The sequence below is a fragment of the Natronorubrum sp. A-ect3 genome, from assembly GCF_041821125.1.
In the GTDB taxonomy this organism is placed as follows: domain Archaea; phylum Halobacteriota; class Halobacteria; order Halobacteriales; family Natrialbaceae; genus Natronorubrum; species Natronorubrum bangense.
Window position 1 is genome coordinate 277,484 of the sequence record NZ_JBGUBB010000002.1, and the last position, 54,779, is coordinate 332,262.

Below are 54,779 nucleotides of genomic sequence, written 5' to 3' on the forward strand. Positions count from 1 at the left end.
CGGCGGCGCGCCCCTGTCAGACGCGGCGTGTCTTACACCGTAACCGCCCGACATCGGGCGTTTTTCGGCGTTTGCCGATCGTTGTAAGACAACCGTCTTACGCGACTAAGTGGAATACTGTCATGGGCAATAAAACTTTCGTCGAATACGACTTTCTGTGTCTTACACCAGTCGTTATGAGTGACTGTCTCGGCTCAACACATTTGCAGCTGGCGTCCGACGGCCACAGCTGGGACAGAACGACCAGTCGGATCGGATTTCATCGCCACACTCGCAGAATAGCCGTCTCGAGGTCTTCTCGCCACAGTTTGGACAGTACACGTGGTCGTCGTCGACGTGTTCGCCACACTGCTCACAGTGTGTTTGTGGCCCGTCGTTGTTCGACTGTTGGCCACGGGGCTGCTCGCGATCGGCTGTGTCATACATCTCGCGATCGTGTGGTCGTGTGTGAGCATCCGCGGCTGTGTGATCGCCGACTCGAGTCGATCGATCCGGAGCCGACTCGAGGTCGATTTCGTGGAGTCGATCCGCGAGCAGTTCGTCAACGTGATCCCGAACGAGTTCGTCGAGTGTCTCCGGCCGTGTGGATTCGGCCCGTCGCTCACGCTCCCTTCCTCGAGTTGGGCCGCTGTTAGCGAGATACGCGCGCAGCGCTTCCCGCATCGCTTCGCTTTTCGAAATCTCGAGGGTCTCGAGTTGCTCGACGAGGGCATCGTCGGCGCGGAACGTGATCTTGCTCATCTGCGGGTTATCATCCCTGTTGATACTCCACCTATATCAATCATTCTTCCATTTCGGCTGACGGCAGCGTCTTTTTCCGTCGAAAATAACAACTCTTATGTTATCCAGAGCGGCTACGTTGAAGTGCAACCGCCCTTAGCTCAGACTGGTAGAGCAGTCGACTGTAGATCGACTTGCCCCCCGTTCAAATCGGGGAGGGCGGACTTTTGTTTCGAACAATGTGAGCAGTCACAGGCCCATCCTGGGTCGGTTTGAACATGAGAGTCGCACGTCCAGGAGCGCAAGCGAGCACCCCAGAACGTCTCTCACCTGTTCAAATCGGGTTGAAAGACTCGCTTTCCAGCCAATTTGCAGTCGACCGTAGATCGACTTGTCCCCCGTCCTCGTGAGCGAAGCGAACGAGGGCTCGGAAGACGTAGCGCCGAGCGAAGCGAGGCGACCGTCTTCCGGTGTTCAAATCGGGGAGGGCGGACTGTTTTTCAGCGAACAAATCTGTGAGCGGAAAGCACGTCGGTCCCGACACGATTTGAGCTTGTGAGTTGCAGCCCGGAACGTCCCACAGCGTTCAGACCGGAGAGGGTGGTCCTTTACTGCGAACCCCGTGAGCAGTCAACCGCCCAGCAGGCACGCTTCCTGTGGGTCAGCTTTGTTCGATGTCTGAACTCGTTCGACTGCTTGCGATGGAGTTCCCATTGACGTTTGCCCGGCAATCTCGAGCGACTCGAGCGCCCGGCTGAGGCGAACGTTTTTCTCATCCCGGTTCGACCCACCCGGTATGAGCGATTTCGACCTCGACCTCCGTGCGGTCGAGGAACACATCGACGAGGAACTCGAGATCGAAGGCAGTGTGATCCTCGGCGTCTTGGATGGAACGACGCCGGCAGCGGAGTGGCTCGAGGCGATCTCGAAGGGGAACCTGCTCGTCCTCAACGTCGAGGGCGATGTCAACGACTTAGCGTCGGGCTTTGCCCGCGATGTCAAGGAGTCGGGTGGCAGTCTGATCCACTTCCGGGGCTTTCTGCTCGTGGCTCCGCCGGGCGTCGACGTCAGTACTGAGCGCCTGTAAACGTCAGAAAGTGCCCGTCAGGGTCGCGAACAACGACCGATTCATCCGTCTCTCGTTCGACGGCACAGACGCGATCCGAAATGGCCTCGAGCGCCGCCCTCGGATCCTCGGTCTCGAACCCGAGGTCGACGTGGACACCGCCGCGAGCGTCGGCGATCCCTAGCTGTGGCTCCCAGAGCTCCAGCGCCATCGGGCCGTTCATGCGGACGCGTTCGCGGTCGCCACCCACATCACCCGTCTCGAACCCGAGATCGGCGTAGAACGACGCCGCACGCTCGAGTGATTCGACCTCGAGGACGACCTCGAAGATGCCGTCGATGCCCGGCCCTGAAACGTCCTGTTGGCCGAGTTCGACGCAGTTCCCGTCGGGATCGTACAGATACAGCGAGCTGACGGAACCGAACTGGGCCTCCTCCAGATCGTACGCCTCGCTCAGCCGGTCCCACCAGTCGTCGTACTCCGCGTGGGGAATCGAGAACGCGTAGTGGGTGTGGAGGCCACCACGGGGAAACCTGTCGGGACGGCGAAGGATCAGATCGGTCTCGCCCGCCCCACACACGAGTTCGTCGTCTCGCTGTGTCGTCACAGAAAGGTCCAGCGTCTCCTCGTAAAACGTACGTGCTCGCTCGAGAGACTTGACTTCGAGAGCGAGCCAGGACAGCCCAGTGAGCATGCCTGTTCGTACTCCCGGGAGGGGCATAGATGCTCTGGCGGGGCCAGTCGGCTCCCTGCCCCTGTTGGCTACACGTTTATACACCGCGCGTCCATACTACTGCTAGATGACATTCCGTGTCGACGAGCGTGCGACGGATTTCCGCGAGATCGACCGCTTTGACGGTGGTGTCGGCTGGATTGCCCACCCCGACGAACGGATGCAGCGGGCGAGCCACGCCCTCGAGATCGATGGCAAGGTCTGGGTTATCGATCCTGTCGACGCCGACGGGATCGACGACCTGTTCGCCGAGTTCGGCGAGGTGACTGGTGTCGTCGTCTTACTCGACCGTCACAAGCGCGACGCTGCAGCGATTGCGAATCGCCACGACGTGCCGGTCTTTCTCCCTGACTTCTTCGAGGGTGTCTCCGAGGAGCTCGATGCGCCCGTTGCTCGCTTTTCGCGGACGCTTTCGGATACTGGCATTGAGGTCCAGACAGTCGTCAACAATCGCTTCTGGCAGGAAGTTGCGCTCTACAACCCGGCCGACGGAACCCTGGTGGTCCCCGAATCGGTCGGGAGGGCGGCGTACTTTCTCGCCGGCAGCGAACGCCTCGGTGTCCATCCGATGCGACGGGCCATCCCACCGCGGGCGGAACTGGGTCAGTTTACACCCGAGCGGGTGCTCGTCGGCCACGGCCACGGTGTCATGTCCGACGCTGCGACGGCCCTCGAGGACGCGCTTGCAAACTCACGCCGGCGCACGCCACTGCTGTATGCGGGAATGGCTCGCCAACTCTTGCCCATCTAGGCTGTCTTACGACGATGGTTTCGTACTGATCCGCTCGATTTCTGGCGGCGCTCGTGTGGCATACATATAACTACGAGCCGCGCCTAAAACGATCACCATGGTCTACATCACGCGCGCCCTCGCCGACGTCCTGCTCGATCTGGCCAGCGACGCCGACCCGGACCGTGTGACGACCGGTGTCTCGGTCACGCCCGCGGGCGAGCTCGAGGGGGCTGAATCCGGGATCCCACCTGAAACACCGGTGTTTACGGACTTTTACCTTCCAGATCCTGGAAACGCGGTCAACGCCGTCTTCGGCGTCGATCTCTCGACACCCGCACGGCAGGCTCAAGGCCAGTTCGTCTCCCACCCGGTCCGAGAACTCGAGGTCACGAGGCGCGACGATCTCGCCGAAGTGATCTTTGTCGCTGTCCCACCGTGGACCCTCGACGAGCGGTCGTTCGCTGCTTTTGACCGCCGCGGTAAGCGCCAGCAACTCGAAATCATCGACGCGAGCCCACCAGAGCAGTCGCTCTCGGGCTGACACACACGCTTCGTTCGGTCGAGAAAAATGAACGACGGGAAGACGGTACCGATCGAGACAGGAACTCGGTGGTGGCTCAACCCCCGCGTGTCGACGGCCAGCGATCATCGTCGAGTATCCGATCGATGATGCTCCCACGGTTCGACTCTTGCCGGTCTTGTTCGTCGTCCGACGGTGATGGAAAATCCGGAACGTGTGGCATGCATTCCGACCTCCTTCGGAAACTAGACGCCTCGAGACAGAAAGTAATCGGGCTTGAGGGTTCAGTGTCGCAGTCGATCGGCTGCAGACAAGTCACTCGCGGGGCTGTCGCGGCCCCTCGAGGTATACATCGATTTTGAGAGACCAGTAGTGGCTCGAGACCCCAATGAGAGACGCTGTCCCGACGTTACTCGAGATAGCCGAGGCCCCGAAGCTGTTCGGTGATTTCTTCGAACTCGGCTTCCGTGAGTTTGCCTTGCTTCTGGTGTTGGATGACGATACTGCGAAGCAGGAACCGAGTGAGGTCACTCGTGCTCTGGAAGCTGGTTCCTTCGATCGTGTCCTCGACGCGGTCGGCGAGATCTTTCGGGATCGAAACCGTCGTATACTCTGTCATACGCCATACTCCGTCGCCGGCGCCAAAGGCGTGTCGACCGCGTGGGCTCCGCGACAGTCTTCGTAGCGGTTTTGCTATCGGACATCCTACCGGTCGGTATGGGAGTCCGGCCACCCTCGAACGGAGACGACGACGAACCCGAGAGCGTCGAGTTCGGTATCGCCGCTATCGACGCACACCTCAGAACAGCAGATCTCTCGTTTCCGGCGACGAAAGACGATGTCGCCGCCGAACTCGGCCACGAGCAAATCCCCTACGACGTCCACGGAAACGATGTCGCGCTGGGGGCGATGCTCGAGGAAGTCGAGACGTCGGAGTTTCGTTCTCGCCAGGAACTGCTCAACGCGCTCCACGAGCCGTTCGAGGAGTACCGACGGGAGCATTCCGGCGGCGTCTTTCAGCAGGTTCGATCGATGCTTCCGTTCTGACGTTATTTTTCGTCGTCTCGCTCCCGATTCGCGCGCGTAATCTGCTCGAGACGGCGTCGCTGCTCACGATGAAGCGTGACGAGCATATCCGAGAGCACGCCAAACATGAGCAACTGGACGCCGAGCAGGATAGCCGCCGCGGCTGCCATCGCCATAATTTCGTGTCCTTGCCCGTGCTGGACCCATTGCCAGAGGACGTATGACGCGATGAGACCACCAGAGACGATGCCGCCGATGCCGAGGCTACCAAAATAAAACAGCGGGTTGTTCGTTTTCGCGAGTGAGTACAACGCGAGGATGATCGTTCCACCGTCTTTGACCGGATGGAGATTCGTCTCCGATGCCTCCGGTCTGGCGCTGTAACTGATCGGAACGACCGTTGTCTCGATTCCGTGTTTGACACACTCGACGGCGAGTTCGGTCTCGATCGTAAAGCCGTCCGAATCGAGCGAGAGCCGCTCGAACGAATCAACGGTAAACGCCCGGTATCCCGAGAGAATGTCGTCGTAGTCGGCTCCGTGAATGAACCGGAACGATTTGTTGATCGCCCGGTTTCCGAACCCGTTCAACGCCTTCATCGCATCGTCGTCCATATCGGCAAACCGGTTACCGATCACGTGTTCGTATCCGCGCGAGAGGGGCTCGAGCATCCGATCCGCGTCGGCCGGATCGTAGGTCCCGTCGCCGTCGAGCATCAACACGTAGGGGACGTCAACGTACTCGAGGGCTTCGCGGACGGCCTGTCCTTTGCCGTCGCCGGACTGGACCAGCACGTGTGCGCCGCGCTCGCGGGCGATCTCACGTGTCTCGTCCTCGGAGTCGCCGTCGACGACAAACACGTTCGTGTAGCCTTCCTGATGAAAGCCGTCGATAACGTCGCCGATCGTGGCCGCTTCGTCGAGCGTCGGGATGAGGATACAGACATCCTCAGCAGCGATCTCGCGCGTCTCACGACTCATAGAGAGAACCTCTCCATCGCCGAACGACAGCCTCGAGTCCGCACGAGCCGCGTCATTATCCATCGGCAGGGACTCGCCGCTGTGACTGCAAAAACGTACTGATCGACCAGTGGCTAATTTATATTACCGCCGATCGATCGTTCGGGGCTACCAGGTCAGACCCTCGTAGACGTCGAGTTCGGCCTCGTCGACGTCGATCCGACGGCCGTCGACGACCACGCGCTGGGCCATCCCGTCGAACGCGAGGTCGTCGAACTCGGGCCAGTCGGTCGCGACGACTGCGCCGTCGGCGTCTGCGAGTGCGGCGGCAGCCGACTCGGCGTACTCGACGTCGGGATATATCGGTCGGACGTTCTCCATCGCGACTGGGTCGTAGGCGACGACGGTTGCGCCACGACTCTGTAGATACTCGATCACAGCAAGTGCGCGTGACTTGCGGATGTCGTCGGTGCCGGGCTTAAACGAGAGACCGAGCACCGTAATCCGTGCGTCCTCGAGGTCGACGTGGGTCGCGAGTGAGTCGACGAGTCGGCGCGGCTGGGCGTCGTTGACCGCGACGACGGCATCGAGCAGGGCCGGCTCGTACCCCTGTTCGCGGGCCCCGGCCCGGAGTGCGTCGACGTCTTTCGGGAAACAGGAGCCACCCCAGCCCAGCCCCGAGCGCATGAACTGCTCGGAGATACGGTCGTCGAGCCCGACTGCCTCGAGCACCTCGTAGGCGTCCGCACCGTACTCGGTGGCGATGTTCCCGAGTTCGTTGACCAACGAGACCTTCGAGGCAAGGAAGGCGTTGTTGGCGTACTTGATGAGCTCTGCCTCGCGGATGTCGGTCTCGACGAGGGCTGTCTCCTCGCGTGAAAGGATCGGCGCGTATAGCTCACGAAGCGTCGCGGCGACATCCTCGCTCGTCGCGCCGACGACGACCTTGTCGGGCTCGAGGAAGTCCGTCACGGCCGTCCCCATCCGCAGGAATTCGGGGTTCATCGCGAGCTCGAGGCCGTCGCCGACACGTTTGCCGGACTCGGACTCGAGAATGGGTCCGACAACGTCCTCGGTCGTGCCCGGCAGGACGGTGCTCTTGACGACGACGAGGTGGTCGTCGTCTTTCGTCGCGAGCGCACAACCGAGTGATTCGGAGCCGGCGCGCATGATCGCGAGGTCGAGGCTGCCGTCGTCGGCCTGGGGTGTGGGCAGACAGAGGAAGGTAACGTCGGTGTCCCGAACCGCCGCGTAGTCAGTAGTCGCCCGCAGATTCGTGCCCGCGTGCTCGGCGATGCGCTCTGCGAGGCCCGACTCGTGGATCGGGGCCTCGCCGGTGTTGATCGTGTCGACGATCTCCTGGTCGATTTCGATGTTGACGACCTCGTGGCCGAGATCAGCCAGACAGGCCGCGACCGTGGTGCCGACGTAGCCGCTGCCGACGATAGAGACGTGCATGCTCCCTTCGACGAAGGGGAGGTGTTAGTCGTTTTTGGCTTCGGCTACACGGATCGCGTGCTGGCCCGATCCACACCGCTTATTTCGGTTCGGCCCGCCCGTTCGAGCAATGACGAATCAGGCACTCATCGATGCCCTGCGCGAGGCGGATGCCGTCCAGTTCGGCGAGTTCGAACTCTCCCACGGCGGCACCAGCGAGTACTACGTCGACAAATACCTCTTCGAGACCGATCCCGGCTGTCTCGAGGCCATTGCCGACGCCTTCGCCGAGCGTGTCACGCCGGAGGACAAACTCGGCGGCGTCGCCCTCGGTGGCGTCCCGCTTGCGGCCGCAACGAGTGTCGCAGCCGGGGTTCCCTACGTCATCGCGCGCAAGCAGCGCAAAGAGTACGGCACCGCGAACTTAGTCGAGGGCCGTCTCGAGGAGGGCGAGGAAGTCGTCGTCCTCGAGGACATCGTGACGACGGGGACGAGCCTGGTCGACGCGATCGAGGCCCTTCGGGATGCCGGGGCAACCGTCAACCGTGCGCTGGTCGTCGTCGACCGACAGGAAGGCGGCCGCGAGAACGTCGAAGCCGCGGACGTCGAGATGGAGGCGCTTGTCACCGCCGAGGAGCTGCTGGCCGATCGGGACTGACGCCGAGCGCTCGGCTCACGTTGCGCTGTGGCTTGTCCGTTCTGCCCTGTCTCGAGTCACCAACCAGGGCTCATTGGCTGTGCTTGTATCGCCGATATCCGACGACAGCCAGGCTCAGGGCGAGCACCCCACCGATCGCAAGCGCGCTGCCGACAACCCACTGGCCCCGGAAGCCGACCAGCATCACGCCGAGGCTGGCGCTGAAGAGGCCGGCGTGGACGAGCACTGCGACAATGATGAACGCAAGCAGCGTCGATCGCGAGCCCTCGCTGAACGCCTCCTCGAGGTCCTCATCACTGTCACCGTCCCCGCCGCCGATCGGGTCGTCCGCAAACGGGTCCTCGAGTGGATCACCTGCAAACGGATCCTCGAGCGGGTCGTCTCCGAACGGGTCGTCGAACGGATCGTCGTCAGGTGGCGGATCAAAGCCCACGACCTGCTGTAGCCGATTCGAAGCCAAAACGGTTCGGTCGACGACGCCCCATCACAATGTTTTTATCCCGCTCGAGACTACCCGTATCCACGATGGTAGGTGTCCGCTTTACAGGGGCTTTCGCCCGTTTCTAACCTACACCTACCGCTCGCTGTGTCGACACGGGTCCACAGGCGAGCGGCCAGAGCGGACGTCCAATCGGACTTCTTACCGAAGTTCACAACCAAGCCATAGTAACATCCATGTCAGAATCAGATCCACAATCACAGGAGCAACTCGTGGTCGTACTGCCAGACGGATCCGAACTCGAGGTCGACGCGGGGTCGACGGTCGAAGACTGTGCCTACGAAATCGGTCCCGGCCTCGGCCGAGACACGGTCGCCGGCAAACTCGACGGTGAACTCGTCGCCAAAGAAGCACCCGTCTACGACGGTGTCGACCTCGAGATCGTCACCGACCAGTCCGAGGAGTATCTTCGTGTGATGCGCCACTCCGCCTCGCACTGTCTCGCCCAGGCCGTCGAACGCCACTACGACGACGTCGATCTCGCGATTGGCCCGCCGACGGACGACGGCTTCTACTACGACTTCGATAACCTCGACATCGACGAGGAAGACCTCGCTGCCCTCGAGGACGAAATCGAGGCCATCATCGAAGACGACTACGAGATCGAACGCGAGGACGTTTCGATCGAGGCGGCCGAAGACCGCCTCGCCGACGAGCCGTACAAACTCGAGTTACTCGAGGAGTTCGCCGACGAGAACGAGGAGGTCTCGTTCTACAAACAGGGCGAGTGGGAGGACCTCTGTGCCGGCCCGCACGTCGATTCGACGGGCGAAATCGGTGCTGTCGAACTGCTCGAGATCGCCGGTGCCTACTGGCGCGGCGACGAGGAGAATACGATGCAGACGCGGATCTACGGCACCGCCTTCGAGGACGAAAGCGACCTCGAGGCCTACCTCAAGCGCCAGCAGGAAGCCAAAAAGCGCGACCACCGGAAGATCGGCAACGAGATGAACCTGTTCTCGATTCAGGACGTTACCGGCCCCGGACTGCCGCTGTATCATCCGCCGGGGAAGACGGTGCTGAAGGAACTCGAGGACTTCGTCGAGGACCTCAACAAAGACGCCGGCTACGACTACGTCGAGACGCCACACGTCTTCAAGACGGATCTCTGGCACCGCTCGGGCCACTACGAGAACTACGCCGACGACATGTTCATCTTCGACGTCGGCGACGACGAGTTCGGCCTGAAGCCGATGAACTGCCCTGGCCACGCCGCTATCTTCCAGGACCAGTCCTGGAGCTACCGTGACCTCCCGATCCGGTATGCAGAAAACGGGAAGGTCTACCGCAAAGAACAGCGCGGCGAACTCTCGGGGCTCTCCCGTGTCTGGGCGTTTACGATCGACGACGGCCACCTGTTCATCCGGCCCGACCAGATCGAACGCGAAGTCGAGGAGATCATGGACATGATCACGGACGTCTTGGAGACGTTCGACCTCGAGTACGAGATGGCGCTGGCCACCCGGCCCGAGAAATCGGTCGGCAGCGACGAGATCTGGGAACACGCAGAAGAACAACTCGAGAACGTCCTCGAGAAGCGCAACCTCGACTACGAGTTAGAGGAGGGCGACGGCGCGTTCTACGGCCCGAAGATCGACTTCGCATTCGAGGACGCGATCGGGCGCTCGTGGGACGGCCCGACGGTCCAGCTGGACTTCAACATGCCCGAGCGCTTCGATCTGTCTTACGTGGGCGAGGACAACGAAGAACACGAGCCAGTGATGATCCACCGCGCGCTCTATGGCAGCTACGAGCGGTTCTTCATGATGCTCATCGAGCACTACGAGGGTCGTTTCCCACTGTGGCTCGCGCCCGAACAGGTCCGTGTGCTGCCGATTTCGGACAACAACCTCGGCTACGCCCATCAGGTCGCAAACGAGTTCGACGAGTTCCGTGTCGAAGTCGACGACCGCGACTCGACGCTCGAGCGAAAGATCCGTGCGGCCCACGACGACCGCGTGCCCTACCAGATCATCGTCGGCGACAACGAGCAAGCCGACGGCAACATCTCGGTCCGTGACCGCTTCGAGGATCAGGAGTACGACGTCGAAATCGACGAGTTCAAGTCCCATCTCGAGGCCGAACGCGACGAGCAGCGGACGGAGCCGGACTTCCTGCAGGACTGAGACGGTCAGTCAACGCAGCAGCATCGTTTTTCACCGGACGCGAGAACTGCCCAGCCCGTCACGGGTTACTCCGTGGCAGCGGGTTCCGCCCGATTGCCGACGACTGCACGAATCGTTCGAAGGCCGACGAATCGCGGGACGCGCTCGGCGTATCGTTCGTACGATTTGCCGTACTGTTCTCGTAGCCACGGTTCCTCGGCGAATGGCAGCGTCAGCCACCAGCCGACGTACATCGCACAAAGGACGGCCGTCAGTGTCGAGTTTGCGAGCAGCGCGAAGCCGACTGACGCAACGATGTAGCCGACGTACTGTGGATTGCGCGAGTACCGATACCAGCCGCCGATGCGCAACTCGCCGGTCAAACCTGTCGTCTCTTCGACGCCGAGGTCGCGTCCGGCCGCGATTGCCACGACGAAGCCGACGACAAACAGGATCGATCCCACAGCGAGCGTCGGCAGCCGTGGGAGTCCGAGACTGTTCCAGTCGAGGACAGCGATGACGAGCAATGCAATGCTGAACAGCTGTGAGAGCGACCACTGGATGTAAAACGCCCAGTTTCGTTCGCCCGGCGGCCAGTAGTTCGCTACGCCGAGCGCGCTGACAGCGACTCCCACGAACGTGATGAGGAGACTGCCCACAGCGATTGCGAACGCGGTCGTCGTCAGTGACTCGAGCATGGCACCACCTTCCGCCGACTGCACCAGTCGTCCGACTCAAGTAGCGTCATAGCCCCGTATTCGGTCGCGTTCGAACTGGGCGTTTCCACGGACACACTAGCCGATTTATATTCTCGTGGCAGTTGAGTAGTGGACAACCGGATGAAGTACCTCGACGTTCGCCTCTCACAACCCGACTGGATGCTTCACCCGATGCAGCGATTTATCCGAGAGGGAGACGCCGTCCACTACGAGGAACTCCGCGCATGGAACCTTGCTGCCCGCGAGGATGGCCTCGAATACGAGCTGTTCTACGTCGAAGCCGAGCGCGAGCCCTACGTGGAACGACTCGAGGCTGTCGAGTCGGTTCGGTGGTACGATCTCACGCCGATCGACAGTGACTCGTTTTACATCTCCATCTGTCAGGAAACGCGCGAGGAAGACGTCCGCTGGCGCGAGGCCTTTGCTGCCCTGAACCTCGTCGTCGTTCCGCCCGTCGTCTACGATTCCGAGGCTGCGTTCTACATGACTGTCGTCGGGAGCAGTGATGACCTGCAGGCGATGCTTGATGGACTCCCGGACAGCATCGACGTGACCGTTCGGGCGATCGGCGACTACGACCGCCGGCACGCACCGATCACCGGCGAGTTGACGGACCGACAACTCGAGGCCGTCGAAGCCGCGGTCGACGTCGGCTACTTCGAGGTTCCCCGTGACGCCGGGGTCGACGCCGTCGCCGACGCGTTGGACTGTGCCTCGAGCACGGCGTCGATGCTCCTGCAGAAAGCGCAGGCTCGGGTGATGCGACGGCTCGTCCGGCCCTATGGTCGTGAAAAGCCGATCGACAACGACCGCGAACCGTAGCTGCCCCGTTGAGGTATCACATTCGTGCTGATCTTGTGTGTCTTTCGAATCGAAATACCCATAGTTGCGGAATCGTGCATACCTGTATGAACAGAGCAGAGAAGGCAGCCCTGCAGTTGCGGGCCGTCGACGTGTTGCGGATGTTAAAGGAAACTCGAACGTATGACGAACTCGCCGAGACGACGGCGCTTCCGGCAGGCGACCTCAACCGGTACGTTAACGGACACGTTCTCCCGGGCACCGAGCGCGCACGAAACGTCGTTGAGGAACTCGGTCGGGACGCACTGGCCGAGGAACTCACTGCACGGATTCGGGTTGACGACGACGGCTACATCGACAACTCTGCGACCGTCTTCGACCAGCCGTTTCTCGACCTCGTTGCTCCCGTCGTCGCGAACGGGTTCGACTTCGACCGCCCTGACGTCGTCCTCACTGCTGCGACGGATGGGATCACGCTCGCTGCCTCGCTTGCGAGTTACTACGGGACGAGGTGTGCGTACGCCAAAAAACGCAAGGAAACCGCCGTCGAGGAGTTTATCGAGGCGCGTGAACGGCTCCAGTCAGGGATCGAACTCACCTACTATCTCCCCGAGTCGGCCATCGACGAAGGCGATTCGGTACTCGTCGTCGACGACCTCATCCGTTCGGGTGAGACACAGGAACTCCTGCTCGATATCGTCGGAACTGCCAACGCCGACGTTGCCGGGGTCTTTGCACTCATTGCGGCCGGCGACGACGGTATCCAGCGGGCTCGAAACCACACCGACGCACCAGTCGGTGCACTGACAACTGTCTGACTGCGAGACGGCGACACGGCTCCCTCTAGTTCTGTCGAACTCTTTACAATTCACTTTTGTACACCGCCTTGCCAGTCCCGCATGGAAAATCATGTGAATCACTACCACATTATTAATCATTAGGTTTATGGTGTTCCCCCCTGTTGGTGGTAGTACGAACATGACGAAGACAGTCATCCTCGGCGTGATCGGTTCCGACGCACACGTCGTCGGGATCACCATCCTGGAACAGGCGTTTGAGGCAGCCGGCTTCGACGTTATCAACCTTGGAGTCCAGAGCTCCCAGGAAGAGTTCGTCGACGCCGCAACGGCTCACGACGCTGAGGCTGTACTCGTTTCCTCCCTCTACGGTCACGCAAAACAGGACTGTGAGGGCTTCCACCAGAAGGTCGCCGACGCTGGCCTCGAGGACGTCACGACCTACATCGGCGGCAACCTCGCCGTCGGACAGGACGACTTTGAGGAAACCCGGAAGTTCTTCCGGGAGATGGGCTTCGATCGAGTCTTCGACTCCGAAACGGACCCCGAGGACGCCATCGAGGCGCTCCGGGCCGATCTGGACATGCGTTCCTCGGAGTCCGAACAGGAGAGCCACACCGTCTCGGCCTAAGCTGCGACTCGAGCACTCGTTTTCATACCTAGACGGCCCCACGCCGTCGTTTTGCAGTCGGTCAGTCGGTTCGGGCCGCTTCGATTTCGTCGAACAGCGCCTCGACACGCGTTCTCACGTCGTTGCGGATCTCGTGGACCGTCTCTTTCTCCTGTCCGTGTGGGTCCGGCAGATCCCAGTCGCGGACGTCGGTGTCGGCCTCGAGATCGAGTGTCGAACAGCCCATCGTTGCAACGTAGTCACAGGACTCGAGAGTCTCCGTGGCGATTTCCTGTGGCTTGCGATCGGCGAGATCGATTTCGACGTCGGCCATCGCCTCACGGACGACGTCATGGACGGCATCGGCAGGATGTGTCCCACCGGAGTGGATCACTACGTCGTCGGTGAGTCCGCGCGTCTCGCGTTCGCGTTCGGCGTAGGCAGTTGCTATCTGGCTTCGACCAGCGTTCTGGACGCAGACGAACGCAACGTGTGTCTTGGCATCGGTCATACCCGTCACTACGACGGGACCGTTCCTAATCGTTCATATGTGGTCCACTGTGAGGGATATACACACGGGTAGCGCTCAAAAGCAACTGTCGACCGGCGCGTGATCACCGAACGATCGTCACCGGGACCGGAGAGCGACGGGCCACCTTCTCGGCGACACTCCCGAGAAGAAGGCGGCTTGCGCCTGTGCGACCGTGGCTGCCGATCGCGATGTGGTCGACGTCGTGTTCCTCGGCGTAGTTGACAATCGAGCGTGAAATCCCGCCGACCATGTGGTCCGTTTCGATCTCGACGCCGAAGTCAGCGGCCTGTTTGCGCGCTTCCTCGAGGCGATTTTCGGCCCAATTCTCGTGGTTTTTTTGGATCTGCTCGTAGTTCGTCATCGCGCTGCCTTCGATACCCGTCGCGCCGTAGAAGTCGCCGGGATCGATGACATGAAGTGCCGTGACTGTTGCCTCTGGGTACTGCGTACAGGCAAACTCGAGTGCATCCATCGATTGCTCTGAGTCGTCGACTGGAACAAGGACGTGATCTACCATGTGTGTCTGTGTACTGGTGCCGGCAATATAAGCGTCCGGCAGCCTGCAACACTCGTCGGCTCGCGTCATGCCACGAGGCCCGGCTGAGCGCAGGTGCTCCACACTCGAGTCAACAGCACAAACCGCAAAAACTGTCGGCCGCTGTTACTTCGCGCGGCCCTGACCGCCGTTGTTGGACGGTCGGACCTTCTCGGCACCTTTGCCGCGGTTGTTGAGACCACGGTTGGCCTTGCCAGCGTTGGTCAGGCCACGGAAGGCGCGGTTCTGGTGAGCGCTGTCGCAGATCCAGTTCAGGTCGTCGTCGTTCTGGATGGCGGGGTGGTTTGGATCAACGAGGATCACTTCGAACCACTTCTGCGAGCCATCTTCACCGACCCAGTAGCTGTTGAGCACCCGCATGTTGGGGTACTTCCGGGAGACGCGCTCCTCACCGATGCGCTGGATGTTCTTGCGCCGTCCGATACGGTTGACACCCTGGCGCTTCGTTCGGCGACCGGCCGTAAAGCGTTCCTTTCGGGCAGTCCCTTTGCGGACCGAAACCCGCGTCATGATGATGCCCTGTTTGGCTTTGTAGCCGAGTTCGCGTGCTTTGTCGAGACGGGTTGGTCGCTCGATCCGCTCGATTGCGCCCTGCTTGCGCCATTCCTGTTTTCGCTGCCACTGCAACTCCCCGAGCTTACCGTCGTCGGGGTCTTTCCATGCGTCCTTGATGTGGGAGTAGAAGCTTTTTGCCATTGTATGTTCCCGCGGGCGTTTCCTGGTTCAATCCTGACCGGGGCCATGCCCCGCGGATCACATCCCGACCTGTAGCACAATGCTGCACAGGTGCCCGCTGACGCCCGCGACCCAGCGAGTCTACGACAGTCTATCCAACTCTCGAGTATAAGGGCTTCGAACTCCGGAAACGGCTGTCCCGATGCCAACTCTGTGCCAGCATTGCGCATCTGTGTCCTCTCTCTCGAGGTTTGGCCGACTCGTAGCCATTTTGTATCGCGGCATGTGGTTTATTGAGGACAATCACGCCGGAGTCTGCTCTCCGAGAAAATGGCTCCGACAGGCTTCGAACCGGTGTTCGGACCGCTTTTGGTGGGACTTCGCTTGCTCACACGCTGCTGATAGCCCTCGCAGCCGATTGCACACCACTCACAGCCCAGGAGCTCGCCATCGAAGCCGCTACGACCCAACTCCCGCTGAAAAGCGTCCGTTCGTTACGAGACGAACTCGGCTATGCTGTCGAACGACTCCTCCTCGATCGAGACCGCCACATCGTCACTGTCGATATCGTCCGGAACGTGCTGTGGATACTTCCGCCGGAAGTACCCCAGGGTGTTCGTCAGGTCGCGCCGGAGGAACTCGGTCGCGTTCTCGTGATCAGTCGGAATCGCCTGTGGCCAGTCGAAAATCTTCACGCCGTCCTCGCTGACGAAGACGTTGTACTCGCTCATGTCCGCGTGGACGTACCCGGTTTCGTAGGCGAGTGCGATCTCCTCGAGCAACAGATCGAGGACGCCGAGGACCTGGTCGTCCGTGAGTCTCGTCTGTGAGAGTTCGACGCCGTCCATCTTCTCCATGACGATGACGTGGCGGTTCTGGCCGATCGGCCGCGGAACCGAGACGTCCGGATACAGCGCCTCGAGGATGTCGTACTCCCGTTCGGCGGCTTTTCGAGCGGTGTACATCCAGGAGACGTGTTCGTTGTCCGACGTGTAATCGCGTTCTTTGTGGACCTCTCGGAAGTTGGTATACCCCTCGCGGTGGTACTTCAGCGCGAGTGGTTTGTAGGAGCGAACCTCGTAGACGTCACTCTCCTTGCCGACGCCCAGCGGCGAGCCGAACTCGCTGATCGTGTCCTGCTCGACGAGTGCTCGCAACGCGAGAATATCGTACCCCTCGAACTGGAGGGTGTACCCCTCGTACTGGATCGTTTTCTTTTCGACTAACCCGCGCTTGAGACAGCGCTCGAGTCGGTAGTCGACCTCCTCTTCGGTCAAGCCGGAGAACTTCGGGAGTTTCTCCCGCTGGACCCACTCGGAAAAGCGCATCCCCTGTTCGACCCCCGAAAGGAGATAGAAGTCCTCGGCCTCGAGTTCCGGAAGTAATCCGGCGACGTTCCGCACCATACGCGAGGTAGCTGGTGGATACGTAAAAACGTCGTGACCCCGCTGCTGGTCGGTCTGGCTGTACACCCGTTCTCGATCTCGTTTCGCCCGGGCCCACTGTTGCCAGCGTTGTGTATCGGTACTCGTGCGGCGGCACTGCCCGATATAAATCACATGCTGCGATATCAAACATCGATGACTTTCGAAACGGGTGGCTCTCTGTTGGGCGATCACTGAACTCGAGTCTGTGATGGTGGTGTCGCGTCAGTTATAGTAGCCCTGCACGTCACTGCACACCTGATCGCACGACGGGAGCGCGGTTCGGAGCGTACGCGGTTCGGAACGAACGAAGTGAGTGAGAACCGCGGAAAGCGAACGGGGAGGGACGACCCGTGAGCGATCACCGGAGCGAGAACCGCAATTTGGCGAGCGGGGAACGACGTGACCCGTGAGCTGTGCGATCAGGTGTACATCGTTGCAGTTGTTACTATAGGACCGTCACCACTCACACAGTAGACAGAACCCGCGTCAGACCACAGTGGTCCTACGTCGGTGTGTCGTTCGGGAGTTGCTACGCAGCGGTCGTCTGGCGCGGTCAACCGGCCATCGAGTGACTGGAGCCACAGTACTGTGTTCTACTCCGAGCGACACAGCGACGGTCGCGATAAAAATGGACGCAGTTACCTATGACGACGATTCAACGGCCGGTCGAGCGGCCGTTCTGACTCGTTTGGGTGCGGCGTTATCCCTGGCCGACCATACCCTCTTCTTCGTCCCACTCCTCCTCGCGGAGTTCGTATTTCTGGATCTTGCCCGTCGCCGTCTTGGGCAGTTCGTCGACGAACTCGACGCGGTGGACGACCTTGTAGCCGGCGAGCTTTTCGCGGGTAAACGCCGTCAGCTCGTCCGGGGAGATCGGTGGGTTCTCGGGGTCGTCGTTCGACGGCACGACGAACGCCTTCGGCGTCTCGCCCCATTTTTCGCTCGGGGATGGGATGACGGCCACGTCCGAAACTGCGTCGTGGTCGAACAGCGTGTCCTCGAGTTCGATGCTCGAGATGTTCTCCCCGCCGGAGATGATGATGTCCTTCTCGCGGTCCTGGATGGCGATCATGCCGTCGTCGTTGACAACGGCCAGGTCGCCGGTGTGGAACCAGCCCTCACGTTTGTCGTTGAACGCTTCGTCGGTCTCTTCGGGTTTCTCCCAGTAGCCTTCCATGACCTGGTTGCCACGGACGAGGATCTCACCGATGGTTTCGTCGTCCCATGGCACTTCGTTGCCCTCGTCGTCGACGACTTCGACTTGGGTCGCCAGCGGGGCGATCCCCTGGCGCTTTTTGAGCGCGAAGCGGCGCTCGCTGTCCTCGTCGATGAGGCGTCGAGTCGCGGAGGTACCGATGAGCGGCCCGGTTTCGGTCGCCCCGTAGAGCTGGCGGAAGTGCCAGCCGAACTCCTCTTCGACGGTTTCGATGATGCTTTCCGGCGGTGCCGCGCCCGCTGCGGTGACCCGCATTGGGTTGTCGCCCGTGAGTTCGACGTCGTTCTCCTCGCGGTACTCCTCGAGCAGGCTGAGCACCGTCGGCGCACAACAGAGGAACGAAACGTCTTCCTCGGCGATGTCGGTGAAGATCTGGCCGGCGTCGACGCCGCGGGTACAGACGTGTTTCGCGCCCATGCCTGTGATGGCGTAGATGTGGCCCCAGCCGTTGACGTGGAACATCGGGAGCGTCCAGAGGTAGACGTCGTCGTCGGTGATCTCGTGGTGGATCGTGACGAGCTGGGCGTGCAGCGACTCGGTGCGGTGCGTTCGCATGACGCCTTTCGGGTCGCCGGTCGTTCCTGACGTGTAGTTGATGGTGATGACGTCGTCCTCGCTCATCTCCGGGCGCTCGTAGTCGGGTTCGGCGTCCTCGATGAGTGCGTCGAAGTCCTCCCAGTCGCCCTCGACGGCGTCGGCGTCGTTCGTGATGAACGTCTCGGTGGGGACCTCGTCACGAATCGCTTCGATCTTTTCGGCGTACTCGTAGTCGGCGACCACGGCCGTGACGCCGGCGTCGTTGAGCATGTACTCGTAGTCTTCGGGCGTCAGCCGGTAGTTCAGCGGCGCGTGGATCGCACCGAGTTGCATGATCCCGTACGCCGACTCGAGGTGGTAGTGCGTGTTGGGGTCGAGGACCGCCACACGATCACCTTTCTCGATGCCGCGCTCTTGCAACACTGCAGACAGTCGGTCGGCCCGGTCGCCGAACTCGTCGTACGTGAACCGTTCGCCTGTCGTCGCAACGATCGCTTCTTCGTCGCCGTAGTACTTGCGCGCCCGGTCGAGGAAATCGGTTACTAAGAGCGGGACTTCCATGTGGCTCAGCTTTGAACATTGTTTATAATATTCTTTATGGATCTATAATCGACATCGAGACTAGATGAAGTGGCGGCTGGCGAAGATGTTCGCCTCGATTGGTACAACTCGCGAAACTAGTGGGGGTGCCATCTGAAACACGGAGACGGTAGCTACGTGACACGACCATCTACCAGCCAAGTGTTCCCGTGTCCTACCGACCGTGACGGCTCGTGCTCGAGCCCCGATCCGGCGGCGCGAATCCGCTCACTCGCCGTCGACTTTCGGATTTCATACCTATGTCTGACGCGGGCCTCGAGAACCGACTCCGAGGCCCCACCGCGTTCTGTTTCTGGCCTAGCTCGACCGCCGCGAGCATGGGGATGTTCTCACCGGGTGTGAGTTCCGTCGCAACCTCTAACTCGACAGCCAGCGATCGGACGAGTATGACTGGTCTCGCCGACCGTTCGTGGCGATTGCTTCGGGACGAGCCCCGTGATGGAGCGACACAGATGGCCCTCGAGGAAGTCGCTGCAGCGACAGCACTCGAGGACGATCTGCGGACAGTCAGGGTCTACTCATGGGAGCCGAGTACGCTCTCGCTTGGGTACCGACAGGACGCTGACACGGTCGACTGGGCGTACTGTGAGCAGGCGGGGATCGACGTCACTCGCCGGCAAACCGGCGGCGGCGGGATCTATCACGACCGAGACGCCGACATCTCGTACACCATCGTTGCCCCTGCCGACGAGGTGCCCGGCGACCTGATGGACTGCTACGAACTGTTCTGTGAGCCAGTGCTCGAGGGACTCGAACGCATGGGCGTCGACGCCGACTTCGCCGCCGTCGAGCAGTCGTCGATCTACTACCCCTCGTGTTATCTACGGGATATCAACCCGGCCCACGACGTCGTTGCGCCCGCAACTGCGGGCGCAGACGCACGGAAGATCAGCGGCAACGCCCAGTACCGACAGCGCGACGTCGTCATCCAGCACGGCTCGATCAGCTACGCCCTCGAGCCCACTCGTCACGTCGGCGTCTTCGAGACGGACCTCGAACCAGCCGTGTTCACCGACCGAGTGACGAGCATTCAGGATGAGGTGGGGATCGACCGCGAGGCGGCTGTCAACACCCTCGCGACGGCGCTCGGGGAGTGGTGTGATGCGGACGAGGGCGACTGGCGCGACGACGAACTCGAGGCCGCCGCCGACCTCGCCACTCGGAAGTTCGGGGCCGATGCCTGGATTCGGAACCGCGAGGTGCTCGAGACGAGCGAGCAGTAAGACGAGCCGACTCGAGTCACGGATAGAGGGGTCGTCGGTCGGGCCGCCGAAGCGCCCGTCTTAACTGAGGATCGCTTTCCAACTCCAGCCACCGAGGATGAGCACGACGAGCGCGAGGAAGACCAATGCGCCCCACTGCTGGCCCTCTGTTTCGGCGATCGGCGCGAAGACGTTGATAAGGCCGGTCCACTGCATCAACGCGAGCGCGAGTATCACCAGCGACAGTATCGAGACGACAGCAATTCCGAGCCAGTTGCGGGCCATCCATTGCCCTTCCGCTTCGGCCTCGTCTCTGGAGGTCGTGGGCGTTTCCGTCGGCTCTCGATCCGGTTCGGACATACCCTCTTCTAGGACGGTCTCTTGGGAAACGGTTCCACCTGCAGCCTCCGGGTTCGACACTGGTGCGGTTCAGAAACCGACTGCGAGCCGTTAGCCGAGCACACTGTCGCGTCGACGCCGCAACGTTCCACGGACGAACGGCGTCGCTGGAAAGAGACCGAACTCGAGGCGTTCGATCTCGTCGACTGCGAAGGCGTCGTGACCGACGAATCGCGGAACCGTTTCGCGGGTGAGTTGGCAGCCACCGGCGACACGCTCCCAAAGCGGGTTGAGCAGCTGCTGGCCGGTTCCCTGCCAGCCGTCGGCATGAACGTGCTCGAAAAAGCGGAACTCGCCGCCCGGTTTCAACACCCGTGCAACCTCATCGATGGCGGCGTCGGGGTCCTGAATCGTACAGAAGACGACGCTGGCGAGTACGACGTCGAAACTGTCGTCGGGGTAGGGCAACGATTCGGCGCGGGCGTCTCGGAGGGTGACACCGAGACCAAGGTCGCGAGCGGTGCGTGCCGCCCGTGTTCGCATGTGTGGGTCCGGCTCAATGGCGTGATACTCGATCGCCGACGTGGCCGTGTCGGCGACGAACGGAAACATATCCCCGGTGCCACAGCCCAGTTCGAGTACAGACCCCGAGAGATCCGTTACGAGGTAGTTCCGATGGGGTGCAAGCAGGAACGCCTGTGGGAGCCGGTCGTAGAGCATCGCAAAAACGGGATGAGCGATTTCGTGATCTCGAGTCGATGGGTCGGACATCCGTCTCGAGAGACGAGCGAGAACCCGGTAACCGTTTCCCTGCCAGCGAGTCAACGATGCCGTCGATTACTCGATCGGTGTCTGCCGGTTTCGCATGTCGGTACCACATTTCGGGCAGCGCTCCGGTGCTGTTGCACGGACGACGGTACCACAGCTAAAACACTCGTAGGTCGACTCTGCTTTTGGGTTGAGTTGAACGTCTTTCATGGATGGGTGTGGTTTCGATTTAACAATAATAGGGATATTAGGATATGAGTGTTCGTCAGATAGCTAGCGTCGGTGATCTGATGGGGTTCACTATTCAACCCTTGATGTAGTGTTTGCCGGGAGCCCGATCTCCTCGAAGAGGATAGTAAACAACGTTCGCTGCACAGTTCGGATGTGGCGATAGAACGCGGCCGGTGAGATACCGAGCGTGTCTGCGATCTCGGCTCCCGAGCGATCCCGCGGGGATTCGAAGTAGCCGCCGTAGTACGCCAACTGGACGACCTCGAGTTGGCGGTCGGTGAGTCGCTCGAGCAACTCGGCCCGGCGGTCGCTGGCGGCCGTTCGATCGACGCTGCGTTTTGCGTGCAGTTCGACATCCGAGAAGGCATGCGAGACGACGTCGATACTCGCGTTTGCATCGACAGTCTGTGGAACGTCGACGACGATCCGCGTCTGCTCAGGCGTCGCCTCGACGCTGTGTAACACGACCCCGTGGTCTGCAAGCTGTAGCGCCAGAAACGGTGCTGAGAGTTCGAGCAGGACGGTCCCGTTCTCGGTACTGGGTTCGGTCCCGCTGATCACCTGTGCGCGTTCGACAGCGACGAGTTCGTCCGCGGCGTCAGCAACGACGTCCGGGGACGCGTTTGTGACCGTCGCGAACACTGCAGCGCCATCCTCGTGGAGACGGACACCACCGTCGAACGAAAGCACACAGTCGGTCGCCTGTGCGAGCCTGGAAAACACGAAGCCGTCGTCGAAGACGTCAAACTCGAGGCGCGTCCGGGAGTCGGTCAACAGCGCCTGTTTGCGTTCGGCAGCGGCGATCGCGGCGGCAATCGTCTCACCGAGTTCGGCGAGGACGGTCCGTGTCACCTCGTCGAACGCGTCGGGCTGGTCGGCGTAGACGGTCAACACGCCGTAGCTGAACTGGTCGTAGGCAAGCGGCACGCTGGTGATCGACTGATACTCTCGAGCGAGCGCCTCGGAACGCCAGGGCTCGTCGTGGAGCTGATCGACGACGTTCGAGACGACGGTCACGTCACGAGTCGTTGCCGTGAGGACTGCGGGCTCACATCCCTCCGCAAGCGACAGCGAGACGCTGTCGAGGTAGTCCTGTCCGCGCCCCGTCCCACCGTGTGCGTTCACGGCGAGTCGCTCGTCCGTCACGTCCGAGCTTCCGATCCAGGCGAACGAAAACCGGTCGGCAGACGTGAGCCGCTCGCAGACGGCAGCCTCGATCTCCGCTCGAGTTTCCGCCCGGACGAGTGCAGCGTCGAGTTCACGGATAATCTCGTTCACTCGATTGAGTCGGGTGAGTTCCCGGTTTCGCTGTTTGAGTTCACGGTCGCGTTCACGAAGCGTCCGCTCCCGTTCGACCCGATCGAGCGCCGCGGCTGCGGTCGTCGCGACGAGATCGGTCAGCTCTCGAGCAACGTCGTCGAACGCGTCGACGACTGGCGAGCCGACGACGAAGACACCGTGATCGCCCAGTGGGACGAATCCGCCACTCCTGAGATCGGTCGTCGGATCCGAGAGCGTCTCCGCATCGTGGATGTCCGCGAAAAAGCGGGACTGGCCCTCGACAAAGACTCCACCCGCGATGCTGTCGGTGGTGGCCCGCCGCTGTGAGAGCGGTCCGTGGAGTCGGGTCAGCCCTGACGAGACGGCTGCTGGCCGAAGCACGTTGTCGTCGGTGTCGAACAGGTAGGCTCCACTCGCCTCGAGATCGAGGATCTCGGGGGCGTCTTCGACGATAATATCTGCTATCTCGCGGTCGGTTTCGGCGTAGAGCAGCTTTCGCGTAGTTCGATGAAGTGCCGTCAGTGCCTCCTCTCGGTGTTTGCGTGTCGTTACGTCCCGGCAGCTATAGAGAAGCGTGCCATCCTGAATCGAGACTTCCCGCACGTTGACCAACAACGTGCGTTCGCGGCCTGCCCTGTCGGTCGCCGTACACTCGATGTTGGTCAACACGCCGTCGGCCTCGAGCGCCGCCCGATCGAAGAGGTCCGGCCCAAGGAGTTCGTCGATCGTCCCCATCTCGTGGATCTCGTCGTCGGTGTAGCCGAAAATGAAGTGGACGTTCGGACAGACGTAGGTAAACTCGCCCGCATCGTTCGTGATGAGGACGGTGTCGGTCATGTTGTTGAGCGTCACCCGATGCAGCTCCTCTGATTCGCGCAACTCCTGTTCGAGACGGACGCGTTCGGTGACGTCAGTCGCCCGTGCAAGTAGCGAGACGACTGTCTCCGAGTCATCGTACACCGGTCGAATCGTCACCTCGAGCGTCCGCGGATCAGCGGCGTCGCCAGCCTCGTCGGCGACCTGTGCCTGTGTCACCTCCCTGTGGACGATCTCGCCTGCCGCGGCCCGCTCGAGTGCTGCCTCGAGCACCGTCTGCCCTGCCTCGGCACACCGCCACCACGGGAGGTCAGCAAACGACTGCCCGCGGACGGCCGTCTCAGTCGTGTCGATCGCCTCGAGGGCGACCTCGTTCGCTCGGCGAACGTCTCCATCAGGCGTCAACACCCATGAATACGTTTTCGGGTCGTCGAACAGGGCACTGAACTGGCGCGACTGTGCGCGCTGTTTACGTTTCGCTCGTCCGGTCTCGAGTGCGCGTCTGATCGCTGCTGCCAGGTCCGTGGCGCGGCGACCCTCGGGGACGTACTCTGTCACGCCTGCTGTGATCGCTGCACTCGCAAGCGTTTCGTCGCCATCGCTGGGTGCGAACACGACCGGACAGTCCGGCTCACGCTCGCGAACTCGCTCGAGGAACTCCAGACCACTTGCGTCCGGGAGCCGGTGAGGTGTCAGGATGCAGTCGACTGGCCGCTCTGTGAGCGTCTCGAGCGCCGCGTCTGCGGTCGACGCCGTGAGCAGTTCGGCGTCGCATTCGCGCTCGGCGACACTCGAGAGCCGGTCTCCATCGTCGGCAACGACGAGAAGCTGGGTGTCGTCGACGGTCCGTACAGAAGCCATTCATACCCAATACCGTTCGAAACTGATAGAATCCATCGTTTTTCCTTGCCGTAGACCGACTGCCGATCTCAACCGCGCACGAAATTCGGCAGATGCCCCGCTCGTCGACCGCCCGTTTGTTAGGCGTACTTCGACCAGTGGTCACCCAACGGTATCCATTCATCGTCGGGTTCGACGTGTCCCGCGAGGACGGCGTTGAGCACGGCGCCGAGCAGGAGACAGAGCCCACCGAAGTAGACCCATGTCAGAATCAACAGCACGGCACCGGCGATATCGAACAGCGCGACGCTCTCGGAGGTCGCGACGTAGAACCGAAAGCCGACGGCGAGGACGGTCCAGGAAAGGGCAGCGAACACTGTCCCCGGGAGCACCTCGCCGACCGAGACGTCTGGCTGGGGAAAGAGGTAGTACATCGGGAGGAAGACGGCCATCAACAGGCCGACGAGCAACACGGAACTGGCAGCTGCCATCCAGAACCCACTGACGAGAACCGAGAGGCTGATGCCGACGACGCCGACCAGCATGACACCGACTGCGACCGTCGCCGTTACCAGGACGACGTTCAGGGCCGTGACCAGCGTGACCGTCGCGGCCGTGGTCACGTACGATTGGTTCTTCCGTGAGCCGTAGACGTCGGTAAACGCGCTTTTGACTGCCTGAAACAAGCGTACTGCACTCCACAGCAGGATGGCGACTGCGAGGACCGCCGCTCGCGTCCGGTCGACGCCGGTCCCGACTGCCCCCTCGAGCCCGTCGTCAGTTACCATCCCTTCGAGGCCTGTCGCCGTCTCGAGAGCGCTCACCAGCGGCTCGAGCGAGTCGACGAGCGTGACGGCGACGAGCGTGAGGACGACCAGCGGGACGAGGGTGTTGAACGCGTGGTAAGCCAGGCCTGCGGACGTGACGCTAATCTGGCGTTCGCGAGCAACTGCAGCGACGTCACGAACGATCGAGCGGTGACTCGAGTCGGCCATATTCCAATCTCGACGACGGCCCGGAAATCGCTTGGGCCGGCAGACGGATGATGGTGTGGCATCGGCCTGCTCAGTACAAGTGTGGCGGTGTCGTCGTCGATCGACGGCATGTGGTTGGCGACACCGCTTTTTTGTCTGCTGGAGTCGTCTTCGGATCCCGTTCCGACCTCGCCGACGATGGGCTCTTGGACAGCAGACTGACCGTTCTGCCCGGCCTGGATGATCTCGCCGGCAGTTTCTTCTCGTCGCTCTTCGGTAGGTGACCGTTCAGGAGAGGGGCTGGTGGTGAGACAGTCGGTCGAGAAAGAGCGTGCCTGCAGTCGCAACTGTCTCGTTCACTGGTCCAGTCTATCCCTCGTCGAAGTCGAGCGCCACCGAGTTGATGCAGTAGCGTTTTCCGGTGGGATCGGGCCCATCATCGAAGACGTGGCCGAGGTGGCCGTCACAGTTTGCACACAGGACCTCGGTCCGGCGCATGCCGTTGCTGGTGTCGAGTCGCGTCTTGATGCGATCGTCGTCGGTGTCGTAGAAACTGGGCCAGCCACAGCCCGACTCGAACTTGGTCTCAGAGTCGAACAGGACAGCACCACAGCCGGCACAGACGTAGCTCCCGTCGGCTTTGTGGTCGACGAACTTGCCGCTGAATGGTGGCTCGGTCCCGGCTTCGCGGAGAATGCGGTACTCCTCCTCGCTCAGTTCGGCTCGCCACTCGCTGTCGTTCAAGCGTTGATCAGCGTCGGAACCGTGTTCGTCCGTTTCGTGTGCCATGCAGGTGGGTAGTACCGAGAGGCCCAAGAGTCTGTCTGCCTATGCCACAGTCATCGACTCGTGATCACGTCCGTACTGCCACATTCTGGACACTGTGTCATTCGCCCCAGTTTCGGAACCTCGATCCGTCGCCACGCGTCGTCACCGCCGGGAGCTTCGAAACCACAGTTGCGACATCGTGACTTCCCGAGGCTGACTGATTCGGTTACCATACGTCCGAGTATGCCATTCTATGGCATAGGTGTTGTTCACGTCGTTCTTGACACTCATCTCGAGTGATTGGTTCGTTGGTGCGACGAGTCGCTGTCACTGGTCAGACTCTCCCCCACCACAGTGGTGGTCTGACACCCATCAATCAGAACGAGACGATGGCGACTGGAGGCGAGCGCTGCTATAGCTTGTTGTGTGGTCGTCCAACCGGTCGATGATCACTTCGTTAGTTTGTTGTTCATCGTCGATGGGAACCGACGGATCCATCTCTTCATCGATGAGTGCGTCGATCCGATCGCCGACATCGATCGTGGTCTCGCCGTCGCGGCAGGGGGCGACATGGAGGAGTTCATCGTCGCCGCTGAACTCGGCCAGGGCAACCGTCGGCAGTCGCCATACGTCGTACTGTTCGTCCGTGATCGAACACTCGATGTGCGTCTCTCGAAAGAACGGCTCGAGCGACCGACTGGTTTGGGCAGCCCACGACTCGAACGCCTCGAGTCGCGTTTCGATCCGCTGGAGCTGTGGAATCCGTGTCGTGTCCGCCGTTTGCTCGACGACTTTTCCCCAGACGCCGACCTCGACCGATTCGATCGGCGCGCTCGCCTCGAGGTCATCAAGCCGCTCGAGCGCCTGCTTCTGCGTCGGACCCGCGCTCATCGGTGTAAACGACCGAATCCAGAGCTCAACCGTTTTCGGGGTGGTGTGGTGTGACACGCTGATCTCTTTTGAGGGTGTCTACGGATGTGTACAAAAGTGTTGGTCGAGTCATCAGCTCTCCTGACCTATCGTCTCGAGACAGCTGTAGACAGTCCGTGCGTTTCGGACGGGGATCGCAGCGGAATCTGCTCAGTGATCACGGATCTCCGCGTGGTCTATTGGCGGTCACGGCTCGACTCATACGGTCTGCTGTACCGATGTACCGGCGTGATCGCGATCGTCCTGCGGTCGCGCCAGAACTGACGGCTCGCAGACCAGATCAACCGTTGCGATATGGATCGAAGAGGCCGTCGACGAATCCGAGCCAAGCGTGCTGGCGGCCACTCCGGATCACCCGATTTCGTTATGTGGCTCAAGCGCGAATCGCAAGCCAATGGAACACCGGCACGAACTCGCTGAAGCGACTCTCGAGACGCTGCCGATCACCGTTGCTGTCATCGATACGGATGGCGAGATCCTGCTGACCAATCAGGCGTGGCGCGAGTTTGGTTCGGACGGGAACCAGACGGACCACCTCGGCGTCGACTATATTGCGACTGCCGCAATCGACGACGACGACCATGCCAGATGCGCCATCGATGGTCTCGAGTCGGTCATCGACGGTGAGCAGGAGACGTTCTCCATGGAGTACCCCTGTCACACACCTGAACAGAAGCAGTGGTTCCTGATGCGAGCCAACCGGTTTACGATCGACGGCGACGTCCGAATCTCGATTGTCCATCTCGAGATTACCGACCGCAAACTGGCGGAACTCGCCGTCGAGGAGACCACTGCCGAACTCCGCGAGGAACATCAGGCGCTCGAGCACGTCCTCGAGCGCGTCGATGGCCTGCTTCGGGATGTCACTGACGCCGTCGTCGGTGCACAGACACGCGACGAGATCGAACAGCAGGTGTGTGCGCGTCTCACCGAAACCGAGCCCTACGTTCTCGCCTGGATCGGTCGAGCAGACGTGACGAACAATCGACTCTCGCCGCGCGAGTGGGCACGCAGCGGTGACGTTCCACTCGAGGACGGCGACCTCGTACTTCGCTCGGACGCCAGCCATCCAGCCGTTCAGGCACTCGAGACGGGCGAGCCACAGGTGCTTCAGGACCTTGAGACGTTTTCGGAGGCAGACCACTGGTGGCCGACAGGGGCCGGCACGGCGTTTCAGTCGGTCGCTGCACTCCCGTTGACCTACGGCGATGTCACGTACGGCGTGCTCGTTCTCTTCGCCTCGAGGCCGCATGCCTTCGCCGAACGGGAGCGCCTCGTTCTCGAATCGCTCGCGGGGACGATCGCAACCGGCATGAACGCGATTGAGGCGCGACATATGCTTGCGAGCGATACTGTCGTCGAGGTCGAGGTCGAGATCGAAGATCCGTCGCTGTTCGTGACGGCACTCGCGACCGAACTCGAGGCGACGATTACCTACCGAGGACTGACCTACGACAAAGACGGGACACCGATTGCGTTTTTCCACGTCGACCGCACTGTCGACACCCCGCCCGCGGCGGGGCCGATCGAGGGCGTAACTGATGTGCGGATTCTGTCGGCGTACGACGAGGGAGCACTCCTCGAAGTTGCCGTTCGCGACAGCGTCGTGACGGCACTGTCCGAACACGGGGCATCACTCCGGCGATTCGACGCCAGTGCCTCGGAGGGACATACGACGCACCCGACAGCGACCGGTGAAGCGTGTGCCGATCTCACTATCGACTTCCCGAACGGCCAGTCTGCACGCTCGGCGTACGACCTGCTCGAGCAGCGCTACGACACTGTCGAACTGATTCGCTACCACGAGACTGGCCATCCCACTGAAACGCCACAGAACATGGCGGCACGGCTTGAGTCGTCGCTTACCGACCGCCAACTGACGGCACTTCGGAAGGCCTACTTCGCTGATTACTTCGAGTGGCCACGCAACGTTTCGGGTGAAGAACTCGCCCAGTCGATGGATATCTCTCGTTCGACGTTTCACCAGCACCTCCGGACCGCCCAACAAAAGCTTCTCGACGAACTGTTTGAGGGGGAGCGGCCCGACTCACGGTAGCGGTCGAGAAGCGACCATGCGGCTACGCAGCGATCTCTGTCCCCTCGCCGACTGCAGGATAGTCGGATTCATGGTCCGTTGACTGAACCTGTCACACGAATTTATTGTTACGTTACAACTATAATTTTGAATTAATTCTGCTGACAGGAACAGTCATGCACCCCACTAGTGAGGGTGAGGTATTTTATACGTATCTGTCGTATCTTCGTCATCCCTCCGCAGCCAGCGGGTACGAGACTGAGAATGCAACAGGAACATATTGATAAAGGCAAGGCGATCCAGAAGCAGACCGGGAAAACGTTCTATCTCGCAACTAGGTTCCTTCCGAAACGGGTCCGCCACGCCACGCACGTCCTCTATGCGTTCTTCCGGATCGCTGATGAGGTCGTCGACGATGCAGCAGGCGTCCCACCCGACGAACAGCGGGCCGAACTCGAGGCGCTTCGCGAACAGGCCCTCGGCAACACTGAACCCGATGGTCCCGTCCTCGAGGCGTTTACCGAACTCCGCCGGGAGTACGACATCGCTGATGCCGAAATCGAGACGTTTATCGATGCGATGCAGTCGGATATCGACACCGACCGCTATGAGACGTACGACGACCTCGAGACGTATATGCGCGGTTCAGCCGCTGCTGTCGGCGTGATGATGACCGCGATCATGGATCCCAAAGATCGGGAGACGGCGCTTCCACACGCCGTCAAACTCGGCGAGGCGTTCCAGATGACGAACTTCCTGCGAGACGTTCGTGAGGACATCATCGAACGCAACCGGATCTATCTGCCACAGAAAACGCTTCAGGCACATGGCGTCTCACCCGAACAGATCGAACGCCTCGAGCACTCGGAGTCGTTCGCGGCGGTGATGGCTACGGAACTCAAGCGGACGGAAGAACTCTATCGTGAAGGCGTTGCTGGCATTCGGTATCTACCCGAGGACTGTCAGCTTCCCGTGTTGCTTGCGGCTGTCCTCTATGCGGAACATCATACTGTCATCCGTAATCTGGAGTACGACGTTCTCAGTCACGAACCGGAGCTGTCATCGGCCCGAAAGCTCTGGTGTCTCGCCAAGACCCGGTGGCACTGGCACTGGAACCGCGACCCTGAGGCGGTCTTCCAGCGTGTCTCGGCCGTTCCCGCACTCGAGACGGATCGAAGCGGACCCGGACACGGCGGTCGCGTGCCGACGCGATAAGCCAGCGTCCGACCTGCAGTACCGTGAGCTCCGGCTCGGGCCACGAGACCCACCGTCGCGCGGCATCGACCGGCTACCGACAGCGATCGTTGGGTGTGTGGTCTGCCGAACCAGCACCGCTCACTGTCGAAGCACGGCTCGATAGATGCGAGGGGAACCCCTTGCCAAAGCTCACTCCGAGATATCCGTTTCAGTCTGTGCTTCGGTTTCGGCGACGACGAACTTCGCCAGTTTCTGTTTTGTATGCACCGCGACGAGATGGTCTTCTAAGTTCCGATCACGTGACGGCACGTCGTGACAGACCGGGCACACGACACTGTCTCTAGTTGCCATATGACATTCACTGTGCCGATGAACAAAAGCGTAGAGCACGCATGTTCGGCCCGCGATATCCTCGCCACCGATTGGCGGTGCTCTCGTGGTGTTCAGGATTCGCGACCGCTGAGTACACTCGAGGGGAGCGCCTGCCGGATCAGGTCGCGATCGTAGCGGTCGGTTTGGAACAGGCCGAGACAGAACAGCCCGGCGACGCCGGCGGCTAGCCAGTTGCTGTACAGGACGTTGATCGCGCCCCAGAGCAAGACGAAACTCACCAGATCGTCGAGGATGAACTCACACTCACGGACGCGCTCGAGCAATGACTCACGATCGAAGGCGAGATCCACGAGAACGACGGCGACGGTGCCCGAAATGACCCAGCCAACGTAGTTCGACACCGGGACGCCGTAGTAGACGCCAGCGGGGATGAACTCCCAGAAGCCGATCGCAACGGCTGCCGGATCGAGGACGAGATCGATCGCGACGACGGCGACGATTGCACTGAACACTCTGATGAGTGGGTTTTTGCTCCACTCGCCGAGGACCAACAGCGTGAGCAGGTAGGCGTTCAGCACCAGCGGGATGAAAAACAGCGGGAGCGCCAGTGGTACTTCGCCGAACAGCATCGGCCCCAGTTGGATCGTGTACTCGAAGGCGCCGTAGGGCCAGTCCGTCCGCACGCCAACGATCTCGATCGCGTAGGTGTACGCCGTCAGCAGGCCGAGCAAGCCGAGTGCCCACCAGCCGATCTTCGGGAGCAAGCCGACGACCAACGGCGAACGCATCACCATCGTCCCGAAGAGGATCAACAGTGGGTTGTACGCGAGCGGCTCGGGAAGGAGCCCTTCGGCGCTTGCAACCAGTGTTACCGCGCCGATGATCGGAAAGACGACGGCGATCGTAAAGCGATTCTCGCGGATGAGCGCCTCGAGACGGCGCTGGACGGTCGTCCGTGTCGTGTCGGTCCGTAACTGTGAGTCGTGATTAGCCATGGAGTAGCCTCCAGAGTCCACCCATCGTCAACGCTGCACCGACGACTGTGTTGATCGCCGGGAACCACCAGTACGCTCTGTCTACGGCGACGCTCGAGGAAACGAGCAGCCCGATCAGTCCAGGGTAGACGAGCATGAGCGCGCCGAGTCGGGGATCGAGCATGCCGAATGCGAGCGCACTCGCGAGCCAGACGAGCCCACAGTAGGCGTAGGTTCGTGATTCGCCTAAAACCGTCGCGGTCGTTTCGATCCCCGTCTTGCGGTCGGGTTCGATGTCGGGAATCGCGGAAAACGTGTGCATGCCCATCGCCCATAGCCAGCCACCGACGGCGGCGAGTGTGGGTGGCTGTGTTCCCGCGACGGCGGCGTAGGCTGCGGCACCTGGCATGATATACAGGCCGTTCGAGACCGAATCAAGCAGCGGCGTGGTCTTGAATCGGATCGGTGGGGCGCTGTAGGCTGCACCGAGGACGAGAAAACCGACGAGCCAGGGCCACGCCGCTGTGGGGATGAACGGAACCAGCGCCAGCGGGAGCAGCGCACAGACCGCTACCGCGAACGGCACGATCTGCTGGCCGCGATAGCGCGCCTCTTTCGTCTCCTTTTTTGGGTTCGCGGTGTCGATCTCGCGATCGTAGATGTCGTTGATCCCATAGAGGAAGACGTTCCCTGGAACGAGGAAGTACGCGAACAGCACGACCGCGGCCGGCGCGAACAGCTCGCTGGTGGTGTTGGCAGCGTACGCGACACCCACGAGTACCGGCCCCGCCAGATAGAGCCAGAATCGGGGCCGCGACAGCGTCAGCAGATACGAGAGCTGTGTGATGAACCCGTCGTCGCTCGAGGCCGTCGACCCCGTACTCATAGCTGCCCTCCGATCACTGTCCTGCTGGCTGACCGTAGTCTTCGAGGACGCTTTCGGCAGTCAGGTCGCCACTGATGAGACACATTGGCATTCCAATGCCGGGTGTCGTGTCGCCACCGACGAAGTAGAGGCCGTCGACCTCTTTAGAGCGGTGTGGCGGCCGGAACAGCGACGTCTGCCGAAGTGTGTGGGCCAGTCCGAGCGCCGTGCCGTCGTAGCTGTTGTACCGACTGGCGAAGTCCTCGACACAGAACTGTTCCTCGAAGACGATCCGGTCGCGCAGGTCGGTCCCGGTGTTGGTGGCGATATCCTCGAGGATCAACTCGCGGTACTCGTTTCGGGTCTCGGGGGTGTCCTCGAGGCCGGGGGCGATCGGCACGAGGACGAACAGGGCGCTGTGGCCGTCGGGGGCGACGGTGTCGTCGGTTTCGGAGGGGACACACAGGTAGTAGGCGGGCTCGTCGGGCCAGGCTGGGTCCTCGAAAATTTGCTCGAAGTGATTCTCCCAGTTGGTCGGGAGGACGAGCGTGTGATGGGCCAGTTCGTCGACGTCGCCTTCGACGCCGAGATAGAGCAAGAACGCAGACGGCGCGTACGTGCGTGAGTCCCAGTAGTCGGCGTCGTGGCCGCGTGACTCGGGTGGCAGAAGCTCCTGTTCGGTGTGGGCGTAGTCGCCGTTGCTGACGACCAGATCCGGCCGCAGCGGGCCCTGTGGCGTTTCGACGAGAAACGCCCCCTCTCGGCCTTTGATCGCCGTCGCCGGCCGGTCGGTGTCGTAGGTGACACCCAGCTCGTGTCCGAGGTCGACGAGCGCATCGATGACGGCTCCGATCCCGCCTTCGGGGTACCAGACGCCGAGGTTGAAATCGACGTGGCTCATCAGATTGTACAACGCTGGCGTGTTCGTCGGCGAGCCGCCGAGGAACACCAGCGTGTACTGCATGATCTGCTGGAGCTTCGGATGCTCGAAGTAGTTCTCGACGTGGCCCTGCATCGACCCCAGCAACGAAAGGCCACGGGCCTGTCTGGCCACATCTAGCGTGAGGTAGTCACGCAACTGCGTCCGATCCTCGTAGACGAAGTGTTTCATGCCAACCTCGTAGTTCTCGCGGGATTTCTCGAGGTAGCGCTCTAACGCATCTCCTGCACCCGGTTCGTACTCCTCGAAGACGCGTTTGGTGCGCTCGAGATCCGGCGTGATGTCGACCTTGTCACCGTGTGCTCGCGGGCTCTGCCCGCTCGCATCGTTCGCGGAGCTTTGCTCCGCGCTATCTTTGAAAAAGAGCCGATAATGTGGGTCGAGATGCGTCAGCTCGTAGTAATCCGACGGCGTTCGGTCGAAGTCGGCGAAAAACCGCTCGAAGACGTCGGGCATCAGATACCACGACGGCCCCATATCGAATCGGAACCCGTCTTTCTCGAGGCGGCTCGCTCTGCCGCCTAGCTGTTCGTTCTTTTCGATGACGTGGACGTCGGCGCCTGCGTCAGCGAGATAACACGCTGTCGAGAGGCCTCCAACACCAGCCCCGATCACGACGACGGACTCACCGGCCAGCGATTTCATAGTGTACATGAATGTCGACGGACGCATAAACATACAGCATACCCACGTAGGGGCGGTCGAAAAAACCAGACGCGACGGTCATAGACGGTTTCGACGCCGAGCCGTGTCGCCACTCTTGTCGAACAGCCAGCCAGTTCCCCACCAGTGGTGACGATTCCTCGGACTGTCACTGTAACGATCGGCGGTCTCGTTCACACTGTGAGGTGCTAGGTTCCTGTACTCTCCGGTCGTACACCCGCTATGGACAAATTGACAGTCGTTATCACTGGTGGCACCCGTGGAATCGGTCGCGCCGTTGCCGAAGCGTTCGCTGAGGGCGGCGCGACGGTCGTCGTTGGCGCTCGAGACGGCGATGCGGTCGCGGAAACCGTCGACACACTCGAGGCTGCGGGGGGCGTTGCAGCTGGCGTTCGCACCGACGTCCGCGACGAACTGGACCTCGAGCGGCTGGTCGAGACCGCGTCTCGAGCCGGCGAGACTGGCGGCATCGACGTCGTCGTCTCCGCAGCAGGCGTCTATCACGGTCAGCCGAGTGCGACACCGACGGATGACGACTCCTATGCGGCCGTTGACGACCACTGGCAGATCAACGGACGTGGCGTGTTCGCGACGATTCGGGAGTCACTCCCGCATCTCAACGACGGTGCGCGTGTGCTCGTGCCGACGGGATCGATCGCTCGCGAGACGAAACCGGGCTACGGCTCGTATGCAATCTCGAAGGCGACTGCGGAGGCTGTCGCTCGAGGGTTCGCGGCCGATACCGACTACACCGTCGGCTGTCTGGATCCGGGACAGATTGCCACGGAGCTGTCAGGTGGGGTGGGTCGCGATCCGGCGTCGATCGCGGAGATGTTCGTCTGGGCGGCGACGGAAGCCGATCCCGAGACGATCGATGGGGCTGTCGTCGGGTTACGGGAATGGAAACAGGCAACACGCTGAAAAGCCGTACGCTCGGCTGCTGGCCGGAGTATTGAAAGCGCCGTCGCTCGTCTGTCGGCGGTAGTCTGCAGTAAAATCTCGTTTAGTAGCCGTTACCGAGGTTCAATCGATGTGGCCTTCACGACGCAGTTGATCTGCGTCTTGGCTAGTGTAGCGCCACTCAATGGTGGCCTTTTCGTCTTGCCAATCCCAGGGCTCGGCGACGACGATGTCGTCTTGTTCGATCCAGGTGCGGTATTTCATGCGTCCTGGGATGCGGCCGAGTCGTTCCTCGCCGTCTTCACAACGGAGCTGAACGTGGTTGCCTCCGAGGTGTTCGGTTACGACGGCGAATACTTCATCGCTGTTGGGCATACGGAGGTTCCGTCGCCCGGATTCTTCTGTCACATGCTCACTACGAGGGGAAGACATTTAAACCATTGGAGACGTATGGTAACGTTCGACTCAGTATCCGTCCGCTCAGCACAGTTCAGCGAGCAGGTGTCTCACTCGAGCCCTACAGTTCCCGGTCCGAATCGGGGTTTTCGAGCTCCCAGAGCACCTCGGGCAGAAACGCCTCGAGGTTGTCGATAACGACTCGGTCGCTCACGTTCAGCCCCTCACAGTGGTCATGGGCTGAGTCCCGAATATCGACGTGGAGGTCGCCGTCCTCGAGCCAGACGCCGAGGGGGAAGACCGAACAGCGCGTGGGTTTCCAGTCTTCCTCGAGATGGAGGGTACAGAGGCCGTCTTCGCGCAAAAATGCACAGGCACAGCCGTCCTCGGCGACGTGGTCGTCGCGGGCTTTTCGTTCGCGGGTGACGAACTTCTCGCCGCGAAACTCGGTCGTCGTCTCGGCGAGATTCGCCCGCTGGGCGAGCTCGAGTAAGTCCTGGTCGTAGAGCAACACCCCGTGCTGGCAACACCAGGTGCAGTCTTCGACACACTCGAAGGTAAGCTCGGGATCGAACTCGACGACGACCTCGCGGTCGGGGTAGACCTCGACGCGTCGCGTAGCGTCAGCGCTCACATTGACGCGGATGGGCCAGAGCGGCAAGTGCCTTTCTTCTCTGGCCGTCGATTGCGGAGGTGTCTGCTCGCCCGAGCAGCCACAGACTCACCGAAGCAGGGACGCTGCGTTCCGATACCGGATATCTGCCCACGCGTCTGTGGGAAGGTCGAATCGATCGAACAGCGTGACCTGTGGCGTCTCTTGATCTGGATGGAGGTAGTCTGTACCAAAGAGTAGCTGGCCGTGGTGGTCCTCGAGAAAGTCCTGTGCGTACGCCTCGTCACGCGTGAGGGCGTTCCAGCCCGAAATGCCGGAGATGTCGCCGTAGATATTGTCGTATGTGTCGAGCAGTTCGGGGACCCGTCCACCGGGCTCGATCGGCCCTGACGGATACTCGCCACGGTCGTCCCAGCTGACATCTGTGGAGATGTGGGCCCACCACGCGTGGGCATGAGCGATGAAATCGACTTCCGGATAGGAGGCCAGTATCTCCTCGAGTCGGGGAAGGCCGACTTCATCCAGCATCGCCTTCTCGTCGGTGTGAAAGAGGATCGGCAGCCCGTGGTCGGCACACAGTTCGTACAGTGTCTCGAGTCGTGAATCGTCGATCGGCAACCCGGCTTTCAGCTCACCGAAGCCACGGGCTCCCTGCTCGACGTAGCGCTCGAGCAGGTCCGTGACGGCTCCGAAGTCGTCCTCGTAGACCAGCGTCCGTGGATCGACCGTACAGAAGGGAATCAGTCGATCTGGATACGACGCAACCTGCTCGAGTATCCACCAGCTCGGTGCCTGAACGGGGTAGCTCTCGGGTGAGTCGAGTGCCAGAACGACGGCGCGGTCGATGCCGTGCGTGTCCATCCATGAGATCAGTTCGTCGGCGTCCAGTGGCTCCCTGTCGAGCGTCTCGTCGGGGATCAGATGCGTGTGGATGTCGATTAGTGGCTGGTCGGCGACGGCGTCTTGTGTGGGTTCGACTCGAGGCTGTGGCTCGGCGTCGTGTGTCGTTCCGGCAGCCACAGTCCGACCGGAGCCGACGAGGCCGACAGCGCCGGTGAGGCCGACGCCACCACGCTGAAGGAGCCGCCGCCGTGTCGTGGTGTTCCCGGCTGCTTCTCGTCCGCCCTCTCGAATGTGCGTCACGAGCAGTGCTCCCACGGCGCTGATAAAAACGATAGCGGGGACTCATCACGATTGCGACGGGTTCAGCAGGGTCCAACCCCAACGAATCGGTAGCGGAGGCGACACCGGGCTCGATGGCTCACAACGCACTCACTACTCCTCGAGAACGAGATATGTCCGTCCACCGCGGTGCTCGAGTGAGACGACATCGGTATCGACATTTGACTGAACGAACTCGTCGATGCCGGCCGTGTGGATATCGGTGACGTCGATTCGGCGTCGCTGGGACTCGGACGCAACTGTGGCTGGTCTCTCGTGTCCGTCCGTCAACTCACTGCGGTCGTCAGTACGGTCGACGATCAGTGCCATACTGTTCAGTGAGTGTGACAGTAGGTCAATTCGATCCAGCCGGAGTGAAAGTGAAAGTACAGGACAGCATCGATGACTCGAGCACGACCGCTGCAAGCGGTTCGATTAGCCGATCTGTTTGAGTTCGACCAGCTGCGGCCCGTCGTCGGTGTCGATCGTGGTCGCCTCGAGGATCGACTCGCGCGCTCGAGCCTGCCACTCCTCGACGGCGTCGGCGTGGCGTTTACGAATCTCGTCGCTCGCCGCAGACGTGGCCTCCTCGAGTGTCGCCTCGAGACGGGGGTAGTCCTCGAGGACGTCGCCCTCGATGACGGACTCCGGCGGGATGTGGATAGCGCCCGTCAGCTCGGTGTCATCGCGCTGGTAGACGTGGATTCGGGCGCGCATCCGACCGTGAAACGGCGGCGTCACCCGGAGCACAGCTTCGCCCGGGTTCTCCTGGGTGTAGGCGTAGGCGCTGGCAGCGTCCCCCGGCGAGAGTGCGAGCGAGCGGATCGTCGTCGGATCGTCGTCCTCGGCCATTGTTCGACCGTTGGACTCGAGGTGGGTTAACGTTTCGAGCCAGGAGTCGGGTTCGGTCGTCACAGTCCGCGGCTTTGGCCCGCTCAGTCCTCGAAGGCGGGCTGAAAGACGGTCGCCCGAATCTCAGTCGAGACGCCGTAGGGGGCGTCAGAAACGGCGTTGGGGAGCTCAGAGTTACAGCCCTCATAATGTGCCCGAAGGGTGGCACGCAGCGCCTCACGAACACAGGCTCGAGTCGCCGCGCCGACGTCGGTGCCACTACCCGAGAAAGACACCTGCTCGCCTGTCGGGTCATGGCCGGTGATGATCGCGTCCGTCGTCGTGCCCGGATAGCCGGTTTCGGCGAGCAGCGTCGCGGCTTTCGCCTCCGCGGTGACGGCGACGAGGTTCGCCAGCGCACCGGGGGCGAGCGCCTTCGTCGTCCCGACGATGATGTTGACCGTTCCGTAGCCTGGGCGCTGCTCATCACCGGCCGAGACAGGCTGCTCACCCTCCTCGTCGGGGTCCATCGGTAACGCGGCCGGGTTCGAGATGCCGGCCGTCGCGTAGGCCGTCACGGAGCCACACCGGGCACCGCAGGCATCGCGCTGTTTGGCCCCGGTCAGCAGCGCCGGGCCAACGTCGGGCTGGCCCTGCTCGTGTTCGGACGCCTCGGCGAAGCCGGCTTGCTCGAGCCGTTCCGCGATGTACGTGTCGAGGTCCGTTCGATTCCAGCCGTCCGGCACTGTGACGTTGTAGACCGCGTCTGCCGTCTGTCGGCCGCCGTTCCACCCCGTCGAAAGCCACTCGGTTCCGGGTCGGGAGACGCGGAGAACCCCCGCCCGCCGAACCGCGTCGTAGGCTGGCTCGCGCCTGGTCATTCGTTGGGTGTCGCTCCGTCTGCTTCGCTTTGTTCGTCGGCCTCGAGCACGTCCAGTGCCGCGAGCAGCCGATCGTTCGCCGCCCGATCCTTGACCGCGACGCGGATGTGTGACTCGAGGCCGCGAAACGTCGTCGCGTCGCGGATGGCGACACCGTCCGCGCGGGCCGATGCGATCACGTCGTCGACGGCGCGGTCGCCGACGTCACAGAGCAGGTAGGGAGCCTCAGAGGCAACGACATCGAAGCGTCGCTCGAGCGCGTTTGTCATTCGGACACGCTCGCGAGCGACCCGCTCGCGGGTCTCGCGGATGAACGCATCCTGACGCAGACAGTAGGCACCGACGCTGGCGGCGGGCGTACCCAGTGACCACGCCCGACGAGCCGTCTCGAGGGTGTCGAGTCGGTCGCCGCTCGCAACGGCGAAGCCAGCCCGTAGCCCCGGGAGCCCGAACAGCTTGGTGAGCGAGCGGGCGACGATCACGTGGTCGGACTCGAGACTGGCCGCCGACGGACGGTCGGTAAAGCCGAGAAACGCCTCGTCGACCAGCAGCGTCGTCTCGTGCTCGCCACAGCGGGCCGCAAACGCAGCCAGTTCGTCCGCGTCGGCCACCTCGCCGGTCGGGTTGTTCGGCGTACAGACGACCGCCAGCACAGTTGACTCGAGGACGTCGTCCTCGGTCTCGAGGATCTCGTCGTGGGGGGAGAACTGCGGCGACGCACCTTGCAGCCGAACTTCGCGGGCGTACTCGCCGAAACTCGGATACGGAACCAGCGCGTCGTCGCCGGGCTCGAGCGTAATCGCCATCGCCAATCGAATCGCGGCCAGCCCGCCGGGCGTCGGGATCACTCGCTCCGGCGCACAGCCGACGAACTCGCCCGCAGCAGCCCGGAAGTCGGGATAGTCGTCGTCGGGGTAGCGACGTGACTCCTCGAGCGCGCGCTCATAGACCGCCGCGACGCCGTCGGGCGTGTACGGGTTGGTGTTCGCCGAGAAATCGAGCACGTCGGGATCGGTGTCGCCGCCGTGAGGGACACGCTCGCCCGTCCGGACCGACTCAGGGTCCACGCTCGGCCTCCGGCTCCGAGTCGGCGTCGTCGATGCCGAGTCGGGCACACACCGTCTCGAAGCGATCCAGCACCTCGTCGAGTCGGTCGTCAGGAACGAGCGCGAGCGCACCGCCCATCGCGACGCCCTCCTTCGCTTCGCCAGCACAGTAGCGGTTCATCGAGACGTGGTCGCGGCCGTCGAAGCCAGGATCGGTGACGGTCAGTTCACAGTCCAGTCGTGAACAGGTCTCTCCGAGTCGGTCGCCCTGTTCGTCCGCGACGAAGGAAGTCGTCGCGATTGACAGCGGCGCGTCGACGTCGGCGTGGCGAAGGAGCGCCGCGACGGCGACCATCTGGGTGCCGCCGGCGAGTGTGACGTCGATTCCCGCCTCGAGCGCGCCAGCGGCGATTCCCGTGACGGTCGCCTGCACCGGGTCGCCGACGGCGCGGATCGCCTCGACCGGCTCGCCCTCGGAGCTGCCGGGCGCGGCGTCGCTTGCCTCGAGTGCCGCGTCGACGACTTCGCGTTTGCGCTCGATCGGGTTTTCCGGCAGTGATGAGGAGACGCCGGCTGGCTCGCCAAGGGCGGTGAGCACGCCGAGTGCGGTCGTCGTCCCGCCGGGGATCGTCTCGCCGATCATGAGTTCGTCGTCGGGGAGACTCGAGCCGTAGGTGTGTGCGCGGTCGAAGATCGCTGCGGCGTCGGGGACGGCCGCCGACTCACGGATGTCGACGCCGGGGTCGACCCCGAGGCTGACGGTAGGGGCGGCCGTCGGCTGGGCGAGGCCGGCGTCGACGACCGAGAGGTCGAACTCGACGACTTCCCGGACGGCCCGAGTCACCGCGGCTGGCGTCGGACAGCCGTTCGGGCTAACCGGCGTCACCGGAGCGATTGTCGGCTCGCCGTATGCAAGGATCTCGACGTCTGCGGAGGGTGTGTGTTCCATCAGCTCCGGGGCGGCTCCAGCAGCGCTGATGCCGTCGATCAGCCCCGTCTCGGTCGTGCCGGCAGGGAGGATGACGCGCATCGCTAGCGACCCTCCGAAGCCAGCTGATCGGCTGCAGTACGGGCGTCTTCGCGTCGGTTCACGTTGATTGCGAGTCGTGGATCGTAGCTTACGTGTGTCATGGATTCAGGTTCGTCCGCATCGCCGACAACGTTGACCCCGGTCGGCGCGAGGTGATCATCTGGCTCGAGTGTCGAGTCGATACTGACGCCAAGCCGGCGCTTGAGAGCGACGGGCACACAGATGGTCCGCGAGGCGTCACTCTCGCCATGGACCGCGAGCACCCGGTCGACCGTCGCCCTCGAAAGCAGCGGGAGATCGGCTGCGACGGTCAGAATCGGCGGCTCGATCGCGGGGCGCTCGAGCAGCGCCATGAGGTCTGCCACGTAGCCGTCGCCGTTGGTTTCGACCGTTCTCACGCCATTAGCGCGCTCGAGATGGGTCTGCGTCGCCGGCGCGTTCGGCGAGACGGCGGCGTAACGGGTGTCGACGCGACTCGCCTCGAGGGCCGAGAGTACGCGATCGACCATCGCCACCCCGTCGATCGGATGCAACGGCTTCTCGTGGGGGCTCTCGAGGCGGCTGCCTTCGCCGCCACACATCACAACAGCGTCCATGCGATCACCCCCGCGTGGACGCCCGCGATGCGGCCGATTTCGTTTGCCGCACCGAAGATGTCGCCGTTGAGCCCGCCGAGGTGTCGGCTCGCCCAGTACCAGGGGAGGCCGATGCCGGCGACGGCCCCGGCGAGTGCGACCGCACTGGCTGGGTGTGGCCACGTCAACGCGACCGCAGGGAGGGCGACGACGGCCGGGACGACGAACGAGGCTGGGCTCGAGGCTGTGGTGAACTGTCGTCCCATCCCTTCGTGGCTCGCGTGGCCGAAACAGCACAGTGCGGCCAAGCCGAGTTTCGTTCCGACTTCGGCGGCGATGGCGATGGCGACTGCTGCGAGCACGGGCAGGCCAGCCAGTGCGAGCCCGGCCAGCGCGAGCGCGGCGACGACGACCGAGACGGCAAGCAGCGCGCCGACGCCGGTCGTCGTGTCCTTGAGGACTTCACGGCGGCGCTCCGTGTCGCCGTGGACAACGAGCGCGTCACCCAGATCCGCCACGCCGTCGAGGTGGTGGATGCCGACGACGGCGTAGGTCGCAAGCAGGTAGCCAACGGCGACCGTCGCCGCCGGGAGCACGTCGGCTGCGAGCAACGGTACTGCAGCAAGCACACCGGCAACGTAGCCGATGACCGGAAACGCCGCCGGCCGCGAGCGAAACGCGTCCCAGTCGCCGTCTTTGTAGCCGACGGGAAGTCGGGTGAGAAAGCCGAGCGCGCCACGCACCGCGGCGAGCTGATGGCGGATCATCAGGTGCCCACCTCGAGCGATCCCATCAGCGTTGTCAGTGCGGCCGCGAGCGCGACGGCGAGAAGCGCCGCGACAACGGCAGCTCGGCCGACGACGATGATGGCGCGCTCGCCGTCGGCAGCCGTCGGCAGCTCGGCGTCGGTGTTCAGATCGTAGACGCCCGGCTTCGTGAGTCGGACTGAGAGCACGCAGGCGAGCGTCGCCATGGGCCACCCCGAGTTGGGCGAGGGTGGATCGCGTGCCCACTCGCGCGCACGGAAGACCGCACGCGGATCCGCACCAGCGAGTGCGATCGCGACCGCGGTCACACGGGCTGGGAGCCACATCACCAGATCGTCAAGCCGGGCACTCCCGGTGCCGTGGGGTTTCGACGGATAGCCGAGCATCGAATCCAGCGTGTTGACGCCTTTGACCCACGCCGCGGCGGCCGCAGCGGCCGGCAGCGAGAACGGCGCAAGCAGGGCAAACGGGAGGAGCGTCGCGACCAGCCCGTCGGCGAGATTCTCGCCAGCGCTTTCGACTGCCCCGCTGCGGATCTCTGCAGCCGACAGCGCCGACGTGTCGCGGCCGACGAGCCCTCGAATCTCCGTGCGAGCCGTCTCGAGGTCGTCACACTCGGTCGCCGACACGACTGTCTCGGTCAACTCGAGCAGCGAGCGAAGGCTGGTCGTCACGAACAACACGAGCCCGGCAACGGCACCACTGACGACCGGCGAGACGGCACTCGTCGCCAGCACGAGCCCGCCTGCGACGACTGCAGGGACGAGCGGGACGACGAGGGCGATGGCGAACCCCGCCAGTCGCTGGCCGCGCTCGCTGTCGGCCCACTCACGGTCCAGCGGGGTGATAAGCTGGCCCAGCCACGCCACCGGGTGAGCGGCGTTCGGTGGCTCGCCAACGAGTCGGTCGAGAGTGAGCGCCAGTCCGATGACGATGATCGTCGTCAGCACCACTGCTGTCTCCCCCACTGCGTCGGGCCGCCGATATCGCGCGTCTCACCGGTGCCCGTCTGCACGGTCATGGTGTCCGTTCGCGGTCGGCCAGCCTGGTCGGAATCGACTCGAGTGGATGCTCTGTGAGCAACAGTGCCGTCCCGCCGACGGCTTCGATACCGCCGTCGGTCCGCGGGTCGTCGCCGACGTGGACGAGGTCGACGGGGTCGATGTCGAGTTCGGCCGCGGTGAGTTCGAAGATCTGTGGGGCGGGTTTGCGCCAGCCACAGCCGACGCTCGTGACGATGGCGTCGAAATCGTCGCGGTCGAACGCCGACCGGACGAGCGTCCGCCCCACCAGTTCGGGCACGCTACAGTTCGAACAGATCGCGACGGGTCCGTGCTCGCGGGCGGCCTCGACTGCCTCGACGGCACCGGGTCTGGTCTCGACCTCGGGATCGAACGCCGAGACGACAGCCCGGCGGGCCGCGTTTCGCTCGTAGCTAACGTCGCGACTCGAGAGCGCGCGCGAGACATGTGCCGGCAGCGGTACCTCAGCGCCCTCGGGGGCGTCGATGTGGACCTCGGTGTAGGCGTCGCCCCAGTCGTCGGGAACGTCGACGTCCCGCTTTTCGAGTTCCGTCGCGACGGCAGCGGCTGGATCGGTCGGTTTGTCGGCGGTCACGAGCGTGTCAAAGAGGTCGAACGAGACTCCCACGTTCGCGTAACTAGTGCAAGTTGACTTTAGCGTATCGAGGCTGGGTCGGAGTCACACGGGCGAGAATCGTCGGCGTTATAGTAGCAACTGAACCGATGGACACACATCGCACAGCAGTCGTGCGATGCGGTGTGCAGTGACGGTCAGTGGCTACTATGGCTGAGACGACTCGCCGATCGCGCGGCTCGAGCCGTGCCAGCTTCGAAAAGCGAAACAAGAGAGAAAAACGGAACTGAGAGAGACTGCTTTGCAGTTCGCTCAGGCGAGTCGAGCGAACGCGAGGTTGCCGGAGATGTTCTTGATGTAGATCTCGACGACGTCGCCCTCGTCGGCGCCGGGGACGAAGATCGTGTAGTTGCCTTTCTCAGCGACACCGTCGCCTTTGCGGCCGGTGCCGGTGATCTCGACCGTGTAGGTTTTGCCCTCTTCGACGGCGTCGGCTTGCTGTTGTCGCTGGCTGCTCGCCGAGCGTTTGGTGACCGGGCGGAACGCACCACAGGCGTCACAGCGCAGCATCGGCGTGCGGTCTTCGCGCACGAGACGGGTGTCTGGCAGGCCACACTCCGTACAGAGGACGTACTCGTCGACGTAGGCGTCGACAGCCGCGTTGAAGTCCTTCTCAGAGAACGTCCCGTTGTATCGGCCACGGCCGTCCTCGAGTTTGCCGCTGGTCCCCATCTCGCGCTGGATGAATCGGTGCAGGTGTTCGTCTTCGCGCGAGAGCACGTCGGCGATATCGTCGAGGTTCGTAAACCGCGTGAAGGCGCCGTCTTTCTGGGTCTGTGCGTCAGGGATCTTCAGTCGCTGTTCGTCGCCGCCGATGTCCGGAACGTCTTCCATCGCTCGGTCGAGACTCGAGTCGTAATCCATACGCGAGAACAGCGGCCGCTGACGTAAATCGGTTCTGCTATGACAGTCGGGGACGGCGCGGTGGCGGGCCGACTGTCGATGACGCGTCGCTACAGCGAGTCGCTCCCGCGATCGCTGATCGAATCCTGGTTCTTCTCACCGAGACTGGCGAGATCGCGCTCCGGGTTCGCCTCGGTCGGCGCTCCGGCCTGGCCAGTGAGCTCGCCGTACACTGCCTCGCGGACCTCCTGGGCGCTGTCGAACTGTTCGCCAGCCAACCGATCGAAGACGCTGCCAAGCGACTCCGTCTCGTTCGGCAGGTCGATCGGCTCGTTGGCGTACTCGACAGCGAGTTCCTCGCTCGTAACCGGGTACTCGAGGTCGCCCAGATGATACTCGGCGTCCTCGAGGATCGACTCGGTTGTCTCGGCCTGCTGGGATTGCCGTCGTTCGGCGCGGTCCTGTGCGCGGTCGCGGCTGGGGTCAGTATCGTTCATGGCCGGCGCTACTGTTGGGCCACCCAAAAGCGGCTGGCCAGCGATTGCGAGCCGTCAGTCCTGTGGGAACTGCTTTCTGAAGCCGCGGAACTCGGTGTGGTGGGCCTCCTCGTCGGCCAGAATCGTCACGGCGACGTCTTCGGTGACTGGGTCGTTCGCCTCGGCGGCGGCCTCGTGGAGCGATCGATACAGTTCGATCGCGTTGTCTTCGGCCTCGAGCACGCCGTCGATGACCGACTGGACGTCTGTCGTGTCTTCGGGTGGCTGAAGGCTGTGCTGGCTGGCCTCGAACGCCGCCGAACCCGGCGGCGACTCGTCGAGTTGTTTCAGTCGTTCGCCGAGCATTCGGGCGTGGTCGAGTTCCTCCTGGACGTCTTCCTCGAGGCTCGTTTTGACTTCCTCGGCGTGGACGCCGTCGAGGACGATGGCGTTCGTCTGGTAGTTCATTACGGTCTCGTGTTCGCTGATGTAAGCCTCTGTCAGGAGGTCAGTAATCTCGTCGGTCGTCATGCCGAGACACGCTACCACGGCGATTCCTAAAACGGTATTACGTGGCTCCGATGACAGTCATCCCGATCGTGAGTGACGCGCTCTCGGGTGGCAATACCAGCCCTCTTGACGATTGCGGCCCAATTGACCGCGTATGCGCGACCTCGACGACACCGACCTCGAGATCCTCGAGTTACTGCTCGAGGACGCTCGCCGGCCGTACAGGGAGATCGCAGATCACGTCGGCCTGACGCCGCCTGCCGTCTCGGATCGAATCACACGCCTCGAAGAACAGGGAATTATCCAGGGGTTTACGATCGACGTCGACCGGGAACGACTCCGCGGAGACGTGCCCGTGCTGGTCGAACTCGAGGCGAAACCGGACGCTGTCGACGACGTCTACGCTGCTGCAGCCGAGTTGCCGGGCGTCGACACCATCGCCGAAGGGATGGACGGGCGCGTGGTCGTCCACGCGACGCTTCCTGACGCAACCGCTCGCTCGTGGCTCGAGTCCGAACTCGACCTCGGGACACTGACTGGCTACGACGTGACGCTACTCGCGCGCTCGGACCGGGCCGTCGGACTCTCGGCCGAGGGATTCTCCCTCGAGTGTGTGGTCTGTGACAAACAGATCACTGGCGATGGCGTCACACGGACGGTCGGCGGCGAGGTGAAGACGTTCTGTTGTTCCTCCTGTGAGGCTCGCTACGTCGACGAGTACGAGGCCCGCCAGGAAGCGCTCGAGTAGCGAGACGCCGCTGGCAGTCCGGACTGACGTGTGAAACGACGGCTCGGACTCGGAAAAGTAGACGAGTGGACGATTCAGTAGCAAATAATCGACCGCTTAGCGAAGCAGCGTGTCAGGAAACAGCTTGATCTGACCAAACGTCCATCGACGAGCGCGCGCCAGCGTGTGGGGTGGTTCGTGACGGGTGATCACGCGCTGTTTCGGAGAATATGGGCGCTGCTGGCGAGTGGATCCGACTCGAGACAGATATGATAATAGGATGTGGGGTCATGTAATAGGCCGTTGATGTCTTGCGTTTTCCTCCGTTTGGTCCGGGCTGATTACACCCTGTCATATCAGCGAGCGGCCACCACAGCGTCAGTTTTATATATGTCGTCCCACCTGGGATTCAGATACAATGTCTTCACAAGACAACCCGTCCTCTGACACCAGTCAGGGGGGTCGAGTTCTTCCAGGGCACGTTAGATTCCACTGACGAAATAGAGTCAGCACGTGTCTTTGATACCACCCTCCGGGATGGTGAACAGTCTCCCGGAACTTCGTTCTCCTACGACGACAAACGGCAGATCGCCTCCGTTCTGGACGACATGGGGACACATGTCATCGAAGCAGGGTTCCCTGTCAACTCCGACGCGGAGTTCGAAGCCGTTCGTGATATCGCTTCCTCGACGCAGTCGACGACCTGCGGGTTAGCCCGTGTCGTCGATGCGGACATCGAGGCCGCACTGGATTCGGGCGTCGAGATGGTGCACACGTTCGTCAGCACCAGCGACGTTCAGATCGAGGATTCGATGCACACCACACGGGACGAAGTCGTACAGCGCGCAGTCGACGCAGTCGAGCGTGTCACCGAGACGGGAACGACGTGTATGTTCTCGCCGATGGACGCGACACGGACCGACGAGCAGTTCCTGCTGGACGTGATCGAGGCGGTCACGGACGCAGGCGTCGACTGGATCAACATTCCCGACACCACTGGCGTCGCGACGCCGACCCGGTTCAAGGCCATGATCGAGAAGGTCTGTGCCCACACCGACGCGCGAATCGACGTCCACACACACGACGACTTCGGGCTGGCCACCGCAAACGCGCTGGCTGGCATCGAAGCGGGAGCAGATCAGGCACAGGTCTCCGTCAACTCCATCGGCGAGCGGGCCGGTAACGCCGCCTACGAGGAGTTCGTGATGGCTGTCGAGTCGCTCTACCAGACCGATACGGGGATCGACACGACCCGCATCACCGAGCTCTCGGAGATCGTCGAAGAGAAAAGCGGCATGGGGACACCGGGCAACAAGCCGATCGTCGGCGACAACGCCTTCTCCCACGAGAGCGGGATCCACGCCGCTGGCGTCATCGAAAACTCCGATACGTTCGAACCCGGCGTTATGACGCCGGAGATGGTCGGTGCAAAGCGCCGACTGGTTATGGGCAAACACACCGGGACCCACTCGGTCCGTGAACGCCTGCACGAACGCGGATTCGATCCGACCAGCGAGCAAGTCAAAGCAGTCACTCGTCGCGTCAAAGACTACGGCGCAGAGAAACGACGGGTTACCGTCGACGACTTAGAGCGCTTCGCCAAGGAGGCTGGCGTCGAACGCCAGCAAGAGGAGGAGGTGCGCGTCTAAGGGATGGCTGCTCCGTTTGCCACCGTCCGCGAGCCCCTGCTGTGGCGCTCGAGCGGATCGAGCCGGAGAACTCGCAAGGATTATGTCCCTCGAGGAACCTACGTAATCGGTAATGACGGTTCGCACCCGGCTGTCGGTCCGTTCGCAGATGGACGACAGCAGTGCGCTCGCTTCGATTCGTATTGTAGGGGCGTCCTCGCCCCACCTCTAGTCCACCGTAGCTCCGATTCCGAACTCGTCGCACCGTTTTCACAGCGCCATGCAATCCAGCAGATGACAGCACACTATACACTCAGCGACAACCGAATGGATCGCCGCACTGCGGCGGGAGGCAACCGATGAGCGAACGCGCAGCAGAGGTTCCGCCAACTGATGCAGACGAACAGGACGACGACCAGATCACCGACAGCGCAACGCCGGACGCCGCTACTGGCGACACCGAGTCGGCCACGGAGACGACCCCGACGCCGGTCACCAACGGTGCCCAGTCGGTCGTCCGCGCCCTCGAGAACGCCGGCGTCGAGTACGCTTTTGGCGTGCAGGGCGGGGCGATCATGCCCGTCTACGACGCACTGTACGACTCCGAGATCTACCACGTGACGATGGCCCACGAACAGGCGGCGGCCCACGCAGCCGACGCCTACGGCATCGTCTCGGGCGAGCCGGGTATCTGTCTGGCCACGTCCGGCCCTGGTGCGACGAACCTCGTGACAGGGATCGCCGACGCCGACATGGACTCGGACCCGCTGGTCGCCCTGACGGGCCAGGTGCCGACGGAGTTCGTCGGCAACGACGCCTTCCAGGAGACCGACACGACCGGCGTCACGAAGCCAGTCACGAAGGACAACACGTTCTCGAGCGACCCGGATCGGGTCGGGACCGACGTCAGCGAGGCGTTCGCACTCGCCCGCGAAGGACGACCTGGACCGACGCTGGTCGACCTGCCTAAAGACGTCACCAACGCCGAGACGGATCGAGAACCTGCGGCAGCGAAAACGCCTGACACCTACCACGTGCAGGAACAGGCTGACTCCGAGATCGTCGCTGGCGCGGCCGAGCGACTCGAGAACGCCGCTCGCCCCGTCATGCTCCTTGGCGGCGGCGTCATCAAAGGCGAGGCCAGCGAAGCCTGTCGCGAGTTCGCGATCGAACACGAGATCCCGGTCGTCACCACGATGCCCGGCATCGGGGCGTTCCCCGAGGATCACGAGCTCTCGATGGAGATGGCCGGCATGCACGGCACCGGGTTTGCCAACATGGCGATCACCCACTGTGATACGATGTTGGCGATCGGGACGCGATTCGACGACCGCCTGACTGGCGGCATCGAGACGTTCGCGCCCGACGCGGAGATCATCCATATCGACATCGATCCCGCCGAGATCAGCAAAAACATCTACGCCGACTACCCGCTGATCGGCGACGCCGAGACGGTCGTCGACCAGCTTTCGACTGCCGTCGAGACCTCACCAGAGGCCAAGAAGTGGCGCGCCCAGTGCCAGCAGTGGAAATCCGACTACTCGATGGCCTACGAGGCGCCCGAAGACGAGCCGGTCCAGCCGGAGTTCGTCGTCGAGGCCTTAGACGAAGCAACGGCCGACGACACCATCGTCACGACCGGCGTTGGCCAACACCAGATGTGGGCCTGCCAGTACTGGACCTACACCGAGCCCCGAACGTGGGTCTCGAGTCACGGTCTTGGGACGATGGGCTACGGCCTGCCCGCAGCGATCGGCGCGCGACTCGCGGCCGACGACGACCAGGACGTCGTCTGCATCGACGGCGACGGCTCGTTCCTGATGACGCTCCAGGAGCTGTCGGTCGCGGTTCGCGAGAACCTCGATATCACCGTCGCGGTGCTCAACAACGAGTACATCGGCATGGTCCGCCAGTGGCAGGACGCCTTCTTCGAGGGACGTCACTCCGCGTCGGACTACCACTGGATGCCCGAGTTCGACAAGCTCGCCGAAGCCTTCGGCGCAGCCGGATTCCGTATCGACGACTACGACGACGTCGCAGAGACGATCGAGGCGGCAATCGCTTACGACGGCCCCTCGGTGATCGACGTCCACATCGACCCCGAAGCGAACGTCTATCCGATGGTGCCAAGCGGCGGCGACAACGGACAGTTCGCACTGACGGAGGATCAGCTATGAAACGTGGATTAGAAGGCCCACCACCGGAAGAGCGACCGACACCCGCTGGTCGGCGCAACAAGCAAGGCATTCGTATCGATCCCGAAGTCGAGGCGAGACACGACCCCCGCCGAACGGTCATCTCGGCGCTGGTCAAACACGAACCCGGCGTGCTCTCTGATGTCTCGGGGCTGTTCTCGAGGCGACAGTTCAACATCGAGAGCCTGACCGTCGGCCCGACCGAAGACGAGGAGCGTGCCCGAATCACGGTCGTCGTCGAAGAGCCCGACCCCGGCATCGACCAGATCAAAAAGCAGCTGCGAAAGCTGGTGCCGGTGATCTCGGTTCGCGAACTCGAGCCCGATGCGATGCGCCGCGAACTGGCGCTCGTGAAAGTCGCCGCCGACCGACCCGACCAGGTCGCTGCTGTCGCGGAGATGTACGGCGGCAAGACCGTCGACTCGTGTCCGGAGACGGCGACGATCGAAATCACGGGTGCGCGCCAGAAAATCGAGGCTGCGGTCGAGACGTTCAGTCAGTTCGGCATTCGGGAGATCTCCCGGACTGGACTGACGGCACTCGCCCGTGGGACCGACGAAACAGCCGCACCCGCATCGGCGGGTGCCGCCGACGAGATGAATCGACAGGAAAAACACCCCCACGCCCAAACTGCAGACGATGACTGACGAATTCACCACCGACATCTACTACGATGACGACGCAGACGAATCGATGCTTGACGACGAGACCGTAGCCGTCCTCGGCTACGGGAGCCAGGGCCACGCCCACGCGCTGAACCTCCACGAGAGCGGAGTCGACGTGGTCGTCGGCCTGCGCGAGAGTTCGTCGTCGCGATCGGCCGCTGAAGCCGACGGTCTGACCGTGACGACGCCTGCCGACGCCGTCTCGCAGGCTTCCTACGTCTCCGTGCTCGTTCCCGACACCGTCCAAGCGACGGTCTACGAGAACGACATCGCACCCAACCTCGAGGCCGGCGACACCCTGCAGTTCGCCCACGGGCTGAACATCCACTACAACCAGATCCAGCCGCCGGAAGGCGTCGACGTGACGATGGTCGCCCCGAAAAGTCCGGGCCACCTCGTCCGCCGGAACTACGAGAACGATGAGGGAACGCCCGGTCTGCTGGCAGTCTATCAGGATACGACCGGCGACGCGACGGAGCGAGCGCTCGCATACGCGAAGGCAATCGGCTGTGCCCGCGCCGGCGTCATCGAGACGACGTTCCAGGAAGAAGTCGAATCCGACCTCTTCGGCGAGCAGGCCGTCCTCTGTGGCGGCGTGACCGCACTGGTCAAACACGGCTACGAGGCGCTGGTCGATGCGGGCTACTCGCCCGAGATCGCGTACTTCGAGTGTCTCAACGAGCTCAAACTGATCGTCGACCTGATGTACGAAGGCGGGAACATGGAGATGTGGAACTCCGTCTCCGACACCGCCGAGTACGGCGGTCTCACCCGTGGCGACCGCATCGTCGACGACCACGTCCGTGAGAACATGGACGAGGTCCTCGAGGAGATCCAAAACGGCGAGTTCACGCGCGAGTGGATCCTCGAGAACCAGGCCGGTCGACCAAGCTACAGCCAGCTTCGACAGGCCGAACAGGAACACGAGATCGAAGACGTCGGCGCCCGACTGCGCGATCTGTTCGCCTGGGCCGACGAAGAGAGCGACTCCGAAGCAGAGTCCGCCGAAGTGGCGGCAGACGACTAAGCACACACGATAATGAGCGAAAACGACACATCCGAGACAATGGCCGACGTTGGCCACACCAATCCCTACACCGGGGAGACGGCTGGCCAACTGTTCAGCCGCGGGCCGACCGTCGCGACAGACGGCGGTGAGCCGAGTGCGACGGATCGGAACCGACGCACCGAGAGCCGAACGATGAAAGACGTCGATCACACGCCGCCCAAGCAGGCGGCCGACGCAAACCGTGTCTTCGAGCGTGGCAGCGAACACGAAGACGAAGACGCCGTAGAGGACGTAGAATGAGTGAGGGAACACTGTACGACAAGGTCTGGGATCGACACAAAGTCACCACGCTGCCGACTGGACAGGATCAGCTGTTCATCGGACTGCACCTCATCCACGAGGTCACGAGTCCACAGGCGTTCGGGATGCTCCGCGAGCGCGACCTCGAGGTCGCCTATCCGAAGCTGACCCACGCGACCGTCGATCACATCATCCCAACCGCGGACCAGTCCCGACCGTACGAAGAGGACGCCGCCGAAGAGATGATGGCCGAACTCGAGGAGAACGTCCGCGAGGCGGGCATCGAGTTCTCCGATCCGGACTCGGGCGACCAGGGAATCGTCCACGTCGTCGGCCCGGAGCAGGGGCTCACTCAGCCCGGCAAGACGATCGTCTGTGGGGACTCCCACACCTCGACCCACGGTGCGTTCGGCGCGCTCGCGTTCGGGATCGGCACCTCCCAGATTCGGGACGTGCTCGCGACGGGCACTGTCGCGATGGAGAAACAGAAGGTCCGCAAGATCCAGGTCGACGGCGAACTCGGCGAGGGTGTCGAGGCGAAAGACATCATCCTCGAGATCATCCGTCGACTCGGTACCGAAGGCGGCGTCGGCTACGTCTACGAGTACGCCGGCGAAGCCATCGAGAACCTCGGCATGGAAGGTCGGATGTCGATCTGTAACATGTCGATCGAAGGCGGTGCTCGCGCGGGCTACGTCAACCCCGACGAGACCACCTACGAGTGGCTCGAGGAGACCGACTACTTCCAGGACAACCCCGAGAAGTTCGACGAGCTCAAACCGTACTGGGAGTCGATCCGATCGGACGAGGACGCCGAGTACGACGACGTCGTCACCATCGACGCAAGCGACCTCGAGCCAGTCGTCACGTGGGGAACCACGCCCGGTCAGGGCGTCGGCGTCACCGAGCCGATCCCTGCCCCCGAGGACCTGCCTGAGGAGAAACAGGACACGGCCCGACGCGCGCAGGAACACATGCGTGTCGAGCCCGGCGAGACGATGGAAGGCTACGACATCGACGTCGCCTTCCTCGGCTCCTGTACGAACGCTCGCCTGCCCGACCTGCGCCGTGCCGCCGAGATCATCGAGGGCCGACAGGTCGACGACGACGTCCGTGCACTGGTCGTCCCCGGCAGTCAGCGTGTTCAGCACACCGCCGAGAAGGAAGGCCTGAAAGACACCTTCGAGGAGGCCGGCTTCGAGTGGCGAAACGCCGGCTGTTCGATGTGTCTCGGTATGAACGAAGACCAACTCGAGGGCGACGAGGCAAGCGCCTCCTCCTCGAACCGGAACTTCGTCGGTCGACAGGGCAGCAAGGACGGGCGCACCGTCCTGATGAACCCGCAGATGGTCGCCGCGGCGGCGGTCACCGGGGAAGTAACTGACGTGCGCGAACTGAAGGAGGTGACTGCTGCATGACTGACACCGACAACGTCGAGATTCCGGAAGTCGACTCCGTCTCCGGCTCGGGAATCCCGATCCGAGGCAACGACATCGACACCGACCAGATCATCCCCGCGCGATTCATGAAGGTCGTCACCTTCGACGGGTTGGGCGAGTTCGCCTTCTTCGACCTGCGATTCGATGACGACGACAACCAGAAAGACCATCCGATGAACGAGGATCGGTTCCAGGGTTCGTCGGTGATGGTCGTCAACAGCAACTTCGGCTGTGGCTCCTCGCGTGAACACGCCCCGCAGGCGCTGATGCGCTGGGGCATCGACGCGATCATCGGCGAGAGCTTCGCTGAGATTTTCGCGGGTAACTGTCTCGCCCTCGGCATCCCGACCGTGACGGCCGACAGTGAGACGATCCAGGACCTGCAGGCGTGGGTTGACGAGAACCCCGACGAAGCGATCGACATCGATATCGAAGCCGAGGAAGTGACCTACGGCGACGAGACGATCGACGTCACCGTCGACGAGGCTCAGCGGAAAGCCCTCGTCGACGGCGTCTGGGACACGACGGCGCTGATGAAGTCCAACGCCGGCGAAGTCCGGAAGAAAGCCGAGGAACTGCCGTACGTCGACGACGCGGCGATTCCCGAAGCAGAGTAGGCGTTTCCGCGGGCTCGAGTCTCGCGCTCGAGTCCACTCGCGTGTCGTTTTCGCGTCGCAAGCGACCGATGAGCGGCGGCGACGGATTCCGAAACCGCCAGCGCTTTCGGAGATTCTCCCCAATAGACGGTATGTCTCGTGCCCTCGATGTCTCGCTCTTTCTGGTCCTCGCCGTGCTGTGGGGGCTTTCCTTTCCGGCGATTTCGGTCGGCCTCGAGTATCTCCCGCCGTTGCTGTTTGCGGCCTTCCGGTACGATATCGCAGCCGTCTTGCTGTTGGCAGCAGCCGTCGTGCTGACTGACGACTGGTGGCCCACTGGCAGGAACAATCTGGCTGCGATCGCTGGCGGTGGGCTCTTTCTCGTCGCCGGCAACGGGCTGTTGTTTATCGGCCAGCAGACTGTCCCCAGCGGCGTCGCCGCCATCTTGCAGG

The 54,779-nt window shown here is 62.5% G+C and carries 61 protein-coding genes and 1 tRNA gene (1 of these 62 cut by a window edge); 23 read left to right on the plus strand and 39 right to left on the minus strand.

Going from position 1 to position 54,779, the window contains the following annotated elements:
• Positions 1–174: 174 nt before the first annotated feature.
• Positions 175–741 (minus strand): zinc ribbon domain-containing protein, encoded by a 567-nt coding sequence (locus ACERJA_RS08020; protein WP_373607700.1) that lies wholly within the window; start codon positions 739–741, stop codon positions 175–177.
• Positions 742–870: 129 nt separating this feature from the next.
• Between ACERJA_RS08020 and ACERJA_RS08025 the strand changes: the two genes are divergently transcribed.
• Positions 871–944: transfer RNA gene (locus ACERJA_RS08025), tRNA-Tyr, on the plus strand.
• Positions 945–1,516: 572 nt separating this feature from the next.
• On the plus strand, positions 1,517–1,807 hold the full coding sequence (locus ACERJA_RS08030; RefSeq protein ID WP_006064763.1) for a DUF5779 family protein: 291 nt from the start codon (positions 1,517–1,519) through the stop codon (positions 1,805–1,807).
• On the opposite strand, the gene ACERJA_RS08035 is transcribed toward ACERJA_RS08030, so the two are convergent.
• Positions 1,788–2,480: a VOC family protein gene (locus ACERJA_RS08035; protein ID WP_373607701.1), complete on the minus strand. Its 693-nt coding sequence runs from the start codon at positions 2,478–2,480 to the stop codon at positions 1,788–1,790. The genes ACERJA_RS08030 and ACERJA_RS08035 overlap by 20 nt on opposite strands.
• Positions 2,481–2,586: 106 nt before the next feature.
• Between ACERJA_RS08035 and ACERJA_RS08040 the strand changes: the two genes are divergently transcribed.
• On the plus strand, positions 2,587–3,270 hold the full coding sequence (locus ACERJA_RS08040; RefSeq protein ID WP_373607702.1) for a hypothetical protein: 684 nt from the start codon (positions 2,587–2,589) through the stop codon (positions 3,268–3,270).
• A 97-nt stretch (positions 3,271–3,367) separates the two neighbouring features.
• Positions 3,368–3,793 carry a hypothetical protein gene (locus ACERJA_RS08045; protein WP_373607703.1) on the plus strand — a complete coding sequence of 142 codons (426 nt, stop codon included), beginning with the start codon at positions 3,368–3,370 and terminating at the stop codon, positions 3,791–3,793.
• Between the two features lie 388 nt (positions 3,794–4,181).
• On the opposite strand, the gene ACERJA_RS08050 is transcribed toward ACERJA_RS08045, so the two are convergent.
• Positions 4,182–4,391, minus strand: a complete 210-nt coding sequence (locus ACERJA_RS08050) for a ribbon-helix-helix domain-containing protein (protein ID WP_006064759.1) — start codon at positions 4,389–4,391, stop codon at positions 4,182–4,184.
• 98 nt (positions 4,392–4,489) lie between these two features.
• On the opposite strand from ACERJA_RS08050, the gene ACERJA_RS08055 reads away from it, so the two are divergent.
• Positions 4,490–4,819 carry a hypothetical protein gene (locus ACERJA_RS08055; protein ID WP_006064758.1) on the plus strand — a complete coding sequence of 110 codons (330 nt, stop codon included), beginning with the start codon at positions 4,490–4,492 and terminating at the stop codon, positions 4,817–4,819.
• Between the two features lie 2 nt (positions 4,820–4,821).
• Here the strand turns inward: ACERJA_RS08055 and aglJ are convergent, their stop codons facing one another.
• Positions 4,822–5,841: an S-layer glycoprotein N-glycosyltransferase AglJ gene (gene aglJ, locus ACERJA_RS08060; protein ID WP_373607704.1), complete on the minus strand. Its 1,020-nt coding sequence runs from the start codon at positions 5,839–5,841 to the stop codon at positions 4,822–4,824.
• Between the two features lie 84 nt (positions 5,842–5,925).
• Positions 5,926–7,215, minus strand: coding sequence for a UDP-glucose 6-dehydrogenase AglM (aglM, locus tag ACERJA_RS08065; RefSeq protein WP_373607705.1), 1,290 nt, complete (start codon positions 7,213–7,215; stop codon positions 5,926–5,928).
• Positions 7,216–7,324: 109 nt separating this feature from the next.
• Between aglM and pyrE the strand changes: the two genes are divergently transcribed.
• Entirely contained in the window at positions 7,325–7,852 is a 528-nt protein-coding gene (gene pyrE / locus ACERJA_RS08070) for an orotate phosphoribosyltransferase (RefSeq protein ID WP_373607706.1), read from the plus strand.
• A gap of 70 nt (positions 7,853–7,922) precedes the next feature.
• Here pyrE and ACERJA_RS08075 read toward each other — a convergent pair whose 3' ends face one another.
• The gene (locus ACERJA_RS08075) at positions 7,923–8,285 is read right to left on the minus strand and encodes a hypothetical protein (RefSeq protein ID WP_373607707.1); all 363 of its coding nucleotides are present in this window, start codon (positions 8,283–8,285) and stop codon (positions 7,923–7,925) included.
• A gap of 242 nt (positions 8,286–8,527) precedes the next feature.
• Between ACERJA_RS08075 and thrS the strand changes: the two genes are divergently transcribed.
• Entirely contained in the window at positions 8,528–10,477 is a 1,950-nt protein-coding gene (gene thrS / locus ACERJA_RS08080) for a threonine--tRNA ligase (RefSeq protein ID WP_373607708.1), read from the plus strand.
• Positions 10,478–10,542: 65 nt separating this feature from the next.
• Here thrS and ACERJA_RS08085 read toward each other — a convergent pair whose 3' ends face one another.
• Positions 10,543–11,154: an isoprenylcysteine carboxylmethyltransferase family protein gene (locus ACERJA_RS08085; protein WP_373608461.1), complete on the minus strand. Its 612-nt coding sequence runs from the start codon at positions 11,152–11,154 to the stop codon at positions 10,543–10,545.
• 141 nt (positions 11,155–11,295) lie between these two features.
• Here ACERJA_RS08085 and ACERJA_RS08090 point away from each other — a divergent pair, with 141 nt between their 5' ends.
• From ACERJA_RS08090 to glmS, 3 genes are all read left to right on the plus strand, one after another.
• Positions 11,296–11,997, plus strand: a complete 702-nt coding sequence (locus tag ACERJA_RS08090; protein WP_373607709.1) for a helix-turn-helix domain-containing protein — start codon at positions 11,296–11,298, stop codon at positions 11,995–11,997.
• An 86-nt stretch (positions 11,998–12,083) separates the two neighbouring features.
• Positions 12,084–12,794 carry a phosphoribosyltransferase family protein gene (locus ACERJA_RS08095; RefSeq protein WP_373607710.1) on the plus strand — a complete coding sequence of 237 codons (711 nt, stop codon included), beginning with the start codon at positions 12,084–12,086 and terminating at the stop codon, positions 12,792–12,794.
• A 160-nt stretch (positions 12,795–12,954) separates the two neighbouring features.
• Positions 12,955–13,404 (plus strand): methylaspartate mutase subunit S, encoded by a 450-nt coding sequence (gene glmS, locus ACERJA_RS08100; RefSeq protein WP_373607711.1) that lies wholly within the window; start codon positions 12,955–12,957, stop codon positions 13,402–13,404.
• A gap of 61 nt (positions 13,405–13,465) precedes the next feature.
• Here glmS and ACERJA_RS08105 read toward each other — a convergent pair whose 3' ends face one another.
• The 5 genes from ACERJA_RS08105 to ACERJA_RS08125 form a co-directional block, all read right to left on the minus strand.
• Positions 13,466–13,894, minus strand: a complete 429-nt coding sequence (locus ACERJA_RS08105) for a low molecular weight phosphatase family protein (protein WP_373607712.1) — start codon at positions 13,892–13,894, stop codon at positions 13,466–13,468.
• A gap of 103 nt (positions 13,895–13,997) precedes the next feature.
• Positions 13,998–14,432, minus strand: coding sequence for a universal stress protein (locus ACERJA_RS08110; protein WP_373607713.1), 435 nt, complete (start codon positions 14,430–14,432; stop codon positions 13,998–14,000).
• A 144-nt stretch (positions 14,433–14,576) separates the two neighbouring features.
• Positions 14,577–15,167 (minus strand): 50S ribosomal protein L15e, encoded by a 591-nt coding sequence (locus ACERJA_RS08115; protein ID WP_373607714.1) that lies wholly within the window; start codon positions 15,165–15,167, stop codon positions 14,577–14,579.
• A 473-nt stretch (positions 15,168–15,640) separates the two neighbouring features.
• Positions 15,641–16,552: a serine/threonine-protein kinase RIO2 gene (locus ACERJA_RS08120; protein WP_006064744.1), complete on the minus strand. Its 912-nt coding sequence runs from the start codon at positions 16,550–16,552 to the stop codon at positions 15,641–15,643.
• 721 nt (positions 16,553–17,273) lie between these two features.
• The gene (locus ACERJA_RS08125) at positions 17,274–18,887 is read right to left on the minus strand and encodes a long-chain-fatty-acid--CoA ligase (protein WP_373607715.1); all 1,614 of its coding nucleotides are present in this window, start codon (positions 18,885–18,887) and stop codon (positions 17,274–17,276) included.
• A 425-nt stretch (positions 18,888–19,312) separates the two neighbouring features.
• Between ACERJA_RS08125 and ACERJA_RS08130 the strand changes: the two genes are divergently transcribed.
• Entirely contained in the window at positions 19,313–20,149 is an 837-nt protein-coding gene (locus ACERJA_RS08130; RefSeq protein WP_373607716.1) for a biotin/lipoate A/B protein ligase family protein, read from the plus strand.
• Positions 20,150–20,209: 60 nt separating this feature from the next.
• Here ACERJA_RS08130 and ACERJA_RS08135 read toward each other — a convergent pair whose 3' ends face one another.
• From ACERJA_RS08135 to ACERJA_RS08170, 8 genes are all read right to left on the minus strand, one after another.
• Complete coding sequence (locus tag ACERJA_RS08135; protein ID WP_373607717.1) at positions 20,210–20,488, minus strand: hypothetical protein; 279 nt, start codon at positions 20,486–20,488, stop codon at positions 20,210–20,212.
• 90 nt (positions 20,489–20,578) lie between these two features.
• The gene (locus ACERJA_RS08140) at positions 20,579–21,238 is read right to left on the minus strand and encodes a class I SAM-dependent methyltransferase (protein ID WP_373607718.1); all 660 of its coding nucleotides are present in this window, start codon (positions 21,236–21,238) and stop codon (positions 20,579–20,581) included.
• 66 nt (positions 21,239–21,304) lie between these two features.
• Positions 21,305–21,445 carry a rubrerythrin-like domain-containing protein gene (locus ACERJA_RS08145; protein WP_373607719.1) on the minus strand — a complete coding sequence of 47 codons (141 nt, stop codon included), beginning with the start codon at positions 21,443–21,445 and terminating at the stop codon, positions 21,305–21,307.
• Between the two features lie 90 nt (positions 21,446–21,535).
• Entirely contained in the window at positions 21,536–24,424 is a 2,889-nt protein-coding gene (locus ACERJA_RS08150; RefSeq protein ID WP_373607720.1) for a bacterio-opsin activator domain-containing protein, read from the minus strand.
• A 119-nt stretch (positions 24,425–24,543) separates the two neighbouring features.
• Positions 24,544–25,398 (minus strand): YihY/virulence factor BrkB family protein, encoded by an 855-nt coding sequence (locus ACERJA_RS08155; RefSeq protein WP_373607721.1) that lies wholly within the window; start codon positions 25,396–25,398, stop codon positions 24,544–24,546.
• Positions 25,399–25,746: 348 nt separating this feature from the next.
• Complete coding sequence (msrB, locus tag ACERJA_RS08160; protein ID WP_373607722.1) at positions 25,747–26,166, minus strand: peptide-methionine (R)-S-oxide reductase MsrB; 420 nt, start codon at positions 26,164–26,166, stop codon at positions 25,747–25,749.
• A gap of 50 nt (positions 26,167–26,216) precedes the next feature.
• The gene (locus tag ACERJA_RS08165; protein WP_006064735.1) at positions 26,217–26,378 is read right to left on the minus strand and encodes a hypothetical protein; all 162 of its coding nucleotides are present in this window, start codon (positions 26,376–26,378) and stop codon (positions 26,217–26,219) included.
• Between the two features lie 139 nt (positions 26,379–26,517).
• The gene (locus ACERJA_RS08170) at positions 26,518–27,093 is read right to left on the minus strand and encodes an HTH domain-containing protein (protein ID WP_373607723.1); all 576 of its coding nucleotides are present in this window, start codon (positions 27,091–27,093) and stop codon (positions 26,518–26,520) included.
• 376 nt (positions 27,094–27,469) lie between these two features.
• On the opposite strand from ACERJA_RS08170, the gene ACERJA_RS08175 reads away from it, so the two are divergent.
• Together ACERJA_RS08175 and ACERJA_RS08180 are read left to right on the plus strand one after the other, a co-directional pair.
• Positions 27,470–29,131 (plus strand): bacterio-opsin activator domain-containing protein, encoded by a 1,662-nt coding sequence (locus ACERJA_RS08175; RefSeq protein WP_373607724.1) that lies wholly within the window; start codon positions 27,470–27,472, stop codon positions 29,129–29,131.
• 243 nt (positions 29,132–29,374) lie between these two features.
• Positions 29,375–30,325 (plus strand): phytoene/squalene synthase family protein, encoded by a 951-nt coding sequence (locus tag ACERJA_RS08180; RefSeq protein ID WP_373607725.1) that lies wholly within the window; start codon positions 29,375–29,377, stop codon positions 30,323–30,325.
• A 171-nt stretch (positions 30,326–30,496) separates the two neighbouring features.
• Here the strand turns inward: ACERJA_RS08180 and ACERJA_RS08185 are convergent, their stop codons facing one another.
• The 4 genes from ACERJA_RS08185 to ACERJA_RS08200 form a co-directional block, all read right to left on the minus strand.
• A complete protein-coding gene (locus tag ACERJA_RS08185; RefSeq protein ID WP_373607726.1) occupies positions 30,497–30,658 on the minus strand; it encodes a hypothetical protein in 162 nt (53 codons plus the stop codon).
• A 92-nt stretch (positions 30,659–30,750) separates the two neighbouring features.
• Positions 30,751–31,635 (minus strand): bisanhydrobacterioruberin hydratase, encoded by an 885-nt coding sequence (gene cruF, locus ACERJA_RS08190; protein ID WP_373607727.1) that lies wholly within the window; start codon positions 31,633–31,635, stop codon positions 30,751–30,753.
• Positions 31,628–32,500 (minus strand): prenyltransferase, encoded by an 873-nt coding sequence (locus tag ACERJA_RS08195; protein ID WP_373607728.1) that lies wholly within the window; start codon positions 32,498–32,500, stop codon positions 31,628–31,630. The genes cruF and ACERJA_RS08195 overlap by 8 nt, the downstream gene beginning before the upstream one ends.
• Positions 32,501–32,513: 13 nt before the next feature.
• The gene (locus ACERJA_RS08200; protein WP_373607729.1) at positions 32,514–34,064 is read right to left on the minus strand and encodes a phytoene desaturase family protein; all 1,551 of its coding nucleotides are present in this window, start codon (positions 34,062–34,064) and stop codon (positions 32,514–32,516) included.
• 240 nt (positions 34,065–34,304) lie between these two features.
• On the opposite strand from ACERJA_RS08200, the gene ACERJA_RS08205 reads away from it, so the two are divergent.
• Positions 34,305–35,003 carry an SDR family NAD(P)-dependent oxidoreductase gene (locus tag ACERJA_RS08205; RefSeq protein WP_373607730.1) on the plus strand — a complete coding sequence of 233 codons (699 nt, stop codon included), beginning with the start codon at positions 34,305–34,307 and terminating at the stop codon, positions 35,001–35,003.
• A 102-nt stretch (positions 35,004–35,105) separates the two neighbouring features.
• On the opposite strand, the gene ACERJA_RS08210 is transcribed toward ACERJA_RS08205, so the two are convergent.
• The 15 genes from ACERJA_RS08210 to ACERJA_RS08280 all read right to left on the minus strand — a co-directional run bounded on the left by ACERJA_RS08210 (position 35,106) and on the right by ACERJA_RS08280 (position 45,788).
• Positions 35,106–35,390, minus strand: a complete 285-nt coding sequence (locus ACERJA_RS08210) for a translation initiation factor eIF-1A (RefSeq protein ID WP_076609512.1) — start codon at positions 35,388–35,390, stop codon at positions 35,106–35,108.
• Positions 35,391–35,499: 109 nt separating this feature from the next.
• Positions 35,500–36,012 carry a hypothetical protein gene (locus ACERJA_RS08215; protein WP_049889634.1) on the minus strand — a complete coding sequence of 171 codons (513 nt, stop codon included), beginning with the start codon at positions 36,010–36,012 and terminating at the stop codon, positions 35,500–35,502.
• An 87-nt stretch (positions 36,013–36,099) separates the two neighbouring features.
• Positions 36,100–37,134, minus strand: coding sequence for an amidohydrolase family protein (locus tag ACERJA_RS08220; RefSeq protein ID WP_373607731.1), 1,035 nt, complete (start codon positions 37,132–37,134; stop codon positions 36,100–36,102).
• Positions 37,135–37,266: 132 nt separating this feature from the next.
• Positions 37,267–37,482 carry a hypothetical protein gene (locus tag ACERJA_RS08225; protein ID WP_373607732.1) on the minus strand — a complete coding sequence of 72 codons (216 nt, stop codon included), beginning with the start codon at positions 37,480–37,482 and terminating at the stop codon, positions 37,267–37,269.
• 105 nt (positions 37,483–37,587) lie between these two features.
• Entirely contained in the window at positions 37,588–38,004 is a 417-nt protein-coding gene (locus ACERJA_RS08230) for a hypothetical protein (RefSeq protein ID WP_373607733.1), read from the minus strand.
• 83 nt (positions 38,005–38,087) lie between these two features.
• Positions 38,088–38,864: an adenosylcobinamide amidohydrolase gene (locus ACERJA_RS08235; RefSeq protein WP_373607734.1), complete on the minus strand. Its 777-nt coding sequence runs from the start codon at positions 38,862–38,864 to the stop codon at positions 38,088–38,090.
• Positions 38,861–39,931 (minus strand): threonine-phosphate decarboxylase CobD, encoded by a 1,071-nt coding sequence (gene cobD / locus ACERJA_RS08240; RefSeq protein WP_373607735.1) that lies wholly within the window; start codon positions 39,929–39,931, stop codon positions 38,861–38,863. Before cobD ends, ACERJA_RS08235 begins: the two co-directional genes overlap by 4 nt.
• Positions 39,921–40,940: a nicotinate mononucleotide-dependent phosphoribosyltransferase CobT gene (gene cobT / locus ACERJA_RS08245; RefSeq protein ID WP_373607736.1), complete on the minus strand. Its 1,020-nt coding sequence runs from the start codon at positions 40,938–40,940 to the stop codon at positions 39,921–39,923. Before cobT ends, cobD begins: the two co-directional genes overlap by 11 nt.
• A 2-nt stretch (positions 40,941–40,942) precedes the next feature.
• Positions 40,943–41,521 (minus strand): NTP transferase domain-containing protein, encoded by a 579-nt coding sequence (locus ACERJA_RS08250; RefSeq protein WP_373608463.1) that lies wholly within the window; start codon positions 41,519–41,521, stop codon positions 40,943–40,945.
• A complete protein-coding gene (gene cobS, locus ACERJA_RS08255; protein WP_373607737.1) occupies positions 41,521–42,282 on the minus strand; it encodes an adenosylcobinamide-GDP ribazoletransferase in 762 nt (253 codons plus the stop codon). The genes ACERJA_RS08250 and cobS overlap by 1 nt, the downstream gene beginning before the upstream one ends.
• The gene (cbiB, locus tag ACERJA_RS08260; RefSeq protein ID WP_373608464.1) at positions 42,282–43,235 is read right to left on the minus strand and encodes an adenosylcobinamide-phosphate synthase CbiB; all 954 of its coding nucleotides are present in this window, start codon (positions 43,233–43,235) and stop codon (positions 42,282–42,284) included. The genes cobS and cbiB overlap by 1 nt, the downstream gene beginning before the upstream one ends.
• Before the next feature lie 64 nt (positions 43,236–43,299).
• Entirely contained in the window at positions 43,300–43,932 is a 633-nt protein-coding gene (locus ACERJA_RS08265; protein ID WP_373607738.1) for an HAD family hydrolase, read from the minus strand.
• A gap of 258 nt (positions 43,933–44,190) precedes the next feature.
• Positions 44,191–44,802: a translation initiation factor IF-2 subunit beta gene (locus tag ACERJA_RS08270; protein ID WP_006064714.1), complete on the minus strand. Its 612-nt coding sequence runs from the start codon at positions 44,800–44,802 to the stop codon at positions 44,191–44,193.
• An 89-nt stretch (positions 44,803–44,891) separates the two neighbouring features.
• The gene (locus ACERJA_RS08275; protein ID WP_373607739.1) at positions 44,892–45,278 is read right to left on the minus strand and encodes a hypothetical protein; all 387 of its coding nucleotides are present in this window, start codon (positions 45,276–45,278) and stop codon (positions 44,892–44,894) included.
• A gap of 54 nt (positions 45,279–45,332) precedes the next feature.
• Positions 45,333–45,788 (minus strand): ferritin-like domain-containing protein, encoded by a 456-nt coding sequence (locus ACERJA_RS08280; RefSeq protein WP_373607740.1) that lies wholly within the window; start codon positions 45,786–45,788, stop codon positions 45,333–45,335.
• Positions 45,789–45,921: 133 nt separating this feature from the next.
• Here ACERJA_RS08280 and ACERJA_RS08285 point away from each other — a divergent pair, with 133 nt between their 5' ends.
• The 9 genes from ACERJA_RS08285 to ACERJA_RS08325 form a co-directional block, all read left to right on the plus strand.
• Complete coding sequence (locus ACERJA_RS08285; protein WP_373607741.1) at positions 45,922–46,515, plus strand: Lrp/AsnC family transcriptional regulator; 594 nt, start codon at positions 45,922–45,924, stop codon at positions 46,513–46,515.
• A 422-nt stretch (positions 46,516–46,937) separates the two neighbouring features.
• Positions 46,938–48,143, plus strand: coding sequence for a 2-isopropylmalate synthase (locus ACERJA_RS08290; protein WP_240756850.1), 1,206 nt, complete (start codon positions 46,938–46,940; stop codon positions 48,141–48,143).
• 338 nt (positions 48,144–48,481) lie between these two features.
• Positions 48,482–50,299 carry a biosynthetic-type acetolactate synthase large subunit gene (gene ilvB, locus ACERJA_RS08295; RefSeq protein WP_373607742.1) on the plus strand — a complete coding sequence of 606 codons (1,818 nt, stop codon included), beginning with the start codon at positions 48,482–48,484 and terminating at the stop codon, positions 50,297–50,299.
• Entirely contained in the window at positions 50,296–50,964 is a 669-nt protein-coding gene (gene ilvN, locus ACERJA_RS08300) for an acetolactate synthase small subunit (protein ID WP_006064707.1), read from the plus strand. Before ilvB ends, ilvN begins: the two co-directional genes overlap by 4 nt.
• Entirely contained in the window at positions 50,957–52,009 is a 1,053-nt protein-coding gene (gene ilvC / locus ACERJA_RS08305) for a ketol-acid reductoisomerase (RefSeq protein WP_006064706.1), read from the plus strand. Before ilvN ends, ilvC begins: the two co-directional genes overlap by 8 nt.
• Before the next feature lie 12 nt (positions 52,010–52,021).
• On the plus strand, positions 52,022–52,291 hold the full coding sequence (locus ACERJA_RS08310; protein WP_373607743.1) for a hypothetical protein: 270 nt from the start codon (positions 52,022–52,024) through the stop codon (positions 52,289–52,291).
• Positions 52,288–53,709 (plus strand): 3-isopropylmalate dehydratase large subunit, encoded by a 1,422-nt coding sequence (leuC, locus tag ACERJA_RS08315; RefSeq protein ID WP_373607744.1) that lies wholly within the window; start codon positions 52,288–52,290, stop codon positions 53,707–53,709. The genes ACERJA_RS08310 and leuC overlap by 4 nt, the downstream gene beginning before the upstream one ends.
• Complete coding sequence (gene leuD / locus ACERJA_RS08320; protein WP_373607745.1) at positions 53,706–54,347, plus strand: 3-isopropylmalate dehydratase small subunit; 642 nt, start codon at positions 53,706–53,708, stop codon at positions 54,345–54,347. Before leuC ends, leuD begins: the two co-directional genes overlap by 4 nt.
• 131 nt (positions 54,348–54,478) lie before the next feature.
• Positions 54,479–54,779: the 5' end (the start) of a DMT family transporter gene (locus ACERJA_RS08325; protein WP_373607746.1), read on the plus strand. 614 nt of this gene lie beyond the right edge of the window; only the first 301 of its 915 coding nucleotides appear in the window; its start codon is at positions 54,479–54,481; its stop codon lies beyond the right edge, outside the window.

What these genes read in the sequence shown, in the direction of transcription:
- ACERJA_RS08040 (WP_373607702.1), top strand. Translation starts at nt 2,587, where the DNA reads ATGACATTCCGTGTCGACGAGCGTGCGACGGATTTCCGCGAGATCGAC.
- ACERJA_RS08235 (WP_373607734.1), bottom strand. Translation starts at nt 38,864, where the DNA reads ATGACCAGGCGCGAGCCAGCCTACGACGCGGTTCGGCGGGCGGGGGTT.
- ACERJA_RS08250 (WP_373608463.1), bottom strand. Translation starts at nt 41,521, where the DNA reads ATGTGTGGCGGCGAAGGCAGCCGCCTCGAGAGCCCCCACGAGAAGCCG.
- thrS (WP_373607708.1), top strand. Translation starts at nt 8,528, where the DNA reads ATGTCAGAATCAGATCCACAATCACAGGAGCAACTCGTGGTCGTACTG.
- ACERJA_RS08310 (WP_373607743.1), top strand. Translation starts at nt 52,022, where the DNA reads ATGAGCGAAAACGACACATCCGAGACAATGGCCGACGTTGGCCACACC.
- ACERJA_RS08115 (WP_373607714.1), bottom strand. Translation starts at nt 15,167, where the DNA reads ATGGCAAAAAGCTTCTACTCCCACATCAAGGACGCATGGAAAGACCCC.
- ACERJA_RS08120 (WP_006064744.1), bottom strand. Translation starts at nt 16,552, where the DNA reads ATGGTGCGGAACGTCGCCGGATTACTTCCGGAACTCGAGGCCGAGGAC.
- ACERJA_RS08280 (WP_373607740.1), bottom strand. Translation starts at nt 45,788, where the DNA reads ATGACGACCGACGAGATTACTGACCTCCTGACAGAGGCTTACATCAGC.
- leuD (WP_373607745.1), top strand. Translation starts at nt 53,706, where the DNA reads ATGACTGACACCGACAACGTCGAGATTCCGGAAGTCGACTCCGTCTCC.
- ACERJA_RS08095 (WP_373607710.1), top strand. Translation starts at nt 12,084, where the DNA reads ATGAACAGAGCAGAGAAGGCAGCCCTGCAGTTGCGGGCCGTCGACGTG.
- ACERJA_RS08155 (WP_373607721.1), bottom strand. Translation starts at nt 25,398, where the DNA reads ATGGCCGACTCGAGTCACCGCTCGATCGTTCGTGACGTCGCTGCAGTT.
- ACERJA_RS08035 (WP_373607701.1), bottom strand. Translation starts at nt 2,480, where the DNA reads ATGCTCACTGGGCTGTCCTGGCTCGCTCTCGAAGTCAAGTCTCTCGAG.
- ACERJA_RS08140 (WP_373607718.1), bottom strand. Translation starts at nt 21,238, where the DNA reads ATGTCCGACCCATCGACTCGAGATCACGAAATCGCTCATCCCGTTTTT.
- ACERJA_RS08175 (WP_373607724.1), top strand. Translation starts at nt 27,470, where the DNA reads ATGGAACACCGGCACGAACTCGCTGAAGCGACTCTCGAGACGCTGCCG.
- cobS (WP_373607737.1), bottom strand. Translation starts at nt 42,282, where the DNA reads ATGATCCGCCATCAGCTCGCCGCGGTGCGTGGCGCGCTCGGCTTTCTC.
- ACERJA_RS08125 (WP_373607715.1), bottom strand. Translation starts at nt 18,887, where the DNA reads ATGGAAGTCCCGCTCTTAGTAACCGATTTCCTCGACCGGGCGCGCAAG.
- ACERJA_RS08165 (WP_006064735.1), bottom strand. Translation starts at nt 26,378, where the DNA reads ATGGTAACCGAATCAGTCAGCCTCGGGAAGTCACGATGTCGCAACTGT.
- glmS (WP_373607711.1), top strand. Translation starts at nt 12,955, where the DNA reads ATGACGAAGACAGTCATCCTCGGCGTGATCGGTTCCGACGCACACGTC.
- ACERJA_RS08105 (WP_373607712.1), bottom strand. Translation starts at nt 13,894, where the DNA reads ATGACCGATGCCAAGACACACGTTGCGTTCGTCTGCGTCCAGAACGCT.
- msrB (WP_373607722.1), bottom strand. Translation starts at nt 26,166, where the DNA reads ATGGCACACGAAACGGACGAACACGGTTCCGACGCTGATCAACGCTTG.
- aglJ (WP_373607704.1), bottom strand. Translation starts at nt 5,841, where the DNA reads ATGGATAATGACGCGGCTCGTGCGGACTCGAGGCTGTCGTTCGGCGAT.
- ACERJA_RS08050 (WP_006064759.1), bottom strand. Translation starts at nt 4,391, where the DNA reads ATGACAGAGTATACGACGGTTTCGATCCCGAAAGATCTCGCCGACCGC.
- ACERJA_RS08045 (WP_373607703.1), top strand. Translation starts at nt 3,368, where the DNA reads ATGGTCTACATCACGCGCGCCCTCGCCGACGTCCTGCTCGATCTGGCC.
- ACERJA_RS08275 (WP_373607739.1), bottom strand. Translation starts at nt 45,278, where the DNA reads ATGAACGATACTGACCCCAGCCGCGACCGCGCACAGGACCGCGCCGAA.
- ACERJA_RS08285 (WP_373607741.1), top strand. Translation starts at nt 45,922, where the DNA reads ATGCGCGACCTCGACGACACCGACCTCGAGATCCTCGAGTTACTGCTC.
- ACERJA_RS08055 (WP_006064758.1), top strand. Translation starts at nt 4,490, where the DNA reads ATGGGAGTCCGGCCACCCTCGAACGGAGACGACGACGAACCCGAGAGC.
- pyrE (WP_373607706.1), top strand. Translation starts at nt 7,325, where the DNA reads ATGACGAATCAGGCACTCATCGATGCCCTGCGCGAGGCGGATGCCGTC.
- ilvN (WP_006064707.1), top strand. Translation starts at nt 50,296, where the DNA reads ATGAAACGTGGATTAGAAGGCCCACCACCGGAAGAGCGACCGACACCC.
- ACERJA_RS08185 (WP_373607726.1), bottom strand. Translation starts at nt 30,658, where the DNA reads ATGGCAACTAGAGACAGTGTCGTGTGCCCGGTCTGTCACGACGTGCCG.
- ACERJA_RS08200 (WP_373607729.1), bottom strand. Translation starts at nt 34,064, where the DNA reads ATGAAATCGCTGGCCGGTGAGTCCGTCGTCGTGATCGGGGCTGGTGTT.
- cruF (WP_373607727.1), bottom strand. Translation starts at nt 31,635, where the DNA reads ATGGCTAATCACGACTCACAGTTACGGACCGACACGACACGGACGACC.
- leuC (WP_373607744.1), top strand. Translation starts at nt 52,288, where the DNA reads ATGAGTGAGGGAACACTGTACGACAAGGTCTGGGATCGACACAAAGTC.
- ACERJA_RS08230 (WP_373607733.1), bottom strand. Translation starts at nt 38,004, where the DNA reads ATGGCCGAGGACGACGATCCGACGACGATCCGCTCGCTCGCACTCTCG.
- ACERJA_RS08090 (WP_373607709.1), top strand. Translation starts at nt 11,296, where the DNA reads ATGAAGTACCTCGACGTTCGCCTCTCACAACCCGACTGGATGCTTCAC.
- ACERJA_RS08020 (WP_373607700.1), bottom strand. Translation starts at nt 741, where the DNA reads ATGAGCAAGATCACGTTCCGCGCCGACGATGCCCTCGTCGAGCAACTC.
- cobT (WP_373607736.1), bottom strand. Translation starts at nt 40,940, where the DNA reads ATGCGCGTCATCCTCCCTGCCGGCACGACCGAGACGGGGCTGATCGAC.
- ACERJA_RS08135 (WP_373607717.1), bottom strand. Translation starts at nt 20,488, where the DNA reads ATGTCCGAACCGGATCGAGAGCCGACGGAAACGCCCACGACCTCCAGA.
- ACERJA_RS08225 (WP_373607732.1), bottom strand. Translation starts at nt 37,482, where the DNA reads ATGGCACTGATCGTCGACCGTACTGACGACCGCAGTGAGTTGACGGAC.
- ACERJA_RS08130 (WP_373607716.1), top strand. Translation starts at nt 19,313, where the DNA reads ATGACTGGTCTCGCCGACCGTTCGTGGCGATTGCTTCGGGACGAGCCC.
- ilvC (WP_006064706.1), top strand. Translation starts at nt 50,957, where the DNA reads ATGACTGACGAATTCACCACCGACATCTACTACGATGACGACGCAGAC.
- ACERJA_RS08110 (WP_373607713.1), bottom strand. Translation starts at nt 14,432, where the DNA reads ATGGTAGATCACGTCCTTGTTCCAGTCGACGACTCAGAGCAATCGATG.
- ACERJA_RS08085 (WP_373608461.1), bottom strand. Translation starts at nt 11,154, where the DNA reads ATGCTCGAGTCACTGACGACGACCGCGTTCGCAATCGCTGTGGGCAGT.
- ACERJA_RS08195 (WP_373607728.1), bottom strand. Translation starts at nt 32,500, where the DNA reads ATGAGTACGGGGTCGACGGCCTCGAGCGACGACGGGTTCATCACACAG.
- ACERJA_RS08145 (WP_373607719.1), bottom strand. Translation starts at nt 21,445, where the DNA reads ATGAAAGACGTTCAACTCAACCCAAAAGCAGAGTCGACCTACGAGTGT.
- ACERJA_RS08270 (WP_006064714.1), bottom strand. Translation starts at nt 44,802, where the DNA reads ATGGATTACGACTCGAGTCTCGACCGAGCGATGGAAGACGTTCCGGAC.
- ACERJA_RS08150 (WP_373607720.1), bottom strand. Translation starts at nt 24,424, where the DNA reads ATGGCTTCTGTACGGACCGTCGACGACACCCAGCTTCTCGTCGTTGCC.
- ilvB (WP_373607742.1), top strand. Translation starts at nt 48,482, where the DNA reads ATGAGCGAACGCGCAGCAGAGGTTCCGCCAACTGATGCAGACGAACAG.
- ACERJA_RS08030 (WP_006064763.1), top strand. Translation starts at nt 1,517, where the DNA reads ATGAGCGATTTCGACCTCGACCTCCGTGCGGTCGAGGAACACATCGAC.
- ACERJA_RS08205 (WP_373607730.1), top strand. Translation starts at nt 34,305, where the DNA reads ATGGACAAATTGACAGTCGTTATCACTGGTGGCACCCGTGGAATCGGT.
- ACERJA_RS08180 (WP_373607725.1), top strand. Translation starts at nt 29,375, where the DNA reads ATGCAACAGGAACATATTGATAAAGGCAAGGCGATCCAGAAGCAGACC.
- aglM (WP_373607705.1), bottom strand. Translation starts at nt 7,215, where the DNA reads ATGCACGTCTCTATCGTCGGCAGCGGCTACGTCGGCACCACGGTCGCG.